The sequence below is a fragment of the Clostridium sp. MCC328 genome, assembly GCF_018785465.1.
GTDB lineage: Bacteria > Bacillota > Clostridia > Lachnospirales > Lachnospiraceae > Pilosibacter > Pilosibacter fragilis.
In genome coordinates, this window is sequence record NZ_WQPW01000014.1 from 1 (window position 1) to 57,671 (window position 57,671).

Here is a 57,671-nt window from a genome sequence, read left to right on the forward strand (position 1 = left end):
GTTGTATTGCCTACAAATAGGATAGCACATTTTGTTGAAGTTTCTTTATATTATTTTATCTAGCACAACAGGTTAATTTACGATCTTTCCGAAATCAGCCTTTAAGGACGCGCCACCGACAAGTCCTCCGTCGATATCCGCCTGCGCAAAGAGCTCTGCAGCGTTTCCGGCGTTTACAGATCCGCCGTACTGGATGCGGATCGCTTCCTTTGTTGCCTCGTCGTAGATCTCACCGATGCACGCACGGATCGCTCCGCAGACTTCCTCAGCCTGCTCCGTGGTAGCTGTCTTTCCGGTTCCGATGGCCCAGATCGGCTCGTAAGCGATCACAGCAGTCTTTGCCTGATCTGCTGTCACGTTCTGGAACGCGATCTTCACCTGTTTGCGGATCCAGTCCAGAGTGATTCCCTGTTCTCTCTGGGTAAGAGTCTCACCGCAGCAGATGATCGGGGTCAGTCCATGCTCGAATGCCTTTAAGACTTTCTTATTGACAGTCTCATCTGTCTCAGCGAAGTACTCTCTTCTCTCGGAATGTCCGATAATCACATATTTTACGCCGGCATCTGTCAGCATGTTCGGGGAGATCTCGCCTGTGTACGCGCCCTTCTCCTCGAAATACATATTCTCAGCGCCGACCTCGATGTTTGTTCCCTCGCATGCCTTTACGACAGGAATGATGTCGATAGCCGGTACGCAGAATACAACGTCCGCTTCCTCCGTCTTAACGAGCGGCTTTAATGTCTCAACGAGTGCCACTGCCTCGGACGGAGTCATGTTCATTTTCCAGTTTCCAGCGATAATTTTCTTTCTTGCCATGGTTATCTACCCCCATATATACCAATATTTATCTTCAAGATCCATATCCAGGATTCTCTCTGAACGATAACATTCAAAAACTACATCTGCAGTTTTCCATACTATGACAAAATCCGGGACGGGATCACCGCCCCGGATCTGGAATCTCGGACATTATAATATTTACAGCCAGGGAAGTAAATGCGTACATTTGCTCCCCACCGTGCATCTTCTTGTTTTTATTTCATAAAAACAAGAAGCCGGGGCGCGCCCCCTATACCGGAACAGACCTGAAAGGGCTTGTGCAAGCGAGCTTGCAGCGCCCTTCCACGCCTGTTCCGGCGCACGGTGTACTGGTTTCATTCATTATTTGTCGTCAGCTGCGGCAACGCCCGGAAGCTCTTTTCCTTCCAGGAACTCTAAGGATGCGCCGCCGCCTGTGGAGATATGGCTCATCTTATCGCCAAAGCCGAGCTGGTTGACTGCTGCCGCGGAATCGCCGCCGCCGATGATCGTTGTAGCGTCTGTCTCAGCAAGTGCTTTCGCAACCGCAATAGTACCTGCAGCAAGAGTCGGGTTCTCGAATACACCCATCGGTCCGTTCCATACAACCGTCTTCGCGCTCTTTACAGCTTCTGTGTAGAGCTTGCAGGTCTCCGGTCCGATATCAACGCCCTCTTTGTCTGCCGGGATCGCATCCACGGAAACGTACTCAACCTCAACCGGTGCGTCGATCGGGTTCGGGAACTCAGCAACAACGGTTGTATCAACCGGAAGGAGAAGCTTCTTTCCAAGCTTTTCTGCCTTCTCCATCATCTCCTTGCAGTAGTCGATCTTTGTATCGTCAACTAAGGACTTACCGATCTCCTTGCCCTGTGCCTTTAAGAAGGTGTAGGCCATGCCGCCGCCGATGATGAGGGTATCACACTTCTCAAGCAGGTTGGAGATCACGTTTAACTTATCAGCAACCTTTGCGCCGCCGAGGATCGCTACGAACGGACGAACCGGATTCTCAACCGCGTTTCCAAGGAACGCGATCTCTTTCTCCATCAGGTAGCCGACTACGTTGGAGCCACCCTTTGCGGAGATGAATTTTGTAACACCGGCTACGGAAGCGTGTGCTCTGTGGGAGGAACCGAACGCGTCGCATACATAATCGTCTGCGAGATCCGCGAGCTCTTTGCTGAACTCCTCGCCGTTCTTTGTCTCCTCAGCGCCACGGAAACGTGTATTCTGAAGAAGGACTACGTCCCCCTCTTTCATAGCATCCACTGCCTTTGTTGCAGCTTCGCCGGTTACATTGTAATCAGAAACGAATACAACTTCCTTGCCAAGCTTTGCGGAAAGGCTCTTTGCAACCGGTGCAAGGGATTCTCCCTCGTTCGGTCCGTTTTTAACTTTTCCGAGGTGGGAGCAGAGAATTACCTTGCCGCCATCGTTGATCAGCTTCTGGATCGTCGGGAGAGCCGCGTTGATACGTGTCTCATCTGTGATCTCGCCATTCTTAAGCGGTACGTTGAAATCGCAGCGGACTAAAACTCTTTTACCTTTTACGTTGATATCATCAACTGTTTTCTTATTTAAAGACATGTCGGAATTCCTCCTTGATATTTTCTGACAGACATCTTCCTGTCTTCCGACCCACGGCAGCCGCCGGAGTCTTTCGCGGGAGGCGGGCTTTCGCGCGCTTTCCGCGTCTTTTTATGTAACAGGGAATTCCTCGGAATTTCCTGTTACATAAAAAAGGGGTCCGGTCCTCAACAGACCGGACCCCTCAGTGAGTCTAATTTGTCACAATTTCTGTGGACCGATTAAGCATTTAACAGTTTTCCGAAGTGCTTAATTGTACGAACCATCTGGCTTGTGTAGGAGTTCTCGTTGTCGTACCAAGATACAACCTGAACCTCAGATGTGTTCTCGTCGATCGGGAGAACCATTGTCTGTGTTGCATCGAAGAGAGAACCGTATCTCATACCAACGATATCGCTGGAAACGATCTCATCTGTGTTGTAGCCGAAGGACTCGTTGGAAGCTGCCTTCATTGCTGCGTTGATGGATTCCTTTGTCGGCTGGCCCTTAACAACAGCTGTTAAAATTGTTGTGGAACCTGTCGGTGTAGGAACACGCTGAGCAGAACCGATGAGCTTACCGTTTAATTCCGGAATTACAAGGCCGATTGCCTTTGCAGCGCCTGTGCTGTTCGGAACGATGTTGATTGCTGCTGCACGGCTTCTTCTCTTATCGCCCTTTCTCTGCGGTCCGTCAAGTGTCATCTGGTCGCCTGTGTAAGCGTGGATTGTGCACATGATACCGGACTGGATCGGGTAAGAATCGTTTAATGCCTTTGCCATCGGAGCAAGGCAGTTTGTTGTACAGGAAGCAGCGGAGATGATGTGGTCATCTTTGCTTAATGTCTCGTGGTTTACGTTGTAAACGATCGTCGGAAGATCGTTTCCTGCCGGAGCGGAAATGATAACGTGCTTAGCGCCTGCATCGATATGAGCCTGTGCTTTTGCTTTGGATGTGTAGAAGCCTGTGCACTCAAGAACAACGTCTACACCGATCTCGCCCCACGGAAGCTCTGCTGCGTTTGCTTTCGCGTAGATCTTGATCTCTTTGCCATCAACAGTGATAGAATCCTCACCGTAGGATACTGTATCCGCAAGAGCGTATCTGCCCTGTGTGGAATCATATTTTAAAAGGTGTGCGAGCATCTCCGGAGAAGTTAAGTCGTTGATCGCAACGATCTCGAATCCCTCTGCGCCAAACATCTGTCTGAATGCAAGACGGCCAATACGGCCAAAACCATTAATCGCAACTTTAACTGCCATTTTTCTTTTCCTCCTAGAAAATGATGTGTGGTCGTTTCATAACCATTCAGCATGTCCGCACGTTTCACGGAACATAAAGGATACTCTGAAACGCCAAACAGTTATGATTGTTAAATATTAATCAACCTTGGTTTTATTGTACATAATTCTGCCAGAAATAGCAAGTCCTTTTTACAAACTTTTCCCAATATGAATCGAAGATTTTCTCCTTTTTTCGGCAAAAGCCGGGAATCCCTCTTTTTTTCGTCATCTTTCCTCTTGAAACTCCTTCTTTTTTTTTTTATACTAAGGCATAAATATCAATACCCTGTATTCCACTATGGAGGACACGTTTCATGATGCAGAAATTTCGAAAACTATCCCTGGAGAGCCAGTTGTTTTTCAGCTTTATGGCAGTGTCCGTCTGCCTGCTGCTCCTCTCCTTAAGTATAACCCTTTCTTCGACGATTACACGGCAGCGTCAGGAGATCGATAAAAATATCAGCGCTCTCGCCGCCTATGTTGCCTCCATGGACAGCGTTGTCTCCATGCTGGAAAACGGTTATCCGGACGGATCCGCCAATGAAGCTCTGGATTCCCTGTCTGAAAATTTTCCCGATCTCAATGTCATAGCCATTTATAATACGACCGGGCTGCGGTTCTACCACACAAACCGGAAGGAGACGGGGGAAACCTTCGTCGGCGGCGAGGAGGAGGCAATCTTAAAGGGAAGCCAGCCTTATATCACCATCGGCTACGGTACAAACGGTTCCCAGCGGCGGGCTTTCCATTCGATCCGGAATAGCGACGGAGCGATCATCGGCTTCGTTATAGCGTCGGTCTTCAACACCTACATCTCCGAGCAGGTCCACGAAGTCTTTCCTACCTATTTATTGGCAGCGATGATCATGCTGCTCGTCAGCATCCTTCTGTCCCACGGACTCGTCTCCCTTCTCCGGGATTCCCTGATGGGACATCACCCGACGGAGCTTCTCGACCTGTACCTGCGTCAGGATACCGTGCTGAATGCGCTGGAGGAAGGTCTTGTCGCCACGGATTCCACCGGCTCTGTGGTTTACGCAAATCAGGCGGCAGAAAATCTCTTTCATGTCCTGCCTGAAAAACCGGAGGATCCGCCTTCTGTCTCCCCGGACGATGGGACTTCCGGACAGGAACGGACTGAACCTCTTATGGAAGGACGCACTTTCAGGGATTTCTTCCCGGAATCCCAGGCAGACCGGGTCCTCGCGTCCGGCACACCGTCCTACCACCGTGCCTGCACCTGTGAGAACCGAAGACTTCTGGTCAGTGAGATTCCGGCAGACACCCAGACGGAGCATCCGGTGATCCTCACGATCATCAATGACCAGACGGAGATGGAGACGGTCATGGACGAGCTCACCGGAGCAAAGGCGATGCTTGACACACTGCGCGCCTTCAACCACGAATTTTTAAATAAGCTCCACGTGATCCTGGGCTACCTCCAGACCGGTCAGACGGAGGAGGCCATCAACTTCATTATCAACAGCAACCTTGTCTCCAGCCAGTCGATCCGCCAGACTGCGGACTGTCTGCGCGTATCAAAGATCTGCGCCCTTGTGATCGGAAAAATGATGCATGCCGCGGAGCTCGGCATCCTGCTCACCGTCTCCCCGGACAGCCGCTGTCTGGAAAAGGATCTCCTTCTTCCGGTCGAAAACTATATCACGATCGTCGGAAATCTTCTCGAAAATGCCATCGAGGAGCTTTCCGCAGGCAGTCCTGAGATCCGGGAGATCACACTCGGGATCTACTGTGACCCGGGCTGCAATATCATCACCTGTGAGGACACCGGGCGCGGGATCCGTCCGGATCTGATCGACAGGATCTATGAAAAGGGCGTCTCGTCCAAGGGCACAAACCGCGGGACCGGACTTTTCCTGATCAAACAGCTTGTAGACAGCGGGAACGGCGAGATCTCCATCGAGACAGAACCGGGAGAGGGCACCTGCTTTACCATCACATTTACGGAAAGGAAGCATACACCATGTATCATGTAATCATCATCGAGGACGATCCGATGGTCGCCTCCATCAATAAACAGTATGTCGAGGTCACTCCGGAATTCCGGGTGGACCGGATCTTTAAAAACGGGTCGGAGGCGCTCCCCTACCTGAAGACGAATCCCACTGACCTGATCATTCTCGATTACTATACTCCTGTCATGAACGGCGGTGAATTTCTCGATGCCCTCCACAATGCCGGCCTCACACCATCCGTCATTATGGTCACCTCCGCGAACGATACGGATATCGTCCGCTCCCTGTTAAATCGCGGGATCACCGACTATCTCGTGAAACCCTTCGAATATACGCGTTTTAAGACAGCTCTTGACCGTTTTACCGAGACAAAGAAGTATCTGGAGCACAGCCACGGGGGACTCGGCCAGCACGATATCGACCGTCTCTTTTCCGTGAATGACCAGAGGGCAGACGCAAAGCCGTCACTCGCAAAGGGATTGAACGAGACAACCCTTGCCATGATCCGGGAATATCTGCAGAACAACCGGAATGGCTTCTTTACCAGCGAGCAGATCGCCGAGCAGATCCACCTCTCCCGCATCACGATCCGCAGATACATGAACTATATGGTAGACACAGGCGAGATCATCAGCACGATCGATTACAAGACCGGCGGCCGCCCTTCGATCAAATATGGATTCGGGCAAAAATGATTTGCCCTCCGGCGGCAGTTACGATATTTACAAAACCTGTTACTTACTTACTTAAATTGACACCATGCACAAAATCTTTTATTCTTTTTATAAAGTTTTTACACATTTTCATCAATGTAAACGGGGTATAAACAGATGGAGCGCTTTTCTTTTCATCTGTGAGCTGTTTCCGGATTCCCGGGACAGGAAAAGAAGAGCGGAATGTGTAAGGCAAAAAAAGGATAGGAGGATATTTTATGGAAAATATCATCAGCTATTTCGGCACCTACACACCAGCTGCCGATGGCGCAATCGCAAATTTTAAATTTGAGTATTTATGTACTCTCGGCTTTGCAGCAATCGTAATCTTCCTCGGACGCGCAATCGTCGCACATTCCGCGGCATTAAGAAAATATGCGATTCCTGCTCCGGTTGTTTCCGGTATCATCTTTTCACTCCTGATTTCCGCGATCAAGATGACCGGCACAGTCAGTATCAGTTTTGACGCAAAGGTCATGAAAGACCTCTGTCAGAACCTCTTCTTCCTCTGCGTAGGCTTCGGCTTCAGCGCAAAGATGTTAAGACATGCAGGCGGAAAGCTCTGCGTCATGATCGCATTTGCTGCCTGCCTCCTGATCACCTGTCAGGATGTTCTCGGTGTTGCGATCGCTCACCTGATCAACTTAAATCCGCTCCTCGCTCTTCAGTGTTCTTCCTCAGCGATGTCCGGTGGTGTTGGTACCGCATCTGCCTTTGGTCCGATCTTCGAGGGCTGGGGTGCACAGGATGCTACAACGATCGGTGTTGCGGCAGGTACTCTTGGTAACGTTATGGGCTCCCTCATCGGTGGTCCGGTTGCGGCTTTCCTGATCGCAAAGCACGGTTTAAAGGCTGACCCGAACGATAAGCCGGAAGCAAAGGCAACCGGCAAGGCACCGGAGCTTGACAACACAAAGATGATCATGATGTTCGCAATGTGCTTACTTCTCGCAGCTCTCGGCATGCCGATTTACTGCTTACTCGACAATATCCCGATGATTGAGATGCCGAAATTCATCGGCTGCCTCTTCGCAGGTGCCATCGCAAGAAACGTCATGGAAGCTGCAAACATCAAGTTCTATGTTCCGGAGGTTGACGCCATCGAGCATATGTTCCTGGAGCTTTACCTTGCACTTGTTCTTATGACAACAGACTTCACAAAGCTTGCCCCGGTTGCAGGCCAGATGGGTATCATCCTCGTAGCACAGGCGATCCTCATGGCTCTGTTCGGTATCTTCGTTTCCTTCAACCTCTTTGGCCGTGACTACGGCGCAGCCGTTATGACAGCCGGCAACATCGGTTGGGGCTGCGGTTCCGGTCCGAACGCAGTAGCGAACGAAAAGGCTGTTATGGATCAGTACGGATGGCATAACATCGCATGGGTTCTTTACCCGTCCTTCGCTGTTATCATCGATGATATCTATAACCCGATCTTCCTTTCCATCTTTGGTGGCTTATTCAAAGGCTGATCGCAAGTCGTATCCCATATACAGTTTTTGATCTTGAAACATACCCCTCTTATATCCGCCCGGAGAGATTCCCACTCTTCCGGGCGGATTTTTTGCGCAAAGATACCGGCTGCGCGGGACGCTCAAAGATGTCAAGTCCTTTCCCGCTAATTTTCCGTATAGCTTTATATTCTCTCTGTATCCGTTTTTGTAAGTTTTTTACTGTATTTTTGTTACTTAAGTTACAATTATTGGTTAATACTTATTAAAATTGCATTTTATTTGAAAATATTTTATTCTTTTTTCATAAAGATTTTACCTTCCCAAACACCTCCGGCAGATTCCTCTGTGGGGAAATAAAACAGTTCCATTCACTGTTTTATTTTCGGGAGTCTATCGGAACACACCTACTAAAAAAGGATTGGAGGAACTCTTATGGAAAGTATCATCAGTTATTTCGGCACCTACAAACCGGCAGCCGACGGAGCAGTCGCCTCTTTCAAGTTTGAGTACCTGTGTACTCTCGGTTTCGCGGCCATCGTGATCTTCCTCGGCAGGGCCATCGTTGCCCGTTCTGAGGCGCTCAGAAAATACGCAATCCCGGCGCCTGTTATTTCCGGTCTGATCTTCTCGATCATCGTATCCTGCATCAAGGGTGCCGGAATCGTCGGAATCTCCTTCGACGCGACGATCATGAAGGATCTCTGCCAGAACTTATTCTTCCTCTGCGTAGGCTTCGGCTTCAGCGCGAAGATGTTAAAGCACGCAGGCGGAAAGCTCTGTATCCTCATCGCATTTGCAGCATGTCTTCTGATCACCTGTCAGGACCTCTTAGGATACGCACTGAGCCAGCTCATCGGAATGCACCCGCTCTTAGCGCTCCAGTGTTCTTCCGCGGCGATGTCCGGCGGTGTCGGCACCGCGTCTGCGTTCGGCCCGATCTTTGAGGAATGGGGCGCGCCGGATGCCACCGTTGTTGGTGTCGCGGCAGGTACCATGGGAAATATCATGGGTTCCCTGATCGGCGGTCCGGTTGCAGCCTTCCTGATCGCAAAGCATGGCTTAAAGTCTGATCCGAACGACAAACCGGAAGCACACGCAACCGGCAAGGTTCCGGAGCTTAACAACACGAAAATGATCATGATGTTCGCGATGTGTCTTCTTCTCGCAGCGCTCGGAATGCCGATCTACTGTCTGCTTGACAACATCCCGATGATCGAGATGCCGAAATTCATCGGCTGCCTCTTCGCAGGTGCCATCGCGAGAAACGTCATGGAAGCAACCGGAATCAAGTTCTATGTGCCGGAGGTTGACGCTATTGAGCATATGTTCTTAGAGCTCTACCTTGCCCTCGTACTTATGACCACCGATTTCACGAAGCTTGCTCCCCTTGCAGGACAGATGGGCATTATCCTCGTAGCACAGGGCATTTTCATGGCACTCTTTGGAATCTTTGTATCCTTCAACCTCTTTGGACGCGATTACGGTGCAGCTGTCATGACAGCCGGAAACATCGGCTGGGGCTGCGGTTCCGGTTCCAACGCCGTCGCAAACGAGAAAGCGATCATGGACCAGTACGGCTGGCACACTATCGCCTGGGTTTTATATCCATCCTTTGCCGTTATCATCGACGATATCTACAACCCGATCTTCCTCTCCATCTTCGGAGGTCTGTTCCGGAGTTGACAGAGCCTTACAATATTTATTGGTTTCTCATTTGTATAACCCTCTTTTCCGGTCGGAGATCCCCCCTCTCCGACCGGTTTTTGTTTGTTTTTCTAAAATACATTGTATCTGCCACAGATTTTATGTTATACTCTAAAGATGTAAAGTTACAAAAGCTGTCCGGAGCTTTTTCCGGTTTTACAGCCTGAACACACAAGGAATAGGATATCTTCATGCATAAATTTTCACACATAATTTCTTTGTTCCTCCTCTGCACCGGTCTCGCGCTTGGCGGATGCGGAAAGGCTTCCGCGCCCCCGCAGGGCCAGACAGGGGCAGCATCAGATTCATTAAAAATCCTGACGATCGGAACTGCCGACAGCGGCGGGACCATGTACCCGGTCGGAAAAGCGATCTCCGGGGTCGTTGAGGATTCTGACTCCACCCTCAAACTGAATGTCAGCGCTTCCACGGGCTCCGCCGGGAATGTCCGTTCCCTCGAACAGGGAAGCATCGATCTCGGACTCGTCAGCGGTGATGTGGCCTTTGCCGCAGTAAACGGAAGCGGGGAATTCAAAGATGCCCCGTTTAAAGGACTCAAGGTCATCGCAGCCCTCTATCCAAGCATCTCGAACTGGATGGCCCGGGATGATTCCGGTATTTTTTACGTGCATGATCTGAAGGGGAATAAACTTGGGGTCGGTCCTCATGATTCCACCACGGAGCTCGCCGCAAAGGTTTCCCTGAGTGTTCTCGGTGTCACAGAACAGAATTCTACCCTTGTCAACTGCGGCCTCGGCTCGGGCGCTGAGGAGGTTAAAAACAGGACCCTCGACGCAATTCACGGGTTTACCGGTGTGCCAATTTCCGGACTCGCAAAGCTGGCGGACGCGGTTCCGTGCCATCTTTTAAAATACACGGATTCTGAGCTCCGCTCCATCATCCGCTCCAATCCATTCTATTATATGGAGGAGATCCCCGCCGGTACCTACAACGGTCAGGACGAGAATGTTGCGACCTTTGGGATCAAATGTCTCCTCTGCGTCAGCGAGAACATGAGCGACGATCTCGTCTATGAGATCACCTCGATCCTCTACGAGAACCGTGACCGCTTAAAGGATCTCCATCCCGCCCTCTCCTATGCCTCACAGACGGGATTCATGTACGAGGATCTTCCGATCGAGCTTCATCCGGGAGCTGAACGGTATTATGCGGAACAGGGACTGCTGCAGGAGCATAGCAGATAACTCTTTTCAGTATAAAAGTATAAACAGTCGAAAGCGCACCATCCGGGATATCGTCCCCGGATGATGCGCTTTTTGTTTAAAATCATCTTTGCCCCTTGTCATATAGTTTTTAATACTATATAATAGATGGATGAAAGGAGTTTCACCATGAGAACGAATGAAGAACGACTGAATGAGCTGCTTGCCCACCTGGACAGCCTCGACCACATTCATGTGGATGAGATCCCGCAGATCGACCTCTATATGGATCAGGTGACGACCTTTATGGAGAAGCACCTCGGTGAGTTAAAGCGCTACCCGGAAGACAAGGTTCTGACAAAGACTATGATCAACAACTATGCGAAAAACAACCTGCTTCCATCCCCGGTACGGAAAAAATATACCCAGGAACATATCCTGCTTCTGGTATTTATCTATTATTTTAAAAATCTGCTGAGCTTCACGGATATCGAGACGGTTCTTTCCTATATTACGGAGAACCATTTCGGCACATCGGAATCCTCCCTGGCAGAGATCTACACAAAGATCTTCTCCATGGAACATGATCAGATGGATCGGCTGAAGGATGATGTGAAAGAGAAATTTGAGAAGGCGAAAGAGACGTTTCCCCCTGCTGCGGAAGGTGCCGCGGACCCGGAGAACGAGGAATCGCTGCAGCTCTTCGCGTTTATCTGTGAGCTGGCGTTTGATGTGTTCCTGAAGAAGCAGATGATCGAACGGCTGGCGGATGAGCTTCGGGCCGAGAATCCGCCGAAGAAAAAGAAATAATTCAAAAAGACCTTCCTTCAGAAGCAATCCCCATTTTGCTTCTGTCAGAAGGCCTTTTTTTACATATTAAAAATACTTTCTCTTATTTCTCCGCGCCGTCCTCATCATCGAGTTTCTCGAATCCAAGGCGCTTGAATACCATATCGTATCCGTCACTTCCGTAATTTAAAGACCGGTTTACACGGCTGATCGTTGCGGTGGAAGCACCTGTGCTCTCCGCGATATCGAGATATGTCCGTTTCTCTCTCAGCATCTTCGCGACTTCATAGCGCTGGGACAGGGACAGGAGTTCATTTACCGTGCAGACATCCTCGAAGAATGCGTAGCACTCTTCCGGCGTCTTCAATGTCAGAATCGCCTCAAAAAGGTGATCAACTGCATCTGTCTTGATTTTCTTATTCATGTTTACTATTACCCCTTCTGCTTCATATTTGCAGCAAGCTCAGAACAATATTTTTGCTGCATCTTTATGGATCATTTCGTTCAACGCACTAATCACAGTTTAACACGTTAGATTCAAAAAGTCCAGTGTTTCTGCATAAAAAAGCAAAAAGAGTTATGGCTGCCATATCCCGTTGGAATATAAGCAGCCATTTTCTATGCCAACATAAATTTCTCCACAACCAGCCCAACACCGTCATCATTGTTGGACGCCGTGATATAATCCGCCGCACTCCGCACCGGCAGGACCGCATTTTCCATGGCAACACCGAGGCCCGCATACTTGATCATCGTGAGGTCATTGTAACCGTCCCCGCAGGCGATCATCTGCTCTTTCGTGAGTCCCAGGACTTCCAGCAGGCGCTCCAGACTCTGAGCCTTATCGATTCCCTTCGGCAGGACCTCAAGAAAGAACGGATCTGAGCGGTAAATGCTGAAATTTTTTCCCATGGCCGCCTTCACCTTCGGCTCCACCATCGCAAGGTAATCGCCGTCCTCCATCATAAGAAATTTCGGGACCTCAAAGTTTACATATTCCTTCATGTCCTCCGGTTTCCAGAGCTCCATCCCGTTGATCCGGCTCTCCAGCCTTCCGTACGGGGACTCCGGATTTGAGGAAATGATCCTGCTGCCCTCGTATGTGGCGATATCGACCTGATGCTCCTCCGCAAGTCCGATGATCTTTTTGTTGGCAGAAACCGGCAGGGATCTCGCAAACACGGTCTCCCCGGTCTTGCAGTTGATGATCCGTCCGCCGTTGAAGGAGAGAATATACCCGCTGTACTCGTCCAGGCGCAGCTCTTTCGCAAGCGGCATCACGCCCTGGGTCGGGCGTCCCGACGCGAGAACCACCTTTTTTCCGCGCTCCTGCGCCTTCATAAGTGCCGCCTTCGTCCGCGGTGTGACCACCTTGTCCCGGTTTGTCAGCGTGCCGTCCAGGTCCAGTACGATGATCTCGTATGGACCTGCCATATTTTTTTCTGTCTGCATTTATGACTCCTCTATGCGCAGGATGCGCTCGATTTTATTTTGTAAGATCCGTCTGTCTGATCTTCTCCCGCACTTTTAACAGGAAGGACGGGGACACCGACAGTTCATCGATTCCCATCTTCAAAAAATCTTCCGTGAGATCCGTCTCCGCGCCAAGTTCACCGCAGATTCCAACCATACAGCCGTACTTATGGCCGCTCTCCGCCACAAAGCGGATCAGCCGCAGCACCGCCGGATGTTTCGGATCGTAGAATTCATCCAATTTCTCGTTTTGTCTGTCGATGGCTAACGTGTACTGGACAAGGTCATTGGTTCCGATACTGAAGAAATCCACCTCTTTTGCCAGATCCTCGCTGATGATCGCCGCCGCCGGGGTCTCGATCATGATGCCGATGGCCACATTGCCGAATGGAACGCCCTGTTCCTTTAGTTCATCACGGACAGAGGCCGCGATCTCCTTCGCCTTCTGGACTTCCCAAAGGGATGCGATCATTGGGAACATGATGGAAATCTTTCCGAATGCGCTGGCGCGATAGATCGCCCGAAGCTGGGTTCGGAAGATTTCTGGTCTTGTGAGGCAGATCCGGATCGCGCGGTAGCCCATCGCCGGGTTTTCTTCCTTCTTCAATTTAAAGTAGTCCGCCTGCTTGTCGGCGCCGATGTCCAGAGTGCGGATAATGACCTCTTTTCCCGCCATCATCTCCGCCACCTGACGGTATGCTGCAAACTGCTCTTCCTCCGTCGGGTATGTCTTCTTCTCAAGATATAAAAACTCACTCCGGAACAGGCCGATGCCCGCCGCGTTGCTCTTTAAGACCTCCGCAACATCGGAAACATCCCCGATATTGGCGTAGAGCTTCACCTTCGTTCCGTCCAGGGTGACATCCTCTTTGTCCTTTAATTCCTGCAGCAGGCGCTCTTTTTCTTCCTCCGCCTGCTTCTTCTTCTCCATGGCAGCCAGCATCTCCTCGTCCGGATCCACATAGAGCATTCCCGTCTCGCCGTCGATGACCGCCATCTTTCCGTCCCAAGCTTCCTTGACATCCACGGACACAAGAGCCGGGATGTTCATGCTGCGGGCCAGGATCGCCGTGTGGGAGTTCGGGGAACCCTGCTCGGTGATAAATCCAAGCAGCATGTTCTTTTCCAACTGTACTGTCTCACTGGGGGCCAGGTCCTCCGCCATCAGGATCACTGGCTGGGTCAGGAAGCCCGACTCCACCGCGTCACCGGAGAGTATCTTTACAAGGCGGTTCGTGATATCCTTCACATCCGCCGCCCGTGCGCGGAAATATTCATCCGACATATCCGCGAAGAGACGATAAAAGTTGTCACCGGTCACCGCCGCCGCGTACTCCGCATTCGTCTTCTGGTTTCTTATAATGTTCAGCACAGAATCACGGTAGTCCGCGTCCTCCAGCATCATCATATGGACCTCAAACACCGCCGCCCCCGTCTCTCCTACCTGTTCGCAGGCTTTCTCATGGAGTGTCTTTAATTCGTCCTCCGCGCACGCCACAGCCATCTCGTACCGTTTTACCTCCGCCTCGGTATCCTCCACCGTCCGGCGCTTTACCTGGCTTTCCGTCTTTCTGTGGTAGAGGATCGGCCCGATCGCTACCTTATTTAAGATTGATTTTCCTTTTATGATCTCCATACTCATATATCCGCCTTACAGTTTTGCCTGAAAAAAGTCCTGTACCGCCTCTGCCGCCTCTTTTTCGTCCGGACCGACGGTCTCCACGGTGATCGTCTGACCGTGACGGATCCCGAGGGCCATCACCGCCATGAGCCTTTCGGCATCTGCCTGTTTTGTCTCTGTCTTTATCGTGATCTTCGACTGGAATTCCTTTGCAAGCTTCGCAAGCTCTCCCGCCGGTCTCGCGTGAATTCCGATCTCGTCTGTAATTGTATACTGAAATGTCTCCATAATCAACCCACTTCCTATTTTTCTTTATTATGCAGCTCTAAAAAAGGTTCCCCGCTCCGGATCTTTCCGCGCTTTAAAATATGAACTTCCAGGCAGTCCGGAAGATCTGTGAAAAGAACCGGGGATGCCAAAGATGGAACTTTATCTTTAATTTCCTGAATATCTGCCTTCAAAAGCTTATCCCCGGTCCGTACATGATCCCCATCGTGCACAAAAGCCTCAAAGCTATCTCCTGATAACGATACTGTATCGATTCCAACATGGATCAACATCTCATGTCCACCATCAGTCTGGAATCCGATTGCATGCTTTGTCGGGAATACAAATGTTACTGTCCCATCCGCCGGTGCGTACACATATTCATCATCCGGAATTACCGCCGCACCGTCTCCCATCATTTTTCCGGCAAATGCTTCATCCGGGACTTCCGAAAGCGGGATTACGGTTCCTGTCATGGGACTTTTTATAAGTTCATGACTATCACCTTCATCACTTTCATCCCCGTACTTTTCCAGATACTCTTCCAGATCCGATTTGATGACCGACACCTGCGGACCATAGATGATCTGAACACCTTTTCCTTTTCTAATGACACCTGACGCCCCGGTCGCTTTTAATACGGACTCGTCTACTTTTTTCTCATCCTTTACGGTGCACCGAAGTCTCGTCGCACAGCAGTCCACATCCGTGATATTGTCCGGCCCGCCAAGCCCCTTAAGGATCTCCCCGGAACGTGTTCCCGTCTTCCCCGCAGATTTTTCCCTGCCGGCCTGTCCGGGACCAGTTCCTTTTCTCTCTTCCTTCCTCTGCTCCACATCGCTTCTCGTATAGAGCTTCGCCGCAGCCCCCACTTCCCGCCCCGGCGTCTTATAGTCAAGTTTCCGGATCAGAACCAGGAACACCGCACAGTACATGAGAAAATAGAAGACTCCGACCACAACGATCCAGAGCCACCCGGTCTTTTTGTTTCCTTGAAGGATTCCAAACAGAAACAGATCGATGAGCCCACCGGAGAATGTCATTCCGACTCCAACGTCGAGCATGTGCATCAGCATGTACGCCAGTCCTGCGAACACGCAGTGGATCCCGTAGAGAAGCGGCGCGGTAAAGAGGAATGTAAACTCCAGCGGCTCTGTGATCCCCGTGAGCATGGAGGTCAGTGCCGCGGAGAGGAGAAGTCCCGAGACCTCCTTTTTCTTTTCCGGCAGCGCCGCCTGGTACATGGCCAGGGCCGCTCCCGGAAGTCCGAAGATCATAAGCGGGAACTTTCCTGCCATAAATCTTGTGGCTTCCACGGAAAATCTTGTCGTTTTGGGATCCGCAAGCTCCGCAAAGAAAATGTTCTGAGCACCTTCCACGATTTTTCCGCCGATCTCCATGGTGCCGCCCACTGCGGTCTGCCAGAACGGGATATAAAACACATGGTGCAGGCCGAAGGGGATCAGGGCACGCTCCATAAAGCCGTAAAACCATGTTCCAGGATACCCGGAGCGGAGCACGAAGCCGCCGACTCCTGAGATCGCCGCCTGGACCGGCGGCCAGATAAAGTACATGAGAATGCCCACGAGGACATAGAACAGAGCGCTCACGATGGGGACGAATCTTGTCCCGCCGAAGAAGGACAGCACCTGTGGGAGCTCGATCCTGTAATACCGGTTGTGGAGCCATGCGGTCCCAAGTCCCACCAGGATTCCGCCGAACACCCCCATCTGCAGGGACTGGATCCCCGCCACCATGGCACCGGCCCCCTCTTTTAAGGCATCCGTCCCACCGTTTACCGCGATCATCGCACCGATGGCCGCATGCATGACGAGAAAGGAGATGACCGCAGCCAGCGCAGCCACTTCCTTCTCCTTTTTTGCCATGCCGATGGCGATGCCCATGGCAAACAGGATCGGAAGGTTCGCGAACACGATATCCCCCGCCTGACTCATCACCGTGAACAATGCGCTCCAGAAGGTTCCCGGTCCCATGATCCGCGTGAGCCCGTACGTTTCAAGCATCGTGGTATTCGAGAAGGAACCGCCGATGCCAAGCAATAGTCCCGCCACGGGCAGCAGTGCGATCGGCAGCATAAACGACCTCCCGATCCTCTGCAGGACGCCAAAGACCTGATCTTTCATGAATCTCACCCTTTCGTTTCTTTATTAAGAAAAAAGTTCCGGAAAGTGATACCGGAACTTTCTTACCTGGGTTATTATGGGGAGATTTCTGAAATTCTATCCATGTTTCCCGCCTTTAGTCAGTCGTTGGAGCTTCACTCTCCTCCGGCTGTTCTAAATTATCTGTACGTTCTGAGCTCTCTGGAATTCCGGGGTCCTTCATATTATAGACTCTCGTCCACTCTTTCGTCCCTTCCACCTTCACCGTCTCACTCTGGTTCATCCGCAGAAATTTCACGATCTCATAGCAGTTGATCCAGATCTCATTGTTTCCTTCTTTCTGTGACTCATCAAAAATGAGCTGGATTCCGAAGTGAAGGTGCGGTGTCGTGATATTGTTCGTGTTCTCCGTGGTGCTGTACCCGGTCCTGCCGAGATATCCGATCACATCGCCCGCCGTCACGATACTGCCCTCTTTTAAATTCGCCTGATACGGGTAGTTCTGGCGCAGGTGGGCGTAATAGTAATACCTCTTTTTATCGAAGCTTCGTATTCCGATCCGCCAGCCGCCGTACTGGTTCCAGCCCAGAGCCTCCACATACCCGGATTCCACCGCGATCACCGGCGTCCCCACCTGTCCCATCATGTCATGACCCAGGTGCTTCCTCTTAAATCCGTAGGACCGGGACGCACCGAAATCATCAAAATCGCTGTAGGGAAAGTTTTTCGCGATCGGTGAGAACACCTTCAGGCCATATTTTCTGAGCCAGACCTTATCATTGCCGCTCTCCTGCTCAAAATATCCAACCATGCCATCCAGGACCGCCCCATATGCCTCCCGGTAATAGGCATAATATTTCATGTCCTTTGCGATCTCCTCCATCGCTGACCCGGACTTCAGTTTCTCCACCACTGCGTCCAGATCTGTCTGTCGGAACCGCTCAAAATCTCCGCCATACTTCGCCCCGAGATATGCCAGCAGTTCCACCCAATCCAGATGCACCTCTTCCTGCACCGTCCCCATGTCCAGCCGGAACGCCTTCTCCATCACGTCCGCCGGAACATTAAATTCCACCCAGTGGATATATTTTTTCTTTTGGCTGTCCCCCGCTTCCCCGGCTTTTTCAGGCTCCCCAGCCCGACTGCCTTCACCGCTCTTCTCCATCACCGCATATGTATTCTCCGCCGCCGCTTTTCTGCTCTGAACGCACAGGGAAACCGTCAAAATAAAAAGGATCACCAGCTGTGCCCCGATCACTGCTGCCGATCCCGAATGCTCTTTTTTCCTCATGGCACACTCTCCTTCCCACATACATCCCAGTGTATGCGGACAGGCAGAGAATTATGCCATGAAACCTATATCTCCCCACGGCGGATCTTCAAAACTTCCTCCACCGCAAGCTTCACATACTCCCCCATAGAAATATCCCTGCAGCCCACGACAAAGTGCTGGCAGCGGTTTACGGGGATCAGAACTTTTTGGGCCAGGCTCTGGCCAATGGCGACGGCCATTTTTGGCGTGATCTCACCCATGAGGGAATCAGCGATGACGATTCCCATGGGACCGACAATGATGTCGGCGGTGCGGCTTGTGACTACCGCCGGGTTTTCCCCTGTGGCGCCGGCATCCGCCCCCGCCTTCAGCATTGCTGCTGTGGCAATGCTGTTCGTTCCGATCGCCAGGATCTCATCTTCCGGGCAAAGCTTCTTTAACTGTTCCACCAGGCCTTTGCCCATCTTTCCGCCCTGACCGTCTATTACCATGATCGTCATGTGTTTCTTGTTCTCCTTTGTCTGAATGATAGCATTGACTCACCGCGCTCAATCCGGAGCGCCTTCTAATTCCTTCAGCTTCTCATATAAAAACGTATTCACAGGAAGAGAAAATCCCTCTTTCTTTGCGATCTTAAGCATCGTTCCCGCGAACAGGTCCACCTCTGTCGGGCGTCCTGCCAGAACATCCTGGCACATGGAGGTATGTCCCTCCGGGTTTAAGGTCGCAAGAAGCTCCAGCCAGTAATCGATGTCCGCCTCCGTAAGATCAATGTCCTGGGTGTCCGCCACACGGAGAACCTCCCGCATGGCCTCGATCATCATGGTACGCGCCTCTCCCTCTTTCTGGATCAGGCTGTATGGCGCACCGTAGACCGCTGTCACCTGATTCACACCGGTGTTTAACATGAGCTTGTTCCACTGTTCCCGAAGAATATCATCCGGAACCTTGTAGGCCAGCCCCGTCCGGTCAAAAAGCTCCGTCACCGCCTTCAGCTTCTCATCATGGCTCCTGTCCTTATTTCCGATGGTGATATAACCCATATTTTTGTAGGTGACCTCATTTCCGTCCTTTCCTGCGTCCATGCCCTGCACGCAGGCGTAGAGCACATGATCCGCGCCGTAGACTTTCTCGATCATCTCCTCGCTGGAAATTCCATTGAGTACCGACAAGAACAGGGTATGTTCCCCGACAAACGGCTTCACGATCTCAAGCGCGCTCTCCATTCCCATGAACTTCACCGCAAAGATAATGAGATCCGCCGTCACCGCCTCCGCCGGAGACCGGTAGGAAAATCCACAGGCTTCCCCGTTGCAGACCATATCCGCGCTCCGGTAGCGGTTTACGCGCCCCTCATCCGCGATAAAAAAGACATTCTCATTTCCCATCCGTTTTTTCAGATAATTTCCGTACATAACGCCGAGAGCGCCCTGTCCGATAATTCCGATCTTTTTGATCTCCATAACTTAAAACTTCCTTCCTCCGCCGCCGTGGCTGCTTCCTCCATAGCTGTGGGTGGATGATCTTCCGCCGCCGGAAAAGCTTCCTCCGCCTGACCCCGGTCTGTTATTCTTTTGTGTCTGGATCACCTGCTGGGTGATATAGGATGTCAGCAATGCATCTGCCAGGACATTCCCCATGGTGAACCGGCTGTCTCTCCGGTAAGAGAGTTTAAAGTTTGCGGCCATCCGCTTATCTTCCCCGTGAAGACCGTAGCTTCGAAGTACCGATGCCACCGCAGTCCCCCCGCAGACCGCCGCCACGCCGAGGGCGATCAGGATCTCATACCATTCGATATGGTGATAACGGCTGATCTTTCCCGTCTCCGTGTCATAGTTGTACTGATCTCTTGAAATCCCGTTGGAATAGCACTTTTCCGTATCCGTCAGAAACGCCGCTGCTGCCCCGTAGTAATCGGCATCTGCCGCGTAATTATAAACATCGTCCAGAACATCATCGATGCGGCTGTCCGTCATGTAACGGATCATCTGTCCGTTTGTGGATATGTAGAGTTCCCGGTTATCCATATCGATGAGAAACAGGATTCCCGAGTGGTCGGAACCGGTTCCGAAACCGCCTTCCATGTAAAATCCGTCCGCGAACACCTGGGCGGAGCCGGAATTCTCCTCGGTGGTGACGATGACTGCTTCCATCTTCATCGTATCTGAAAGGACCTGTGCCTGCTCAGAAAGCTGTTTTTCTTCCTCATCGGTAAACAGATCCGCCATGTCGTAGACATCCGCATAGCTCTCCGTTCCCTCTGCCATCTGATAGGCATCTTCTCCAGCTGCCGCAAAGGCGGTTCCTGCCAGAAGCACTCCAAGAGCACTCGCTGCAAAGACAGTTCTCGCCGCTGTCTTTACAGCATGAAAAACGTTTTCCACCGCACTTAACTTTCTTCCGTTCTCCAGGCTGTTCCCTGCTGTTTTTCCATTTATCTGCTTTGTTTTCATTACAGGAACCACCCCCCGATCATCAGAATCGCCGCAACCGGCACAAAGATCTCCAGGAACAGTTTCACAAGTTTTTCCTTCGCCACCGGGAGCTTTCCGCAGATCTTCCCTGTCTGCCCGTTCATGGCAAAGTAGTAGAGCTCGTCTTTTCCCGCCTTATCCCGGTAGGTCAGGATCCACACCGGAAGCAGGGCGTAGTGCCATCTCGCGTCCCGGATATTTGTGTCGCTCTGGTCCACCCGCACTGCGGAATACTGCCCCATAACATCATCTTTCAGCTGCTCCACCGTATACTGTTTTACCTCGCTCTCCACCTCCGGGGTCAGGGACTCTTTCTCCATGTCCCGTTTCTCCGCCTGAAAACCGGAGAGGTATCCCATATCAAAGGGCTGGAGTTTTTCCATGTCAAAAGGCAGGACGCCTTCCACGAGAGCGCTGTTATTCTTCTTAAGCGCGTTTCTCGTGACATTCTTTACATCAAGCTGTCCCGCACGTTCCATCCGATATTTTTTATGCTCCGTGTAGCGGATATTTCCCGTCACCCAGGTCCGGTTTTTCTCACCTTCCGCCTGGATCCTTCCGTCAACCTTGCAGCTGTACATCAGGTAGGGGAAGTACACGCCGGAAAACTTCTCGATCTGGTCTTTCGAGAAGAAATCGTCCGGGATATATTTTTTCTTCCTGATCCAATCAAGAAAAATTTCTGTTGCCTTCTTCTTATCCATGGCAAAGGGGATCACATAATCCGGCAGAAATTCCCCGGAAAGCTTTCCTGAAAGCACTACCGGGTTGTGACAGTAGTAACAGAACGTCGCTGCAGTCGTGGCATCTGTCACGACCTCCGCACCGCAGCTCGGGCAGATATAGACCAGGGCATCCTCGTTCTGCTTCGTGCTGCCCGCGTTATTATTCTGTGCTGTATCTGCCGCACTGCTTTCCTCCTGCGTGCCGCTGGTCTCCGTAGATTTTAACGCCGCGGCTTCCATCTCTTCCTTCGTAAATTCCGACATGCAGAACTCACAGCAGAACTTCTGCTTCTTCGGATCAAAGACCACCGAGCCGCCGCAGTTGGGGCATTTATAACTTACAAGTGCCATTTTCTTTCCCCCTGTATCTGGCTTAAGCTTCCCATCTGCCCTAAAAGGCAGCCAGGAAGCTTACATTTTTTACTGTCTCGGTTTTCCGCAGTTCGCGCAGAAGTTTCCTTTATTTTCCTGTCCGCAGGAGCAGGTCCAAACGGCATCCGGGCGTTTCTTTCCGCAGTTGGAGCAGAAATTGCCTGTATTCTCCTGTCCGCAGCTGCAGATCCAGGATCCGCTCTCCTCCGGTTTCTTCTTTCCGCAGTTGGAGCAGAATTTTCCGGTATTTCCTTCCTGTCCGCAGGAACAGGTCCATCCGGATAACGGTGCCATCTTCGCCGGACCGCCGGATGCCTGCTGTGCCTGGTCTGCCATAGCAGGATTTCCCTGCTGTCCCTGTCCGGCTGCCATGTTAAACAACCCCTGGGTGTTGAATCCGCCGTTCTGCGCCGCCATATTCATTCCCGCGAATGCCATCATCGGGCCTGTGGAAGTATTCTTTGCCGCGCTCTGCATCGCCTCAGCCTGTGCGCTGACTAAGTGCGCCGCCGCCATTCCAGGATTTCTGAATGTGGCATTTCTCTGAAGCTCCTTGATCATCGCCTCGTCTTCCTCGGAGGCCTTCACGGAGCTCACGCCGATCTTGCTCACGGTAATTCCGTATACATCGTCCCAGCTGTCGGAAAGGATCTCGCGGAGTGCGTTCGCAAGCTCCACCGTATGACCCGGAAGCGCGCTGTAGCGGACTCCCATCCCGGAGATTTTCGCGAAGGCCGGCTGCAGAGCTGTCAGAAGCTCGCTGCGGAGCTGGGAATCGATCTTATCTCTCATGTAATCTTCCTCGATATTTCCACAGATGTTCTTATAGAAGAGGATCGGATCCACCATTCTGTAGGAATATTCGCCGTGGCAGCGGATCGCGATGTCCACGTCGAGGCCGATATTCTGGTCTACAACACGGAACGGGACTGCGTTCGCTGTGCCGTACTTGTTTCCGACGATCTCCTTCGTGTTGAAGAAGTAGACTCTCTGGTCCCTCGCCGTGTCGCCGCCCATGGTGAAACGCTTTCCAAACTGCTTAAAGCTGTCCCCGATGCTCTTTCCAAGGTTTCCGTAGAAAATACTCGGCTCTGCGGAGGTATCATAAACGAACTCACCGGCCTCCGCACATACCTCGACGATAGCGCCCTGGTCAACGATCATCATGCACTGTCCCTCGTTGACTGCGATGATGGAGCCGTTAGAGATCAGGTTGTCGCTGCCCTTTGTGTTATAGCTTCTCTTTGATTTCCGGTTCTCACCTTTCTTTACAAGAACGTCCGCCTCCATGGACGGGCAGTAAAAATACTCGCGCCACTGGTCTTCCAGCACACTCTTTAACGCGCCGGCACCAACTTTTAAAATACCCATATCCCGTTTCCTCCTTTTATCACTCACCGGTCGGATTCCTGGACAGCGGTTTTCGCCGCCTATACCCGCCGGTCCTGATTTTTCCGAAAATTATCCGATTCTATGATCTTTCAAGAACCGGATCTCCGCCGCATACCCCGGAAGCTCATTCGGAGTCTCCAGGCAGAACGGCAAATCCCTCAAAGCCGGATGGTTGATCACCCGCACAATTGCCTCCGCGCCAATTTCACCTTCCCCGATCCGGGCGTGGCGGTCCTTCCCGGCTCCCCGGACATTCATGCTGTCATTTAAATGGACCGCTTTCAGGCGTTCAAGCCCCACAACACGGTCAAATTCCGCCAGCACTCCGTCGAGATCATTCACGATGTCATATCCGGCATCCCATACATGACAGGTATCCATACATACACCCATCTTATCAGAAAGTTCAACTCTGTCAAGAATTTCCCGAAGCTCCTCAAAACTTCTTCCGACCTCGCTGCCCTTTCCCGCCATGGTCTCCAGGAGCACCGTGGTGTGAAGCTCCGGCTTCAGGATCTCATTCAACATCTCCGCGATATAGGTGATTCCAACCTCCACACCCTGCTTCACATGGCTTCCCGGATGGAAATTGTAGAGGTTTCCAGGAACCGCCTCCATGCGCTCCAGGTCATCCGCCATGGTCCGCTTCGCGAAATCCCGGATTTTTTCATCCGCTGAGCAGCCGTTCAGTGTGTATGGCGCATGGGCCACCAGAGTCCCCAGCCCCAGCTCCTCTTTTAGTTTCAGGAACGCTGCGATGTCCTCATGGTCTAACAGCTTCGCGCTTCCGCCCCTGGGATTCCTTGTAAAAAACTGAAACGTCGTCGCGCCGATCTTTTCCGCGTCCTTTCCCATGGCAAGGAATCCCTTCGCCGAGGAAAGATGGCATCCGATATAAAACATTGTCTATAGCCTCCGTCCTGTTCCTGTGGGCTTTCCAAAGGAACCTGTTTTTTTCGATCTCTCCGGCTTTAAGAAAAATACCGCTCCCCAGGTAAAAAGCACGGAGAGCACCGCCTGGATCACCAGACTGCAGAATACCCAGTGGTTTGTGATAAAATTTCCGCCGTTGTCACCGAGGAAATGTGTGATCGTAAAGTTTCCGCCGCCACCTGCCACCTGATTCTCCAAAAGCTCCGCGAACATGATTGCCGGATTCAGGAGAAGAAGGTATACCGACGCTCCAGAGCTCGCCTTCGGGATCGTCTCCCCGGAATTGAGCGCCATCGTGCTGATCTCTGTCTCGGAGATATTGAGGAGGAACACATTCAGCATGTATGTTCCAACGACAACAATTAACATGATCCCGTAAGTGATCACATTGGAGAATGTGGACCGCTTCATGAGGGAGGACGCGAAGATTCCGAGGCTTCCACAGTACAGCGCCCCCACCACATAGCTCACAAGAAGGATCATGAGATCCCCGGAGCTGATACTTCCATAGATAAAGGTCAGCATCAGGATCGGCAGACTCGATACCACTAAGATCATAAGCTGGGAGAACGCGGACATGAGCTTCCCGACAACAATCTCCACAGGACGGATCTTCGTGGTAAACATGAGTTCCAATGTGTGCCGCTCCCGCTCCCCGCTGATGCTGGCTGAGGTCAGAGCAGGCATGATAAACATCAAAAGCATAAATTCCAGCGCTGCCACAAAGGCGTAGAGCTGGAGAAAATTTTCATAGCGCACCGAGCCGCTGACCTTCACCTGGGCGATGCTCTGGTACATGTTTAAGAGTGCCACCACAGCCAGGATCCCGTTGAAGATCATGATGATGAGCGGAATCCGGAAGCTTCTCGAACGTACCAGCATTTCCCTCTTATAGACCGGATTATTCTTCACTCGTCATCACCACCTTTTCCATATCATGATCCGTGATCTGCATGAAGATGCTCTCAAGGTCACCAGGCTCTCTCCAGAATCCGCAGATTCCAATATTGTGGGCCACAAGTTTTGCAAGCAGCATCGCCTCAGCGTCTTTTCCGCCGTGGAATCCCACGACGATATCGTTTTCCTCCACCGTGATGGTCTGGACCTCCGGCTCCGTTCGGAGAAACTTCACCGCTTCCCAGACATTCTCCACAACCTGGATCCGGATCGGGTTAGAGTCATTCACCTTCTTTAAGATCTCCCCCATGTTTCCCGATAGGACGATCTTTCCGGCATCGATGATCCCGATATCCGTACACATCTGGGCCAGCTCTGAGAGGATGTGGGAGCTGACCACGATGGTTTTTCCCTCAGCGCAGAGTTCCTTTAAAAGCTCCTTAAACTCGATCCTGGCTCTCGGATCCATGCCGGATGTGGGCTCGTCTAAAACAAGGAGCTTCGGATCGTGGATCATGGCCCGCGCCAGGCAGAGTCTCTGTTTCATTCCCCTGGACAGGCTGTCCACAAAGAATTCCTCTTTTCCCGCGAGTTTTACCTGTTCCAGAAGCTTTGTGCACCGCTCTCTCGCCACAAGGCCGGAGAGTCCGTAGCAAGAGGCGAAAAAGTCCATGTATTCCCAGACTTTTAAGTTGTCGTAAAGTCCGAATTCATCCGGCACATAGCCGAACTCATTTTTCACCTGCCCGCTGTAGAGGAACGCGTCCTTTCCGCCGATCATGACGGTTCCCTCATCTGCTTTCAGGAGTCCCGTGATAATGCGGATCGCCGTGGTCTTTCCGGCTCCGTTCGGTCCGACAAAGCCATAGAGCGCCCCCTCCTCCACTTCCATATCAAGCCCGGAGAGAGCCTCAAAATTTCCAAATTTTTTTTTCAGTCCCTGTATCTTCAACATCAGCTTTCCCTCCCCGTCACCATCAGGAGTGGAAGTGTCTGGCTCACTCCGATTTCCGCATCGCTTCCGGCTGTGTAGCGGACCGTGATCTTTCCGTCGGCAGCGATATAATCTGCCAGCTCTTCCCTTGAGAAATCCTGTTTCCGGATATCCACCGGGTCATAGCTTCCTGTCTTTTCGTTGTAAAAACTCGTCTCCCCGGAGAATGGGCGGATATAGGAATACTGGTTGCCCTGGAAAAAGTCGTCGGACACCGGAAGAAACGAGAATTTCTCGATCACAATGTCCGTTCCCGGGTCATATTCCACCACCACCGGGTCTGTCCCGTAGAGGATCATGGAATTTCCATAATTTGCCCCTATACCGGAGGTCACGGATGGTTCCCGGATCTGACCGCAGCGGTAGACCTCGCCATCTGTTCCCATGGCGCAGTCGATCTTCTGGGTGTAGAAGGTCCTTCCGTCCCAGTTTTTTCCGAAGAGATCGTCGTTTCCCTCATAACCTTCCGGGAGGAATGCGCCGAAGCGCACCTCGCCGTTGTAGGACGAGTAGTAACGATCCGTAAAGTATCCGCTGAGGTTGGATTTCTGGACATTTTTAATGTACTCCTCATCGGAGTCTTCCTGACGATCCGGAGTTCCGGTCAGGGTGTCCGAAAGCATCCATGTCATGCCCAACGGCCATACCTTTAGCGGCTCCCGGTCAAATTCCAGACGCTGGCCTGGTTCCATGTTTCCAATGATCAGCACCTGGCCATAGAGATAGACTGCCGCGTTCTCAAGCGTCACAGGAAGCCTGTTCTCCACATACCCCGTGATCATCCCATCCGACACAGCAAAGTCCGCCTCCACATTTCCAGCCACCAGGTCTTTCTCCCGCTCCAGAAGGAAAAATCTGGAATCGAAGGCTTTGGACTTCCGACTCCAAAGCACGGTCTGGTCTGCCTCTTTCCGGATCCCGATGGATGCCTGGCGATTTTTCGGATAGTCTTCCAGCTGGTTCATGTCGTAGCGGGCGCTCCTCGTAAGGGGTGTGACCCTGTAATCCGTCGGAAGATCCACGGTAAATCCGCTGCTGTCCGGAGTCCGGACGTTTAAGAAGGTCATCTCCCCCGCGCTGTCCCCGGATGCGTCCAGGATCGTCGCTGTCGTGCAGAATTCACTGGTGAATCTCGTCTTAAAGCCCATGCCCCAGATCACGACACAGGAGGCTGCGGAAAAAATAAACACTGTAGTCCCGTAGTACCGGTTGATCCCACGCTTCTTTAAAAGAAGATACAGCCCGGGTCCCACGATCACCAGATATCCCGCAACGATGATCCCGTAGACTGCGAGATTGGGGATCCGCTCCCCATTTCCCCCGCTGACGAGATTGTAGGCGTTCCAGTAATCAGCATCGCCGCCCTGGGAGTAATAATAGATCGTATTCAGTTCATCCTCGTTAAAGATCTCACCGAGAAAATATGACGCGAAGGACGGGTTCTTTTTCGCAAAGCCGGAGAGATCGGACAGGCTTACCCCGTAGACACCGATGGTCCCCTTTCCGTACTTCATGGTCTTAAGAAGCGGCGTTCCATCCGTCACCATCCGCTCTTTGGCCCCGGAGATCACAGGTTCCGTGTAGGTCACGCGGACTTCCGAGTCCTCAGGACTGTTTTTCGTGTATTCCGTTCCCATGCCGACCCAGAGAACCTCCGGATCCCTTAAGCTGACCTTCGGCTCTGCCTCTCCCAGGATATCCAGGGTCTTATCCCTGTCTCTTCCCGTTCCGATAAGCAGTGTTCCGCCATTTTCCACCCATGTGAGGACGGCTTCTCTCTGGACATCGTTCAGTGTCCGGCAGTCATATCCGTTTATGAGGAGCACATTAAACATGGAAAATCCCCTGGAATCTTCCGGAAAGTCTTCCCCTGGGATCTCAACGACCCGTGTGGTGAGCATTCCATAGTTCAGCCCAATCCCGTCAATCCATGAGAGACTTCCTGACTTGTTCTCCAGGACACCTGCAAACAGACGGTTTTCGTCCTTAGAAACGTCAAAATCCATGGAGGTCTCCCCCATGGTCTTCTTCTTCCCGTCTTTTAATGTCAGGTGGATCGTCCCGCTCTTCTGTCCTAAGGGGACATAGAACTCCATCGTCTTCGTCTCCGCCGGTCCCACCTCTACTTGGTACGAATACTCGTATTCCTCCGTGCCTTCATCGTTATCACTCTCCAAAGTAGAGACAGTAAGTGTGCCGGAAAACGGTGCCTCCGTCTGGCCGTAGATGCTGACCTTTATGGGCACAAAGCTTCCGGGCTTCGCATTTCTTCCGTAAACTGCCGTGATGTCCACCGCCACCGGCACAGAATTCTGCGAGCCGGACTCCATGTTTGTGCTGAAGCTGTCCTGGTCCTGGGCAAAGGCCGGGAATGCCCCCGCGGACAGGACCAGGGCCGCAAGACAGCCAAACAGCAACTGTTTCTTTTTATTTCTCATACATTCTTCCTATCATTGATCAACGGGTATCCCTGTTCAGTATTCTCAGCCGCTTTTCTGCCGTCAGAGCAGGAAATATGCGTTTTTGCTGAACAGCTGTTATCTCTCTTTACTGGATCATACCAAAATTTTCTTTATTCACATCAAAATCCACCTTCAGCTTCACCGTGAACACCGTTCCGTTCAGGTCGCTGGCCACGGAGATCGTTCCGCCGTGCATGTCCACGATATTCTTTGCGATGGCAAGACCAAGACCCGTTCCCCCTGTCTTTGAGGACCTCGACTGCTCTACCCGGTAGAACTTGTTGAAGATCAACGGCAGTTCCTCCGCCGGGATCACATAGCCATAGTTCGTGACAGACACCGTGACGATATCGTCCTTCGCGAATACCTGGATCAGGACCTTCTTTCCCTCGGCACCGTACTTGATGGCGTTGTTGATCAGATTATCAAAAAGTCTCGCCAGAAGGTTTCCGTCCGCCGTGATGATCTGGGACGGGACATTGCTCTTGAGCTCATAGGTCAGGTCCTTGTCCGCGAAGCTCGGATAAAATTCCTCCAAAAGCTGTCCTAAGAGCTTTACGATATCCACCATTCCAACATTCATGGATATCTTTCCGTAATTCATCTTCGTGAATCCGAACAGGTCCTCAATGAGTTTTTCCAGACGCTTTGCCTTCACATAGGCGATATCGATATACTTTTTCTGCATATCCAGGCTGATGGCCGGTCCGGAAGACAGGAGTTCCAGATAACCGATAATGGAAGTCAACGGTGTCCTTAAGTCGTGGGCCACGTTCGTGATCAGCTCATTCTTCGTCCGCTCCGACTCTCGTTCCTTATCCATGAGCTTCCGGATATCCGCTTCCATCCGGTTCAGGTTCGATGCCATGGCGGAGAACTCGTTGTCCCCCACCACCTCGATCTGGGTGTTTAAGTCGCCCTCGGAGATATTCTGGATCGCCACCGCGATCTTCCCTATATACTTCATATTTTTCTTCTCGATCATGAGAAACGCCAGCGCAAAGATCCCGATTCCAACGATCACATAGAGGATCGTGGTGATCGTACCCATCTTAAAGATCTGCAGGATCAACAGATTCGCGTATCTGGTCTGGTCCAGGTACGCCAGAAGGAAGTTCATATTCATGATGAGGAACGCGTCCACCAGACATGCGATCAGGGCACTGTAACAGATGTTCACCGCGATCTGCCTGTAAAAGCTTCTGCTCCAATCATTTTTCAATTTTGTATCCTACCCCCCAGACCGTTGTGATGATCTTATCCTGTCTCGTGTCCTCTTTCATTTTTCCGCGGAGTCTCCGGATATGTACCATGACGGTGTTGTTTGCCTCGTATACTTTCTCGTTCCATACCTTCTCAAAGATCTCGTCGGTGCTGAACACCCGGCCGGGATTCGATGCCAGAAGGTACAGGATATCGAACTCGATGGGCGTCAGCTTGATCTCCTCGCCGTAGACAACGACCTTGTGGTTATCTTTATTGATGGAGAGGCCGCGGATCGAGATCTCGTTCTTTGCCGCTTTTCCGGTGCTGCTGTTAGGGTTTAACTGGGTGTAGCGGCGGAGCTGGGATTTCACGCGGGCCGTGAGCTCCAGCGGGTTGAACGGCTTTACCACATAATCGTCCGCGCCGGTTCCCAGACCCAGGATCTTATCGAGATCCGTGGATTTTGCGCTCAGCATGATGATCGGAATATTGTTGGTCTCGCGGATCTTCCTGCACATCTCAAGACCGTCCATTCCCGGCATCATAATGTCTAAGAGTACCAGATGGATCTCCTCCTGATCCAGGATCTCCAGTCCCTCTTTCGCGTTATTTGCCTTAAATACTTTATATCCATCGCTGACCAGATAGATCTCTACAAGGTCCGCGATCTCTTTTTCATCATCCACTACCAGGATATTGATCTGCTCCATGATTTTTCCTCCTTTTAGACTTATTCCTAATACCCCTATCGTATCATATTTCGACCTTTTTTTCCTTACTTTTTTCTGAAAACTAATGAGTAAATGTTACAATTTTTTCCGTTCTCTGGAAGGTTTCCGAAAAACAGCGAACTTTGCTCAATAAATGCCATGTCTCATGTATACACGCATTTGGGTTCATTATCTGTGTATAAAAGAGGCAGCAGAACTACTCTAAAAAGAATATGTCCCACTGCCTCATTTTAGATTTTATGTTACTGGTCAGTAGGTCTGCGCACTTGCTGCGCTGACCGTAAGAAAACAATTCTGTTTTCTCCCCACAGTACTCTTACAGCCCTAACTCCTCAAACACGCCCTTCAGGATGATCTTCACAGAACCATCCTCCAGCACCTTGTGAAGTCCGCTGTATTTCAGAAGGTCGAAGTATCCCATGGATCCGCCCGCTGCGCAGAGCTTATAATAATCTGCCCAAGCTGCCTTCCGGTCTTCCTTCATCTTTGTGTAGAACTCAAAGGCGCCCATCTGTGCCATCGCGTAATCCACATAGTAGAACGGATACAGGAAGATATGCTGCTGTTTGATCCAGAATGCTCCACTCTCGAGGAACTCATTTCCTGCATAATTTCTCCAGGGCATGTAGATCTTCTCCAGACCGCTCCAGACTGCTCTCCGCTCCATTGTGGTCATTTCCGGATTTTCAAATACCTTATGCTGATATTCGTCTACGCAGAGCATATACGGGATCTTCATAAGAGCGTCTGCCAGATGCTCTCTGCGGTATTCCTCTGCCTTATCTCCAAAGAAATTCTCCATCCACGGATAAGTCCAGAGCTCCATGCTCATGGAATGGATCTCATTGATCTCACTGGTGGAATGACATAATTCCGGGGTCTTCTGGTATTTTGCCGCTGTAAATCCTGCAAACGCGTGACCAGCCTCATGGGTCAGAACATTGACATCTGCGTCGGTTCCGTTAAAGTTTGAAAAAATAAACGGTGCATGATACTGCGGGAGTGTCGTACAGTATCCGCCGGCGCGTTTTCCGTGCTTGGAGTCCAGATCGAAAAGCTCGTACTCCATCATGAAATCAAAGAACTCTCCGCTCTCCTTGGAAAGCTCACGGTACATCTTCTGGGCTTCGCCGACAAGATATTCCTTATCTCCGATCGGAACCGGATTTCCGGACGGAGAAGCGATGGATTCGTCATAATAATAGAGTGTATCGATCCCAAGAGCTTCCTTCTGACGCTCGTACAGCTTTGCCGCTGCCGGAACCACGACCTCGCGGACCTGTTTCCGGAATACCTCCAGCTCCTTTTCCGTATAGTCAAAACGACGGCGGCGCAGATATCCCATCGGAATAAAGCTCTTAAATCCAAGCTTCTTTGCCATACCGGCACGGACCTTTACAAGACCGTCATAAACCTCCTCTAACGTCGGTGCAATTCCCTCATAGAGCTTTGCCCATGCCTCAAACGCCTCTTTTCTCTCCGCACGGTCTGTGCTCTGCATGATCTTTAAGAGTCCGTAGTTTCCGATCTGCTCTCCCTTAAATTCCACGGTAGCAGCTGCCTGCGTTTTCATAAAGCGGCTGACAAGCTCTGCCTCTTTCACCTGATCATCCACGATAGATTCGTCAGAAAGCTGTTTCTGGGCCTCCATATTCTGGATCAGGATCGTGCCGAATTCTTTTTCCATCTCAGCCTTAAACGGAGATGCCACGATCACCTCGCCCATCTCTTTTTTCAGGATTTCATATTTCGGCATCTGGCTGTTGAAATATACCATCTCCGCCTCATAGAATTCATCTAAAAGATTGATCGTATTCCGGATATGGGCGACAGTCTTTGATGTCTCAAGCTCTGTGTCGGCTTCCACATAATCCATATAGGCATTCCGAAATTCCTCGTAGTTCTTTGCTTCCTTCAACACTGCGATATCCCCCGATACGCGCGCGAAGATTTTTTCCATGTCCGGACGGACATACTGAAGCTCTGCAAATTTTTTCATGATAAGTAACCCCTTTCCCCAAGTTTCTCATCCCGTTCCCTGCTACCCGCAGGAACCGGCTGCCTAACTGAAGACTACCCCGTTCTTTTTTAAGAACTTCTTTACATTCTCATCCCACTCATTCTCTAACGTCCTGTCCAAGGTAAACTGCTTCATGGACGTCCCTGTAACGCAGATCATCTCGTGGTTCTCATACTGGATATTGATGTAAAGCCCGCCGACCTGATCCGGATAGATTCCCGGGATTTTTCCGGCAACGAACCGGTCTCTGGCGGATGGGGGCATCTGAAATACAATGCGGAAGCTCTCCGGAAGCCGTTTTCCTTTTATTAAGGAGTAGCAGACCGGCTTTAAGGTCTTCCATGAAGAGTACTCTTCGATCCTGTTTTCTTCCAGTTCCTCTTCGGAAAAATAGCCCTGACGGACCTTTCCGTCGATCGTGAACTGGTTGTAGGTCACGATCTCCGCTTCCCGCACCAGAAATTTATCAAAGATCTCCCCGATGAAAAGCCCTGCCGTAAACGCTTTCTGCTCTTCGATCTTTAATGCAACCATTATTTACCTCCGCATGTTGTTTCCCTGATTATGTCTGGAACTTTTTACCTGTTCCATATCTGTCCTGCTTAAAATAGTTACTGTTCACGCTTTGCGCAAACAGTAACTGATTTTGCCGATGCTTCGCATTCCGAATCGGCAAAATCCACTACCACCACTGTATTGTACGGAATTTTCAGTTCAGAAAATTCCTACCCGTGTACAGTAACTTAAAATATACTCTTATGTCATTACAGCTGTGCGGACCTGGTGAATATTTTTAAGCTGTTAACTGTCTGTACCTTTACATACTGTTTCAAATATCTCGAAAAAGTCCGCCGATGTCCTCTCTCCATCTGTTATTGAGAGATTCTTCCACAGGCTGTCATCCTTCGCGAGATGGACCTTCGCCGCGTACTCCAAGTAGGTCTCGTAAAACACCTCATTCCTCTTCTCCCGGACCATCTCTTCCTTCCGGGCCTTTGTGGCAGCTTCATCGTAGTCGTTGACGCAGCGCAGGATATAATATTTTCCATCCGCCTCGATCACATCGCTGATCTCCCCTGTGGCCAGGGCGTAAGCAGCCTTTTCGTAAGCCTCCGGTCTCAAGCCTCTGGAGATCTTCTTCTCGATCTCCTGATCCTCAGAAACCTCCTTTGCAACGGTCATAAAGTCGGTTCCTTCCATCTGGACTTTCTTTAACGCCTCATCCGCCTGGTCCTTATCGGAGAGCACGATCTCATCCACGGTGATGACCTTCGCCTCGCTGTCGCTGACTTCCAGGTTGACGCTGCCCGTCAGCGTCTCCACCAGTTTTTCGGTCTTCCAGTAGTCTTCATATAAAGATTCTACCACATCTTTGTCGATTTCGGAACTCTCCCCGGCGTTTTTCAGTTCTTTCATGTACTGAGCCGCTGCCTGTTTTGCCAGTTCCCGCTCTTTTCCGGAGAGCGTGACTTTTTCCTCGTCCGCCATGCGGCTCATGGTCTTTAATTCCTTTAAGAAATCATGGATCTGGGACAGCAATGTCTCCTCGAAGGTAGTTCCAGACTCGTCCACCACCGTATCCCAGATCTTGTCTGTATATAATTCTTCATAACGGAGCCGCTCCGTGGTGACGATCACCATGGTCTCGGCTTTCCCGTACTCTCTTTCACTTTTTCTGCCGGAAAGCAGCGTTTCCTTCACGCCGCATCCGCAGACGACTGCTGCCGCGAGGACGACTACGCTAAGCGTCCGTCCCCATCGGTTCCATTTTCCCATATTTCTGTCTCCACTTCTACACAGCGCCAAGTTCTTTCAATTTCTGGTACACCAAATGCACCGGAAGTCCCATCACATTCGCGTAGGATCCCTTTAATCCCTCAATATATCTCGCAAAAAATCCCTGGACCGCATAAGATCCAGCCTTGTCCATGGGCTCCTCGGAATCCGCGTACTCACGGATCTCCGCCTCTGTCATCGTGGACACGTTCACGTCCGTCTCATCGTAGAAAGAAACAACGGTATCTTTCTCTCCCGCAGTTCCTTTTTTCACGATGCACACGCCCGTATAGACCTGATGGCTGCGTCCCGCGAGTCTTTTTATCATCTCATATGCCTCTTCATGGCTCTTCGGTTTTCCGAGGATCTTTCCATCTGCCGCAACGACCGTATCAGATCCTAAGACTACCGCGCCTTCCGGCATATCTTCCGCAACATCAACGGCTTTCTGCTCCGCAAGGCTCATAACTACCCCCGAGGGCTCATCCGATGTGATCTTCTCCTCCACGTGGCTCACGATGATCTCCGGGACGATTCCGATCTGCAGAAGCAGTTCTTTCCGTCTCGGGGAACCGGATGCCAGGATGATTCTCTTCTTTTCCATCTTGTTTTTCTTTCCTTTATGTCTTTCCTGCGCGGACAGTTTCATACTCAAACTATCGCATTTTTCTATTTTATAGAAGAAAGAGGCGGTCTGACATAAGATCCAGCCGCCTCATCCTGTCCTAATCACTGATTTTTCCAGTAATTAGAAGCTTAATTTTTCCTCAAAATAGCTCTTTAACTCTGCGATCGGGATACGAACCTGCTCCATGGTATCTCTGTCACGAACCGTAACCGCACCGTCTGTCTCAGAATCAAAGTCATAGGTTACGCAGAACGGAGTACCGATCTCATCCTGTCTTCTATAACGTTTACCGATATTTCCTCTGTCATCGAACTCACAGTTATAGTACTTGGAAAGCTCTGCATATACCTTCTCTGCACCCTCGTTCAACTTCTTGGATAACGGAAGGATACCAACCTTCACCGGAGCGATTGCCGGATGGAAGTGCATAACGGTGCGGACATCGCCGCCCTCTAACTCTTCCTCGTCGTATGCGGAGCAAAGGAATGCAAGTGTCACACGGTCTGCACCGAGAGACGGCTCGATTACATACGGAATGTATTTCTCATTTACTTCATCATCAAAGTAAGACATATCCTGACCGGATACATTCTGATGCTGCGTCAGGTCATAATCGGTTCTGTCTGCGATTCCCCAGAGCTCTCCCCAGCCGAACGGGAATAAGAACTCAAGGTCTGTGGTTGCCTTACTGTAGAAGCAAAGCTCTTCCGGAGAATGGTCGCGGGCGCGCATCTCGTCCGGCTTGATGCCGAGATCCTGCAGCCACTTGATACAGTACTGTTTCCAGTATGCGAACCAGTCAAGGTCTGTACCCGGTTTGCAGAAGAACTCTAACTCCATCTGCTCGAACTCTCTGGTACGGAATGTGAAGTTACCCGGTGTAATCTCGTTACGGAAGGACTTACCGATCTGTCCGATACCGAACGGAACTTTCTTTCTGGAGGTTCTCTGTACGTTCTTGAAGTTTACGAAGATACCCTGTGCTGTCTCCGGTCTCAAGTAAACCGTGTTCTTTGCATCCTCGGTAACGCCCTGGAATGTCTTGAACATTAAGTTGAACTGACGGATATCTGTGAAGTCATGCTTTCCGCAGCTCGGGCACGGGATCTGGTTATCATCGATGTACTTCTTCATCTGCTCCTGGCTCCAGCCGTCGATCGGAGTCTCCGGCTCAACGCCTTTCTCTGCCATGTAATCCTCGATGAGCTTATCGGCACGGAAACGCTCTTTACATGCCTTACAGTCCATTAACGGATCCGAGAAACCGCCGATATGTCCGGATGCCACCCATGTCTGGGAGTTCATTAAGATCGCGCAGTCAACACCTACGTTGTACGGGTTCTCCTGAATGAATTTCTTCCACCATGCGCGCTTTACGTTATTCTTAAGCTCTACACCCAGATTTCCGTAATCCCATGTGTTTGCAAGACCTCCGTAAATCTCGGAACCCGGATAAACAAAGCCTCTGGATTTCGCAAGTGCTACAATTTTTTCCATTGTCTTTTCCATTGTGACTCTCCTCTTGATCTCTTTCTGTCCGTGCTGGTCTGCGCGGCAGAGTAATTCTTCTATTGTAACTGTCCAGCCCTTCAAACAGTGTTTTCTTACGGCCGGCGCAGGAAAACGCGCAGACCAGCTGAACAGTTTTTCACTATTTAAATATAATATAGGACGTCTCACCTTCCGGTGTCTCGGCCATACTTCCGTTAAGGGTCACACCCTCAGACACATACCGGACCTGTCCGTCTGTCTGGATCTTTGCGCTGCCCTTCACACATACCACATAAAGCTTTTTCTGTTTTGTTATATCCACAGCGGAGACCTCGGTATTCTCGTCTCCCGCCTTGTAGAACGTGGATCCGACGATATAGCCCTTTTCCACCCCATCCGGAACGGAAACGACATCCAGGCTCTCAATCCGGATCCCACTCTCAGTATCCGGATACTCTTTCGCGAAACGAAGATATTCCTCCGGGTCCGGAAATTTGATGAGAAGCTTTGCAGTTCCGTCCTTCACGGTGCATTCCGCGATCTCAGCCTTTTTTTCGCTGCTTCCGGACTGATTTCCACTCTCAAACACGCCCAGCATTTCTTCTGCGTAAGCTTTTAATTCATCAGCACTGTAGTAATCATTCTCGTAAGTCTCCACATCTGCGCTGGTAACGGTTCCTTCCTTTGTGACATAAAGGCTGGTCTCCGTCGGGGCAAATGCGGTCGTTCCGTTTCCTCCGCCGCAGCCGTTTAAGGCAAGCGAAAGAAGAAGAATGGCTGCTGCCGTCTGTCCTTTTTTCATGAATTCCTCCTTATCCCTAAAAATCCGTAACGCTCCAGTACCTTCATCGTTACGCACGGATATTCCGGTATCTCCGACTGTACGAATAAGCCGCACAGATGTCCGCTATTTTTAAGGATTACCCTATTTATATACAAGAACATCCAAAATGTCAAGTGAATGGAAGGTTTTATCTACGAATCGCCGCTTATTTTCCGCTACGCACTTCGTAAATTCTTCCAGAACTTTCTCTGTGACCGTAAAGGTATAGAGCTTTTCCACCGGCGACGCAAGGACGTACTCCCATGTATAGATCGTGGAATCTTCCAGTCTTCCCAGAGGCTTTTCCATATACTCACCGTTGATCTCCATGAGTTTCAGTTCGAAGACTGCCCGCACAAGGCGATTGGGGATCGCGCTTTTCAAGAGCGCCCTGAGGGACTGATAGAGAAGCTTTAAGGTCTCCACTGCCTCCAGATTTTCTCTCCCGTAGTAGTCCGCAAACTCCAGAAAATAGGAGCCGTAACACGCCGCCTCCATATCCTCCGTGATCTCCCGGAAGTAGTTCTGTACATCCACAGAGACGAGAGAGTAGGCATCCCGGCCCTCATAGAGGGCAAACGTGCCGAATACAAAAGGCGCGGATGCCGCCATCAGCGTGCTTCCCGGTCTTCTTGCGCCTCTGGCGAAAGCCGTGATCTTTCCCCGTTCACAGGTCAGGATCACAAGTCTTCTGTCGTATTCGCCCGCCGGGGCGGATTTAATGACCATCCCGGTCAGAATCACCTGTTCTCTCATATCTTAAATGTCTTTCGAATTATAACCGTAGTTCTTCATGTAGAGCTCGGAATCTCTCCATTCCTTGCGGACCTTGACCCAGAGCTTTAAGTTGACCTTCGTGTCCATAAGGTTTTCGATCTCGATCCTGGCGGAGGTACCGATGCGTTTTAACATCTGGCCGCCTTTTCCGATGACGATTCCCTTATGGGACTCACGTTCGCAGATGATCGTGGCATCAATGTCAAAGATACCATTGTCACGCTCTGTCATGCGCTCGATGGTGACTGCGATTCCGTGGGGGATCTCGTCAGACATCATGCGGAGTGCCTTCTCGCGGATCAGCTCCGCGGCGATCTGGCGCATCGGCTGGTCCGTGACAGTGTCCTCATCGTAATACTGCGGTCCCTCCGGCAGATACTGGAAGATCGTGTGGATCAGGGTATCCGTGTTTGTCTTCTTCATCGCGGATACCGGGATCACCTCTTTAAAGTGGTACGCGTCCTTATAAGTCTCGATAGTCTTTAAGATATCCTCTTTCTTCACCGTATCGATTTTGTTGATGACGAGGATCACCGGCGTCTTTACGGTCTGCAGCACCTTTAAGATATGCTGCTCGCCGGAACCGATGTAGGTTCCCGGCTCCACGAGCCATAAGATCACATCCACCTCGCGGAGTGTGTGCTCCGCTACATTCACCATGTACTCACCAAGCTTGTTTTTTGCCTTGTGGATGCCCGGTGTATCAAGGAAGATAATCTGCCCGTGTTCGTCTGTATACACGGTCTGGATCCTGTTTCTCGTGGTCTGCGGTTTTTCCGATGTGATCGCGATCTTCTGTCCGATCAGGTGGTTCATCAGCGTGGACTTACCAACGTTCGGGCGTCCGATCAATGTCACAAAACCAGATTTATATCCCTTTTTCATGAAATCTCCTTAATGCTTTTATATGTATCTCTCCCATGCCGAATTGCTCCCGCATCTACGCTTCGCTCCAGTCGGTGCTGGACATGTGCCACCGGCACATAGCACCTTCAAAAGCATTCGTAATCCGCTCATTTTTCTTCGAAAAATGGCTACTTACTCATGCTTTTGGCGGGCCAAAAGGTCAAAACTTCTCTTGCAGGCAAGCCTGCGTCGAAGTTCCGGCCTTTTTTCCCTTGGTAATCTCTCTCATACCAGGTTGCTCCGCACTGCGTGCTCCCGCAACCTTCAAAAGCATTCGTAATCCGCTCATTTTTCTTCGAAAAATGGCTACTTACTCATGCTTTTGGCGGGCCAAAAGGTCAAAACTTCTCCTGCAGGCAAGCCTGCGTCGAAGTTCCGGCCTTTTTTCCCTTGGTATTATGCAAACAGCGGCTTGATCTCCTTAAATATCTCGCTGTCTGCCTTGATCTTATCCTCATTTCCGACCACGCATACCGCGCCAGTCTCAAGGATCGCCTTCGTGATCGGTGCAAGGGCGCGGATGTCTTCCACAGTCGCGTTTAAGATCTCCTCGCGCTCCTTCTTCAGCATCTCGTCCGTCACTCCGGAATACCATGCGGAGAGTCCGCGGCTTCCCTGTAAGGACGAGGTCAGCGGTGTGTCGATATCGCTGATGGTTCCGATGACATATTTTGTCATGGTGCGCTCATCCGCCTCGAAGTTCTCCAGATAAGCCGGAATGCCGAGATAGATATCATCGCTCTTCTTCACTTCCGGATCGCGATAAGAGACAAAATATCCCTCGCCGGAACGTCCAATGCCGCTCATACAGCCGTAAGCGCCGCCCTTCACGCGGATGTTGATCCAGAGGTAATCGTAGCTCAGCATCACCTTCAGGATCCGAAGCGCGCCTGTGTAGGAATATCCGCTTCCCGCGAAGGTTCCACAGTGTGCCACATAGTTGACCTTTGAGGAAGAAGTGAATCCCTCGTTTAAATTCTCCTTCGGTGCCGTAAACGGATAGATTTTTCCGCTGCCCGCCGGAAGCTTCTCAGAGAGCTTCTTCATAGCATTCCCGAGGTAAGAGAATCCCTCGTCGTCCGCCGTGTAGCTGACGGTCATGTTCTCCCTTGTAAAAAGAGCTTCCATCACACGCTTCAGACCTGCGATGATCTCGCTCTTCTTCTCGTCAAAGTTCTTCGCACAGTCCTCCAGGAACTTAAAGTATCCAATCCCGCCTGTCATATCGTTATAGTAGGATGTGTCAGAGAAGTAGGATGTGGCTCTCGCGACTGCCGCCGTGTGGCCGGATCCCATGAGTTTCATCTGGGACTTTGATTTTCCCTCGCTTAGGATCTCGTTTAACCGCTTCTCATCATCGAGAACAGAGCGGTTAAGGATCTCCTCCAGGATCTCGAAGCCGAAGTCAAGCTTCTCGTAGAGCACTCTCGCGCTGCAGACAAAGACACCTGTGAAGCTTCCTGCCTTTGTGAGATCCGGGTAAGATGTCACGGAGAAGGAAATTCCACCGCTGTTTAAAAAGATCTCGCTGCTTAAATCGCTGTAGCTGTAATTTTTCGTATCCACATATCCAAGGACAGATTTTAAGAGTCCGAGATACGGCAGGTCCTCCATCGGAATCCGGTCCGTGTTGAAGAGGACCTTCAGATAACCGATCCCTGACGTGAACATGTTGTGGCGGACCACTGTGATGCCGTCCAGCTTCGTCTCCTCGAAGATCAGCTTCGCCGGTTCCCTTCCGATCTCCTCTCTCGTGAGCATCGGGATCTTCTCGAGATCCTCCTTCGGTGACGGGGTATCCTGGTATTCCTTTAATTCCTTCGTCTGGCGTACCAGAGTCTCGATCTCCTCTTTAGAGAGACTGTCCTTATATTCTTTTAACTTTTTCGCCGTCTGCTCCTCGATCCGTGCGGCGAGGTTCTTCTTCGGGCTCGCGATCACAACAGCCTCGTACGGGTTGTCAAGAAGGTATGTCCTGATCAGTCCCTCAAAATATCCGCTGTCCGCGCCTTTCTTCAACGCCGCGAAGGTGTCCTCATACTCTAAGTGCATCATCGGATCGCCGCCGTAGAGCCAGCTGTCCAGGCACTGGAGACCGTACATGAGTCCCTTCGGCGTGGAGCCATAATCCGCCTCGCGGTACTGGAATTCATAGTTGTTGATTCCGGCTTTCAGGCACTTTTTGTCGATGCCGCCGTCCGCGAGCTTCTTTAACTCCGCCTTTACGATCTTTACGAACTCGTCCTTCTGCTCTCTCTCCGCGTTCTTCGCGATCACGGAGAAATACGGCTGTAAGATCCCATACTCGTAGCCGCCCATGATGTCATCGCCAATCCCGGCATCCAGAAGCGCTTTCTTAAGCGGCGCGCCCGGGGCATCTAAGAGCACATACTCCAGGATCTGGAATGCCACGTACTCCTTCGGGGAGAGTTCATTTCCCGCCTGGGTATTGATGGAAAGGTAGGTCGCGTGGTCAAGGCTCTCGGACTCGGATACGGAGTAGAAGATCTCCCTCTCGATGGGTTCCTTGAATTTCTTCTGGATCTGGATCTCAGAATCGATCTCTTTTCTGTCGTACTTTCCGAGGTACTCCTCATCCAGCCATCTTAATTTCTCCGCCATGTCCATATCGCCGTAGAGGTAGATATAGCTGTTGGACGGATGATAATATTTATGATAGAACGCGAGGTAATCCTCGTAGTTCAGCTTTACAATGTCTTCCGGATCTCCGCCGGACTCCACGCCGTAGCAGGTATCCGGGAACATTGCCGTATGGATATAGCTGTCCAGGACACTCTCTGGGGAGGAGAACACGCCCTTCATCTCGTTGTATACAACGCCGTTGTAGGTGAGCTCGCCTTCCGGCTCTTCCAGCTCGTAGTGCCAGCCTTCCTGCATGAAGATTTTCTTCTCTTTTCCGATATTCGGGTGGAAGACCGCGTCCATGTAAACGTCCATGAGGTTCTGGAAATCAGTGTCGTTGCAGCTTGCGATCGGATAAACGGTCTTATCCGGGTAAGTCATGGCGTTTAAGAAGGTGTTTAAGGATCCCTTGACGAGCTCCACAAATGGATCCTTCACCGGGAATTTATCAGATCCGCAGAGCACGGTATGCTCGATGATATGCGGAACGCCGGTGCTGTCTGACGGCGGCGTCCGGAAACCGATGCAGAATACTTTATTATTGTCCTCGTTGCTCATGAGGAATATATTTGCGCCTGTTTTTTTATGCTCTAAGATCATACCGTCGGAATTCAGTTCCGGGATATGTTTTACCTGCCGAAGCCGGTACGCGTCAAGGGCTTTGACTGATTCAATCTGGCTCTCCATATCTGAATGTCCTTTCTGTTGTGCTTTAGGCTATAGTTGTAACCGGATCGCTCCGCACTTCGTGCTTCCACGTCTGCGCTCCGCTCCGGTCGGTGCTGATCATGTGCCACCGGCACATAGCACCCTCAAAAACATTCGTAATCCGCTCATTTTTTCTGCGAAAAAATGGCTACTTACTCATGTTTTTGGCGGGTCTCAAGGTCATGCCCTCTCCTGCGGGCAAGCTTGCGTCGGATTCCTGACCTTGATGCCCTTATTTACATATTTCCCACAAATTTATCTTTTAATATCGCAAAACACTCTCTGACACAAAAATGTGCGAAAAGCACCGGATCCGACTTCGCGGAAATTCCGCTGACATTCGGGATTCCGACGTGTCTTGCGATTCCTTTTGCCCGGAGTTCGTGGAAATTGCTGGTGAGGATGCCCACGCGGATCGTGATTTCCTCATCCGGCGGAAGAAGGTAACCGTATTCCGCCATGGCCGCGCGCAGCGTTGCCCGGCGGAGACGTTCTCTTTCCGTAATCAGAATCTTACTGTATACCATATTTTCGTAAGTGCTGCGGGACGATTCCTCTAAGAGGAGCTGGTAATCCGGCACCCCACGGCTCTTCATATATCGGTACATGGCGGATGCCTCCGTCACATCCTCATCATCGCCCTGTCCGCCGGAAAGGACGAACACCGTGTTCGGATGATAGGCCGCGTACTCCACCGCCTTATCCAGGCGCCGCTCCAGGGTGCGGCTGATCTTGTTTCCGCGCACCTGGGCGCCGAGGACGATCACGTAGTTCACACTCTCCTTCTGGAAGGAGATAGCGCTGAAACCCATCATGAGTTCCACCACGACAAAAATAAAGGCGACGGCTGAAAAAAACGTGATCACCGCCACTTCCAGCTGCACCGGAATCTTGTCGCGGAATCTCGGGTAAAACTTCATCACCGCGGCCGCGGCAAAAAATCCCAGCGCCAGTATGATCCAGATCGCCGAGAACGAAGTTCCCGCGCCGGAGTAGATCACGATCACGCCGTAATAAATGAGGCATAATATTCCAAGGATGCCAAAAACTACCGCCACAATTATGCCTCCTTTCCAGTCTTTCACATTATTATCTGCAATTCTGTCAACTCTGAAAATGTTTCCCTCCAGCCCCGCAGGATCCCAGCCAGCTCTGCGTGCTGTGAACATTTCTACTCAGGGAATCGCCACCCGGTAATCTCTTACTCTGCCTCTTTCTTTCGCAGAATATCGTACTGCTCCACTTCCCCGTCCAGGTCGATGTAGAGGACCTGTTTCGGATGCGGTGCGCTCTCCTGGCTCTCGCCTTCCTCGGTGTAGATGCCGCGGACGAGGGCGGAAATATTTCTTCCGTCCGGTTTCATGATCTCGATGGTCTCACCGACGGAGAACTTATTCTTCTGCTCGATCTTCGCGAATCCTCTCGCATCGCGCTCTTCCGCAGTTCCGAGATAGATATAGTTCTTTACATACGTGTTGCTGTCGTAGATCTGGGTCTCGGACGTCGGTTTTCCAAAGTAAAAGCCTGTGGTAAACTCACGGTAAGTGCACTTTCCGATCTCTTCCTTGTACCACTCCATGTTCGCCTTATATTTCTCCGGATTCTCCAGATAGTCATCGATGGCTTTGCGGTAGGTTCTGGCAACTGTCGCCACATAAAGCGCCGTCTTCATGCGGCCTTCGATCTTAAAGCTGTCGATTCCGGCGTCGATCATCTCCGGCACATGCTCGATCATGCAGAGATCCTTGGAGTTGAAAATATAGGTTCCTCGCTCATTCTCGTATACCGGCATATACTCGCCCGGTCTCGTCTCCTCCACAACGGAGTATTTCCAGCGGCACGGATGGGTACAGGCACCCTGGTTCGCGTCGCGGCCCGTAAAGAAGTTGCTGAGCAGGCATCTTCCGGAGTAGGAAATGCACATCGCGCCGTGGATGAAGCTCTCGATCTCCATGTCCTCCGGGATATGCTCCCGGATCTCCTTGATCTCCTTTAAAGATAACTCTCTGGCGGAAACCACACGCTTTGCGCCGAGCTCATGCCAGAAGAGATATGTTCCATAGTTTGTATTGTTCGCCTGGGTGCTGATATGGATCTCCATATCCGGGAGTACCCGCTTTGCGATGGTGAAAACACCCGGGTCTGAGATAATGAGAGCGTCCGGACGGATCGTCTTTAACTCCTCAAAATACTCCTCAACACCTGCAAGGTCGTCGTTGTGCGCGAGAATATTCGCTGTGATATACACCTTTACGCCGTGGTCATGGGCAAATTTGATGCCCTCCATGATCTCTTCGTTCGTAAAGTTTTTCGCCTTGGCGCGGAGGCCGAATGCCTCACCGCCGAGATATACAGCATCAGCGCCGTAGATAACGGCTGTCTTTAAGACATCAAGGCTTCCTGCCGGAATCAGAAGTTCTGTTTTTCTCATAATTCATCCTTTCCAAATGTTCAACCGGTCTGCAGACCCGCTGCGCTGACCGCATGAAACAAGTCCGTCTCTATTTTGCCGGACCGCTTCCTTTTTTCACACTGAGCGCGACCCCGTCGCCCACCGGCAGGATCGAAGTCTCGAATTCATCCATATGTTTTAACGTATATAAATACTCCCGCATCCGCTCGTGGATCGTCCGGTCACGCCGCTCCACCGCGTAACGCGATTCCATGATCGTTCCGTCCTGGAGGACATTGTCAGACATTAAAAGTCCGCCATCCCGCAGAAGGCGCAGGATATCCGGCAGCCAGTTGATGTACTGGCCCTTTGCCGCGTCCATGAAGATAAAATCAAAGGAGCCGGAAAGACCCGCAAGGATTTCCCCGGCATCGCCCTCCAGCAGCGTGATTTTTTCTTCCATCCCAGCAAGGCGGAAGTTTTCCTTCGCCTCCGGGATCCTCTTTTCATATTTTTCAATGGTCGTGATCCGGCACTCTTTTGGCATCACCGATGCCATCAAAAGTGCCGAGTATCCGACCGCAGTTCCAACTTCAAGGATCCTGTTCGGAGCCACCAGCGTCACCATCGTCTTTAAGAGCGATGCTGTCTCCCTGCGGATGATCGGAACCCTGTTCTTCACAGCATTCTCAGCGATCGTCTCAATAAGCGATCCGTCTCCCTGGGCCAGGGAATTTATATAAGTCGTAAGTCTGTTTTCCGTGATCATGATTTTGTGTCTTCCTTCGCGGTATCGTCCGGATTTTCCTTTAAAATATTGATCAGCTCCTTGGAATCCTTCGAGGTGTTTAACTCGTAGGTTCCCGCGTTCACTTCATATCCATAGCATTTTGCCTGGATCGTAAATGTGCGGGCATCGCGGATCAGACCGGCTTTCTTTAAGATCTTTCCGACCTCTTCCACCGACTCATCCCCGTCCAGTCTGATACTCTTTTCTGTTCCAGGCTCTGCTTCCATTGCCGGCGCGTAGAAAATCCCATGTCCGAAGGAGTAGGCGCTTCTCGCCCCTGTAACGATGAGTACCGCAGCGAGACCGTACAGGATGATCCTTCCGGATGTGCTGATGACAAACAGGCTGATTTTGTTGATTTCTCTCGTTATCTTGCTCATATCATTTCCCTTGCAGGTAGCTCCGCCGTGTATCTTCTTGTTTTCATGTGCATGAAAACAAGAAGCCGGGGGCGTTCCCCCTATACTGAGCTGTGCCAAAAATTGCTTATGCAAGCAAGCTTGCAACACAATTTTCAGCCCAACTCAGTGCACGGCTAACTGGGTTCATTTATACTTCCATGATGATAGGAAGGATCATCGGGTTTCTCTTGATGCGCTTCCATAAGAAGTCGCTTAAGCTGTCTCTGATAATGTTCTTGATCTTGCCCCAATCGGAAACATGGCGCTCTAAGCAGTCTGCCACCGCCTGGTCAACAATTGCCTGAGCCTCTTCCATCAGGTCCTCGGACTCACGAACATAGACGAAGCCGCGGGATACGATATCAGGTCCGGAGAGCAGCTGGTTGGAATGCTTCTCCAGTGTGAGGACAACGATGATGATACCATTCTGGGCAAGGTTCTGGCGGTCGCGGAGAACAATGTTTCCGACATCTCCAACACCGAGTCCGTCAACGAGAACACCGCCGGACTGTACATGATCGATGACGTCCGCTCCGCTCTCACCGATCTCAAGCACGTCTCCTGTGTGGAGCATCACAACATTCTCCTTCGGGATTCCAAGAGAGATCGCAAGCTCCTTCTGTGCCATTCTGTGACGGTACTCGCCGTGGATCGGGATCGCAAATTTCGGGCGTACTAAGGAGTAGACAAGCTTGATCTCCTCCTGGCAGGCATGTCCGGATACGTGGGTATCCTGGGAGATGACCTTCGCGCCCTTCATGGAGAGCTCGTTGATGACTCTTGATACGGCCTTCTCATTTCCCGGGATCGGGGTGGAGCTTAAAACAACCACATCACGCGGAGTGATGGAGACCTTTCTGTGCATGGAGGATGCCATTCTGGAAAGGGCTGCCATGGACTCACCCTGGCTTCCTGTTGTAATGAGGACAGTATCCTCCTCCTTATAATTCTTTAACTGTTCAATATCCACGAGCGTTCCATCCGGGATATTGATATATCCGAGCTCCTGGGCAGTTCCGATGACGTTGACCATGCTGCGGCCTTCCACAACGACTTTTCTGCCATACTTGCATGCGGAGTTGATGACCTGCTGGACACGGTCCACGTTGGAAGCGAATGTCGCAACAATGATACGGTTCTGCTGATGCTCCGCAAAGATCGCATCAAAGGTCTTTCCGACGGTTCTCTCGGACATGGTAAATCCAGGACGGATCGCGTTTGTGGAGTCGCAGAGAAGTGCAAGAACACCTTTCTTTCCGAGCTCTGCCAATCTCTGTAGATCTGTCACATCGCCGAATACCGGAGTGTAGTCGATCTTGAAGTCACCGGTGTTTAAGATGATTCCTGCCGGTGTGAACACGGCGAGGGCAGCCGCGTCCTCAATAGAGTGGTTCATCTTGATAAATTCTACACGGAAGCAACCGAGATTGATGGACTGTCCGTGTTTTACAACTTTGCGCTTTACGCTGCGCAGCATATTGTTTTCTTCGAGTTTATGATCAATTAAGCCCATGGTCAGCTTTGTCGCATAGACCGGCGCGTTCACCATTTTTAACACGTACGGAAGCGCTCCGATATGGTCCTCATGACCGTGGGTAATAACGAATCCTTTTACTTTCTCATAATTATCTTTTAGATAGGTCACATCCGGAATGACAAGATCGATTCCAAGCATGTCATCACTGGGGAATGCAAGTCCGCAGTCCATAATGATGATGCTGTCGCCATACTCGATGGCTGTCATGTTCATTCCGATCTGTTCCAGTCCCCCGAGAGGGATAATTTTGACTTTGCAGTCTGCTGTATCATTCTTCACGTTCTTCACGATTCATAACCTCTTTCTTATTTTCATTCTTCGTCCTGCATTCACTGCAAAGTCCATAGAGCTTTACCTCGTGGTTTGTCACGAGAAAGCCCAGTTTCTCCATAACCTCCTCTTCCAGACTGTCCAAAAGGTCTGATTCCAGGGAATACACCTTTCCGCAGCCGGTACAGATGGCATGGTGGTGGCGGTGTCCCGACGCGCTTTCTTCACCGTTCAGCTCATACCGGGTAAAACCGTCATCAAATGCGACTTTGTCGATTACATGCAGGTCTAAAAGGACCTGTACAGTCCTGTATATCGTAGCCAGTCCGATTTCCGGGCTGTTTACTCTCGCTAAATCATAAATTTCTTCCGCTGTCAGATGTTCCGCCGGATGGGACGCAATAATATCAAGTACCATCATACGCTGATTTGTTACTTTAAGTCCTGCCTTGCGCAGCAGTCCTTTTACCGTTTCGTCGTTCATTTTCATTGTCCCCCAACATCTGTCCTCCGAAAACCTTCCTGCTGCCAGCGTTCTGCGCAGACAGCAACCGGTCCTGCATTCGATCAGCTTATTTTCCAAGCACCAGGACCCGCCTATTTCCCGTCATCCAGACGGGCAAGTTTCCTGACTGTCAATACGATTGTTTGTCTGTATCTGTGTATTAAATGTTTGTTTTCTGCTTTTTGTACGTGCTCTACTGTTTCTCGAGATCCACGTCGTCAAGAAGCTCCGCGAAGATCTTCATGAGACCTTCCAGCTCGTCCTCATCTTCCACGAACTCATAGAGGGCATCAGACTCGTCTGCGCCGGACATATCCTTTAAGATATAGCAGTCGCCTTCCTCATCGTCATCTTCCGCGTCTGTGACAAGAAGATAGTTTGCCCCGTTTAATTTTGTCTCCTCCACAACATAGAATTCCAGTGTCTGGTCATCGTCGACCAATGTGATTTTTCTCTCTTCCATACATATTCTCCTGTCTCTGAAAAATGTGTAACTTTTCAATACCTTCGCTTACAGAACCTTCCACCGGCAGCTTCTTCCGGATGCACGGCAGCGGTTACATGTACAGTAACGAAAATTTCTCAGGTATCGTTTCGTATTATTCTTTTTCCTTCGTTTTCAGGCAATCCAGATATCCCTGTAAGATCAGCCCCGCAGCGACTTTATCGATCACCGCTTTTCTGTTCTCGCGGCGCACTCCGCTCTCCATCAGGATCTGTTCCGCAGCAACGGTCGTGAGACGTTCATCCCAGTAATGCACCGGAAGTCCGGTACGGCGCTCCAGCATTTCTCCGAAGGCTTTCGTCTTTTCGACGCGTTCACCCTCTGTATTGTCCATATTTTTCGGAAGTCCCAGCACGATCTCCGTAACCTCGTACTCCGCGATCAGCTCCTCGATCCGGGCACACGTCTTGCGCAGTTTATTCTCGTCCTTGCGCTCGATGGTCTCGACACCCTGTGCCGTCAGGAGAAGTCCGTCGCTGACTGCGACTCCCACGGTCTTTGAACCGAAATCCAGTCCGAGTATTCTCATAACGTATATTATCCTATCTGTTTTTCCTCATAGCAAAACCAGCCGGTGGTTCCCGGCTGTCTGCATATTCTTTCTTATCTTTCCCGGAAACTAGAGGAGTCTCGTATCGATGTAATTCTCCATCAGTTCTTCCAGGATCTCGTCACGTTCCACCTTCATGATCAGGCTTCTTGCGCTCTTGTAGCTTGTAATATAGGTCGGATCACCAGACATGATATAGCCGACGATCTGGTTGATCGGGTTGTATCCCTTTTCTGTGAGGGCCTCGTAGACCTCACGGAGAACCTCACCGACCTCCAGTTTTTTATCTTCCTGAACCGCTTTAAAATATTGTGTATTACTGATATCGCCCATAAATATCCTCACGTCCTTCGGCGGCTGTCCCGCACTTTTTGCGCAAAGCCGCCCTTTTTGTTGCTATCCTTATTCTACTCTACTTTCATATTTTGTGCAATATAAAACTTACTCGCCCATTTTAACGCTGTTTTTTATTTTCAGCCAGCAAAACCGAGATTTTCAACACTATTTTACGGCATTTTGGGACCTAAAATACTTATTTTTCCTTCAGAAGCAGAATCTCCTCTGTCAGGAAATCTCCAAGAATGCCCGAAACGAACGTATTTTTCAGTGTTTTCGGATCACGTCCGTCGAGACGGATCGCCGCCTTCACATATTCCTTTGTATATCCGGTCATGTAGACCTCGTCATTGATAGTCGCCGGTTCCTCCAGAAGGATCTCCTGTTCTGTTCCGACAAAGGAGCTTCTGTACTCCCCGGACATCTTCTTCTCGAGTTTTAAGAGAATGGCGCTGCGCTCTTTCTTCACTGGCTCCGGCACCTGGTCAGGCATCCGGTCCGCGCGGGTCCCGGCACGTCTGGAGTACGGGAACACATGCATCTCGTAGAAGTGAACTTTTTCGAGAAATTCCCTTGTCGTCTCAAAGTCCGCGTCCGTCTCTGCCGGGAATCCGACGATAACATCCGTCGTGATCGCCGGATTCTTGAAGTGTTTTCTTAAGATCTCACAGCGGTCAGCGTATTCCTCGCAGGTGTAATGGCGGTTCATGCGCTTCAAGGTATCGTCGCATCCGCTCTGCAGGGACAGGTGGAAATGCGGACAGATCTTCGGAAGCCTGGAAAGCTCCGACGCGAACTCTTCTGTGATGACACGGGGTTCCAGGGAACCAAAGCGGATCCGCTCGATTCCGTCGATCTCATGAAGTCTCCTGATCAGTGTCAGGAAATCGATTCCCTCATCCTTGAAGTCGATGCCGTAGGAGGTCAGGTGGATTCCGGTAAGGACGATCTCCTTGTAACCTTCCTCTGCCAGGATCTTTACTTCCTCCTCCACGTCCTCCGGGCGGCGGCTTCTGACGCGGCCTCTCGTATACGGGATGATGCAGTAGCTGCAGAACTGGTTGCAGCCGTCCTGAACCTTGATGAATGCACGGGTGTGCTCCGCCTGTTTGTTAATATGAAGTTTCTCGTACTCATTGGATCCCGCAAGGTCCGTGATGGACTCCCGGATCTCTTTTCCGGCAAACCACGCGTCCAGAAGCGGGACAAGATCCGCCTTGCGGTTGTTTCCGATGATCAGGTCAACGGCGGCATCCTCTCTCAGTTTGTCCGCTGCCGCCTGGACATAGCATCCCGCCGCAACTACCACCGCGTCCGGATTCTTCGCCTTCGCGCGGTGCAGCATCTGGCGGGATTTTTTATCTGCAACATTTGTCACGGAACAGGTGTTGATGACATAGACATCCGCTTTCTCCTCAAAGCTCACGATCTCATAGCCGGCGGCCTCCAGAAGCTGTTCCATGGCCTCCGTTTCGTATGCATTTACTTTGCAGCCAAGATTGTGCAGCGCTGCTTTTCTCATATTCAATCTCCTTGTGATTACTGGGGTGATTTCTCTGCCATGCCATGTTTCTGTCTTCAAAATTTCAGAATCATATCATGTGCAAAGCTTATTTTTTATTCAAGATACCTCTTGACTTTTCATGCATGTCCATTTAGTATGAAGGTAGGTTTTTCTATTACCAGAATAAAAAAATATTCGAATATTGGGAGGAACACTGACATGAAAACCGTTAAAATTTCTTTAAACTCCATCGATAAAGTGAAGTCTTTTGTAAACGACCTTACCAAGTTTGATACCGATTTCGACCTCGTTTCCGGCAGATACGTCATCGACGCAAAATCCATCATGGGTATTTTCAGCCTGGATCTTTCCAAGCCGATCGATTTAAATATCCACGATGGCGGAAATACAGAAGAGATCCTTACTGTACTTGCTCCGTATATCATTGAAGCATAAGAAAGTGTTTTTAAAAACTGCCGGAAACTAAATTCCGGCAGTTTTTTACGCGTGCAACGAGCCAAAGTCCATGCTTGCATGAGACCTTGGCGACTGCCGCGATAACTTGAGAAGCTCGCAAAGCGTGCTTCTCATAGTTTCCTTTTCCGCCAGTTTTTTCCGCACCGCATAACATCATTTTCCATGCTGCGGCACATTTCAGTCCAACTGGGAATCCCAAACCGCATTTTAGATGCAGCGGATCACCTCTCTTGTCTCCAGAGCTGTCTTCATCAGCTCGTCGATCTTTTCATCCAGCTTTTTCTCTGAATTTTTGATCTTTTTTAAGCTCGGCTTTGTAACCGGATGCTTTGCGACGAAGATCGTGCAGCAGTCCTCGTACGGAAGAACAGATGTCTCGTAGGTGCCGATCTTTAAGGAGATATCAACGATATCCTGCTTATCGAAGGCGATGAGCGGTCTCATGACCGGAAGCTCGCAGACTTCATTTGTGACAGCCAAGGACTGCATCGTCTGGGATGCGACCTGACCGATGCTCTCGCCGGTGACAAGTGCCAGACAATCATTCTCCTTCGCGATCGTCTCTGCGATCTTCATCATATAGCGGCGCATGATGATCGTAAGCTCGTCATGCGGGCACTGATCGTAGATATAGAGCTGGATATCGGTAAAGTTGATGATATTTAAGCGGATCGGTCCCGTGTATTTCGCAACAAGCTTCGCGAGATCAACAACCTTCTGTTTTGCGCGCTCGCTCGTATACGGCGGCGCATGGAAATAGGTCGCATCGATGGTCACGCCGCGCTTTGCGATCATCCAGCCTGCAACCGGGCTGTCGATTCCGCCGGATAATAATAACATGGCGCGTCCCGCTGTTCCGATCGGCATTCCGCCCGGTCCCGGGATCGTCTCGGAGAAGATGTTGATCTTATGGCGCACCTCCACACGGAGCAGCACATCCGGTGTATGGACATTGACCTTTGTCTCCGGGAACGCGTTTAAGATCACCTCGCCGAGGTCACGGTTGATCTGGTCGGAAACAACCGGATACTGCTTGTTTGCACGTCTTGCAACGACCTTAAAGGTAAAGTTCTTATTCTCATAGGCATCGTCAATATATTTTACGACCTGTGCCTTCAGGTCCTCATAACCGTTGTCTTCGATCTGAACCATCGGGCAGATCCCGACGATACCGAATACATGCTGAAGAGCGTCGATCACCTCATCGTAATCGAAGTCTTCTGCTGCCTCCGCGTAGATTCTTCCCGCCTCTTTTGTGACGGAGAAATTGCCTTCCAGATTCTTTAAACGGTGATGGATCTGTTTTACAAGGGCATCCTCAAAGAGGTAACGGTTTTTTCCCTTTACGCCGATCTCTGCGTATTTGATTAAAAATGATCTGTATTTCACGGAATATCCTCCATAGGATCCTGAACTTTTTGCGATCGGCATTTTCCCGCCGTCCGCCGCTGTTTCAGGACATTTTTCTTAGTAACCGGCCGGGAAATCTTCGTTTTCCCGCCAAGTATTGTATATGATCTTTATGCTCTCCGATATCTTCTGAGCATCGGCACAAGTTCATTCAGTACTTCCAGACAGTAATCCACTTCCTCCTCAGTATTAAATGCACCGAAGGAGAAGCGAAGCGTGGAATCCAGCAGGGAATCCTTCACACCGATCCCCTTTAAGGTTCCTGACACACCCGGATGGTTGGAGGAGCATGCGGAGCCGGAAGAAACATAGATTCCCTTATCCTCCAGCGCATGGAGCAGTACCTCTGCCCTCACGCCCTCAAAGCCTGCCGCAACGATCTGCGGAGCGCTGTCCCGGCCGGTAAGACCATGGACTGTAACGCCGTCCATCGCCTGAAGACCTTTCACCATGCGGTCCTTGATCGCATAGAGCTTATCGATCTTTGCATCATGGTCGGTGTAGACCATCTTTGCCGCCAGACCGAGACCTGCGCATCCCGGAACATTCTCGGTGCCGGAGCGCATGCCTTTCTGCTGTCCGCCTCCGTAGATGATCGGTTTGATCTTTACCTTCTCATCAATATACAGGAAGCCGGTTCCCTTTGGGCCGTGGATCTTATGTCCGCTGGCTGATAAGAGGTCGATGCCCTGTTTTTTCGGGCGGATCACATATTTTCCGTAAGCCTGGATCGCGTCCACATGGAAGTAGGCGGACGGCTTTTTCTCCTTGATGATCTTCGCGATCTCCTCGATTGGTTCCACCGCTCCGATTTCGTTGTTTACATACATGACGGACACAAGGATCGTATCGTCGCAGATTGCTTCCCGGAGCGCGTCTAAGGATACATGTCCGTTATGGTCCACCGGCAGGTAGGTCACGCGGAAGCCAAACTCCTCGAGGAACGCTGTCGTATTGTAGATCGATGCATGTTCCACGCAGGAGGTGATGATGTGGTTTCCGGCGCGCTTATTTGCAAGCGCCGTTCCGATCAGCGCCAGATTGTTGGACTCGGTTCCGCCGGAGGTAAAGAGGATCTCTTTATCCTTCACTTTTAAAGTCTTCGCGATCTCCTCACGGGCAGTCTTAATATAATTTTCCGCCTCTACACCTTTCATGTGTCTGGAGGACGTATTGCCGTAGTCCACGGTCATTGTCTCCGCGACGATGTCGCGCACCTCGTCGAAGGCGCGGGTCGTCGCAGAGTTATCAAAATAAACTTCTCTCTTTTCCATGAGTTTTATTTACTCCCAGTCTGGACCGGCAAAACATTCTCCATATTCATATACCGGTCTTTTTACTTCTTAAAATTTACCCTTTATAGCATAATGCTATTTTCAACTTTTTTGTAATCGTTCAGTTATTCACAGTTATCATTAAAAAATCATCCTGAATTTTTCTTCGGTCTGCACTGAAATTTTTACTTCATGATTCCAGTAATAATCCCACAGCCGCCATCACAAACATTCCGGCCGTTTCCGTCCTGAGGATTCTCTTTCCGAGCGTCACCGGCTTCACCCCGGACTGCATCGCAAGTTCCACTTCCCCGTCGGAAAATCCGCCCTCCGGTCCGATAAAGATGGACAGGCTCTGTCCCGGTTTTAAGCTTCCGATCAGTTCTCTCGTGAGTGCCATTCCGCCCGCTCCCGGAAGACTCTCAGAATCTTCGTAGGGAATGATCGCCAGATCATCCAGCGCTGCCGCCTCAATGGCCGCCTTAAATTTCATCACATTTCCGACTTCCGGAACGATCATGCGCTTCGACTGTTTTGCCGCACTCTCGGAGATCCCGTACCAGCGCTTTCTCTTCGCTTCCTCTTTTTTCGCGTCAAGCTTCACCACCGCGCGGTCCGTGTCCACCGGAACGATCTTTGTGACACCAAGTTCTACACATTTCTGGATGATGAACTCCATTTTATCTGCTTTCGGAAGTCCCTGATACAAGGTCACTTTTACCGGAAGCTCCGTATCATCCACTTCCTCCGGCAGGATCTTCGCAAGGACTTTATCCGGGAAAAGCTCTGTGATCTCGCAGAGGCAATTTGTGCCCTTACCGTCACTTAACAGGAGCTTTTCACCCGGTTTCATCCGCAGTACGTTCTTAATGTGATTCACATCGGGACCGGTGATCACGGCCTCCGACTCTGTAAAAAATTCTGTTTCCGTAAAAAAATGGTACACTATTTCTTCCTCGCTGTGAAGGATACCCACTCGCCCTGTCTTGTCACTTCGATGATCTCGAAGGCTTCGTTCTCCTCAAGCGCTTCGCGGACAGCCTGTTCCTTCATATCAATAATACCGGAGCTGATGAAAATTCCGCCTTTCTTTAAGTGGAACGGAACCTGTTTCTGGATCATGATGATAATGTCGGCAAGAATATTTGCAACAACAATATCGTAGCACTCATATCCCGCCGCATCCTGTGTCGCCTTATCGTCGATGATATTTCCCTGGATCACACCGAACTTCTCCTCCGGGATATCATTGGCTGCCAGATTTTCATGAACTGCGGTGATGGCGTTCTCATCGAGATCCGTTCCAAATACATACTCCGCACCAAGCTTTAACGCGGCGATTCCGAGGATTCCACTTCCTGTTCCGAGGTCAAGGACCTTTACGCCCGGCTTTACATACTTTTCGAGCTGACGGATACAGAGCTGTGTCGTCTCGTGTTTTCCGGTTCCGAACGCGGTTCCCGGATCGATCTGGATCAAAAGCTTGTCCTTATGCTCTTCCGGGATCTCCTCCCACGTCGGCTTGATCAGGATATGATCAACCGTAAACGGTTTGAAGTACTGTTTCCAGTTGTTGATCCAGTCCTTATCGTCCGTCTCGGACTCAGTGATCTTCGCGGTACCGATATTCACGAACTGGCGGATCTCCTCAAGCCCCTCACGGACTGCCTTCAACTTTTCTTCCGTATCCTCGTCCTCGTCTAAATAGAAGCTGACTCTCGCGGTACCGTCATCCGGCGGAAGTTCCGGGAGAATATCGATGAACATTCCCTTCGTCTCGCTTTCGGTAAGCGGTACGTTGTCCTCGATCTCCATTCCCTCGATTCCGATATCATCAAACATGCTTCCGAGATAATCCACCGCATCCGTGGTCGTCTCAAGCGTAAATTTCTTCCATTTCATATATCATTTCTCCTTCTATGTTCTTTTGCCTGTCCAGGATCAGAACTTCCCGCTGCACTTTCACGTTCTTCGCCCATCATTCCGATCTTTGGTTCCAGACTCACCGCACATATGCCCGCATCCAGCATGGACGCAGACGAAATCACATGATATCATAACATAGTTTTCCGGGGTTTGCAAGGTGGGAAAATGCTGAAACAGACCAGGGACAGGTTGAGCTTCCTGTCCCTGATCTGCTTTTCGCAAAATAAGGTTTGGGGTATAACAAACATAAAGTATAGGGGTCTTCATTATGAAATGAATTGGTGCTGAATTCTTCCCGGGCATTTGACCGCCCGGGAAGACAACAGTTCTATTTCCATGCCTGATTTAGTCAAACGTCTCTGCAAATAAATCCACAGCGGTTTTTCGACCATCTCCGTGCATGGCGAACTGTCCGTATATGATCTGGATTACGGCTCGTAAACGTCGTCGATGATCTCGAACTCTTTTGCCGCAAGAGTCTTCTCGACCCATTCTCTCTTTGCTGTGCCGTTCTTTGCAGCCGCGAGCTTGCTCTCATCTGCTGCCTGGAACTTCTTCGCATCCTCTAAGATCTGAGCAGCATCTTTTCTCGGGATAACGATAACGCCATCCGGATCAGCCAGGATGATGTCTCCCGGGTTTACGCTGACTCCACCGCAGGATACCGGTACATTTACTTCACCCGGTCCCTCTTTGTACGGGCCACCCGGTGTTGTGCCTGTGCAGTATACCGGGAAATCCCATTTTCCGATCTCATCGATGTCACGGATCGGTCCATCAAGAACGATACCGGCGATCTTTCTGTCATAACGAAGATAAGCCATCATGATCTCACCCATAAGGGAACGTGTATCATCTTCCTCGTTGGACACTACGATAAAGTCGCCTTCCTGAGCAATGTTTAATGCTGCGTGAAGAGCAAGGTTGTCACCGCCTCTTGCCTTAACGGTGAGTGCCGGTCCGACTGCCATCTGCTCTTTCGGCTGGCTTACAAGGCGGATTCTCGGATTCATCGCCGCGTTTCTTCCCATTACATCACATGTGTTGGATGCCGGAATGTTCTTGAACTGCATCATAACCTCTTTGTCCGGCATGTGTCTCTTTAAATAGATTCTCTTACCTACTGCCATTTTGTAATCTCCTTTTCCTTGGATTTTTATGTGATTGAGATCACTTCTTTTGCTCTCTCATCTCTTTCTGACCATATTGTATCGCAGGACTACGACAATTACAAACAATGTATTTGTTTGCTTTTCACAATATTTTTTTGTTATCCACTTTACATCCTGATAAACGTTATATATAATGAAAATACTGGTGGATAATCCGCCATTTTCGCAAAACGTTGTTTTACAGTAACTGTTCAGAAGGTCTGCGCAGGTGCTGTGGGCCAGTGGCACACGTCCAATACGGACCAAAGCGGAGCGTAAAACATTTTAAAATGGATTTTTGCTCGCAGCTATGAAGACACTGAATTGTTACGTCCTGCAAAAGATAGAAGGGATCTTTTTATGAATTTACTCAGCTTGTACTATTTCGTTGAACTTGCCAAAGAGCTTCACGTCACCAACACAGCCCAGAAACTCTATATTTCCCAACAGAACCTAAGCCAGCATATCCAGCGTCTGGAACAGTA

52 protein-coding genes (1 of these 52 running past the window's edge) are annotated in these 57,671 nt (G+C 50.6%); 8 read left to right on the forward strand and 44 right to left on the reverse strand.

Annotated features, from left to right (window positions below):
• Nucleotides 1-72 precede the first annotated feature (72 nt).
• The 3 genes from tpiA to gap form a co-directional block, all read right to left on the reverse strand.
• Nucleotides 73-816 (reverse strand): triose-phosphate isomerase, encoded by a 744-nt coding sequence (gene tpiA, locus GPK83_RS02395; RefSeq protein ID WP_215703918.1) that lies wholly within the window; start codon nt 814-816, stop codon nt 73-75.
• A gap of 345 nt (nt 817-1,161) precedes the next feature.
• Nucleotides 1,162-2,385 (reverse strand): phosphoglycerate kinase, encoded by a 1,224-nt coding sequence (locus tag GPK83_RS02400; protein WP_215703919.1) that lies wholly within the window; start codon nt 2,383-2,385, stop codon nt 1,162-1,164.
• Between the two features lie 221 nt (nt 2,386-2,606).
• Nucleotides 2,607-3,626, reverse strand: coding sequence for a type I glyceraldehyde-3-phosphate dehydrogenase (gap, locus tag GPK83_RS02405; protein ID WP_015554972.1), 1,020 nt, complete (start codon nt 3,624-3,626; stop codon nt 2,607-2,609).
• Nucleotides 3,627-3,961: 335 nt separating this feature from the next.
• Between gap and GPK83_RS02410 the strand changes: the two genes are divergently transcribed.
• The 6 genes from GPK83_RS02410 (at nt 3,962) to GPK83_RS02435 (ending at nt 11,464) form a co-directional block, all read left to right on the forward strand.
• On the forward strand, nt 3,962-5,644 hold the full coding sequence (locus GPK83_RS02410; RefSeq protein WP_215703920.1) for an ATP-binding protein: 1,683 nt from the start codon (nt 3,962-3,964) through the stop codon (nt 5,642-5,644).
• Nucleotides 5,632-6,318, forward strand: coding sequence for a response regulator (locus tag GPK83_RS02415; RefSeq protein WP_015554974.1), 687 nt, complete (start codon nt 5,632-5,634; stop codon nt 6,316-6,318). Before GPK83_RS02410 ends, GPK83_RS02415 begins: the two co-directional genes overlap by 13 nt.
• A gap of 236 nt (nt 6,319-6,554) precedes the next feature.
• The gene (locus tag GPK83_RS02420; protein WP_015554975.1) at nt 6,555-7,805 is read left to right on the forward strand and encodes a sodium/glutamate symporter; all 1,251 of its coding nucleotides are present in this window, start codon (nt 6,555-6,557) and stop codon (nt 7,803-7,805) included.
• 414 nt (nt 7,806-8,219) lie between these two features.
• A complete protein-coding gene (locus GPK83_RS02425) occupies nt 8,220-9,470 on the forward strand; it encodes a sodium/glutamate symporter (RefSeq protein WP_021905282.1) in 1,251 nt (416 codons plus the stop codon).
• Nucleotides 9,471-9,682: 212 nt separating this feature from the next.
• A complete protein-coding gene (locus GPK83_RS02430) occupies nt 9,683-10,696 on the forward strand; it encodes a TAXI family TRAP transporter solute-binding subunit (RefSeq protein ID WP_015554978.1) in 1,014 nt (337 codons plus the stop codon).
• A 147-nt stretch (nt 10,697-10,843) separates the two neighbouring features.
• Nucleotides 10,844-11,464, forward strand: a complete 621-nt coding sequence (locus GPK83_RS02435; protein ID WP_215703921.1) for a DUF1836 domain-containing protein — start codon at nt 10,844-10,846, stop codon at nt 11,462-11,464.
• 82 nt (nt 11,465-11,546) lie between these two features.
• Here GPK83_RS02435 and GPK83_RS02440 read toward each other — a convergent pair whose 3' ends face one another.
• The 36 genes from GPK83_RS02440 to mtaB all read right to left on the reverse strand — a co-directional run bounded on the left by GPK83_RS02440 (nt 11,547) and on the right by mtaB (nt 50,966).
• Nucleotides 11,547-11,867: a YerC/YecD family TrpR-related protein gene (locus GPK83_RS02440; RefSeq protein ID WP_117485049.1), complete on the reverse strand. Its 321-nt coding sequence runs from the start codon at nt 11,865-11,867 to the stop codon at nt 11,547-11,549.
• A gap of 194 nt (nt 11,868-12,061) precedes the next feature.
• Nucleotides 12,062-12,895: a Cof-type HAD-IIB family hydrolase gene (locus tag GPK83_RS02445; protein WP_117470617.1), complete on the reverse strand. Its 834-nt coding sequence runs from the start codon at nt 12,893-12,895 to the stop codon at nt 12,062-12,064.
• A gap of 34 nt (nt 12,896-12,929) precedes the next feature.
• Nucleotides 12,930-14,552 (reverse strand): phosphoenolpyruvate--protein phosphotransferase, encoded by a 1,623-nt coding sequence (ptsP, locus tag GPK83_RS02450; protein WP_117503025.1) that lies wholly within the window; start codon nt 14,550-14,552, stop codon nt 12,930-12,932.
• 15 nt (nt 14,553-14,567) lie between these two features.
• Entirely contained in the window at nt 14,568-14,825 is a 258-nt protein-coding gene (locus tag GPK83_RS02455) for an HPr family phosphocarrier protein (protein ID WP_117503026.1), read from the reverse strand.
• A gap of 14 nt (nt 14,826-14,839) precedes the next feature.
• Nucleotides 14,840-16,948 (reverse strand): PTS transporter subunit IIABC, encoded by a 2,109-nt coding sequence (locus GPK83_RS02460; protein ID WP_215703940.1) that lies wholly within the window; start codon nt 16,946-16,948, stop codon nt 14,840-14,842.
• A gap of 115 nt (nt 16,949-17,063) precedes the next feature.
• Entirely contained in the window at nt 17,064-18,218 is a 1,155-nt protein-coding gene (locus tag GPK83_RS02465; RefSeq protein WP_215703922.1) for a peptidoglycan DD-metalloendopeptidase family protein, read from the reverse strand.
• Between the two features lie 65 nt (nt 18,219-18,283).
• The gene (locus GPK83_RS02470) at nt 18,284-18,700 is read right to left on the reverse strand and encodes a DUF3842 family protein (RefSeq protein ID WP_015554986.1); all 417 of its coding nucleotides are present in this window, start codon (nt 18,698-18,700) and stop codon (nt 18,284-18,286) included.
• Between the two features lie 48 nt (nt 18,701-18,748).
• On the reverse strand, nt 18,749-19,663 hold the full coding sequence (locus tag GPK83_RS02475) for a ketopantoate reductase family protein (RefSeq protein ID WP_215703923.1): 915 nt from the start codon (nt 19,661-19,663) through the stop codon (nt 18,749-18,751).
• A 3-nt stretch (nt 19,664-19,666) separates the two neighbouring features.
• Entirely contained in the window at nt 19,667-20,653 is a 987-nt protein-coding gene (locus GPK83_RS02480) for a TPM domain-containing protein (protein WP_215703924.1), read from the reverse strand.
• A complete protein-coding gene (locus GPK83_RS02485) occupies nt 20,653-21,750 on the reverse strand; it encodes a TFIIB-type zinc ribbon-containing protein (protein WP_215703925.1) in 1,098 nt (365 codons plus the stop codon). The genes GPK83_RS02480 and GPK83_RS02485 overlap by 1 nt, the downstream gene beginning before the upstream one ends.
• 69 nt (nt 21,751-21,819) lie before the next feature.
• Nucleotides 21,820-23,142, reverse strand: a complete 1,323-nt coding sequence (locus GPK83_RS02490) for an SPFH domain-containing protein (protein WP_215703926.1) — start codon at nt 23,140-23,142, stop codon at nt 21,820-21,822.
• A 90-nt stretch (nt 23,143-23,232) separates the two neighbouring features.
• Complete coding sequence (locus GPK83_RS02495) at nt 23,233-24,066, reverse strand: deoxyribonuclease IV (protein WP_215703927.1); 834 nt, start codon at nt 24,064-24,066, stop codon at nt 23,233-23,235.
• Nucleotides 24,067-24,069: 3 nt separating this feature from the next.
• Nucleotides 24,070-25,008 (reverse strand): ABC transporter permease, encoded by a 939-nt coding sequence (locus tag GPK83_RS02500; RefSeq protein ID WP_215703928.1) that lies wholly within the window; start codon nt 25,006-25,008, stop codon nt 24,070-24,072.
• Nucleotides 24,998-25,948 carry an ABC transporter ATP-binding protein gene (locus GPK83_RS02505; protein WP_215703929.1) on the reverse strand — a complete coding sequence of 317 codons (951 nt, stop codon included), beginning with the start codon at nt 25,946-25,948 and terminating at the stop codon, nt 24,998-25,000. Before GPK83_RS02505 ends, GPK83_RS02500 begins: the two co-directional genes overlap by 11 nt.
• Nucleotides 25,948-28,425, reverse strand: a complete 2,478-nt coding sequence (locus tag GPK83_RS02510; RefSeq protein ID WP_215703930.1) for a hypothetical protein — start codon at nt 28,423-28,425, stop codon at nt 25,948-25,950. The genes GPK83_RS02505 and GPK83_RS02510 overlap by 1 nt, the downstream gene beginning before the upstream one ends.
• Before the next feature lie 109 nt (nt 28,426-28,534).
• Nucleotides 28,535-29,671 carry a HAMP domain-containing sensor histidine kinase gene (locus GPK83_RS02515; protein ID WP_215703931.1) on the reverse strand — a complete coding sequence of 379 codons (1,137 nt, stop codon included), beginning with the start codon at nt 29,669-29,671 and terminating at the stop codon, nt 28,535-28,537.
• Complete coding sequence (locus GPK83_RS02520) at nt 29,661-30,365, reverse strand: response regulator transcription factor (RefSeq protein ID WP_015554994.1); 705 nt, start codon at nt 30,363-30,365, stop codon at nt 29,661-29,663. Before GPK83_RS02520 ends, GPK83_RS02515 begins: the two co-directional genes overlap by 11 nt.
• 337 nt (nt 30,366-30,702) lie before the next feature.
• Nucleotides 30,703-32,385: a M3 family oligoendopeptidase gene (locus tag GPK83_RS02525; protein WP_117552022.1), complete on the reverse strand. Its 1,683-nt coding sequence runs from the start codon at nt 32,383-32,385 to the stop codon at nt 30,703-30,705.
• A gap of 63 nt (nt 32,386-32,448) precedes the next feature.
• Nucleotides 32,449-32,940, reverse strand: a complete 492-nt coding sequence (locus GPK83_RS02530) for a DUF5721 family protein (RefSeq protein ID WP_015554996.1) — start codon at nt 32,938-32,940, stop codon at nt 32,449-32,451.
• A 267-nt stretch (nt 32,941-33,207) separates the two neighbouring features.
• Nucleotides 33,208-34,182 carry a peptidylprolyl isomerase gene (locus GPK83_RS02535; protein ID WP_215703932.1) on the reverse strand — a complete coding sequence of 325 codons (975 nt, stop codon included), beginning with the start codon at nt 34,180-34,182 and terminating at the stop codon, nt 33,208-33,210.
• Nucleotides 34,183-34,198: 16 nt separating this feature from the next.
• Complete coding sequence (locus GPK83_RS02540; protein ID WP_215703933.1) at nt 34,199-34,786, reverse strand: Maf family protein; 588 nt, start codon at nt 34,784-34,786, stop codon at nt 34,199-34,201.
• A 144-nt stretch (nt 34,787-34,930) separates the two neighbouring features.
• Complete coding sequence (locus GPK83_RS02545) at nt 34,931-36,319, reverse strand: glycine--tRNA ligase (protein WP_117503034.1); 1,389 nt, start codon at nt 36,317-36,319, stop codon at nt 34,931-34,933.
• Nucleotides 36,320-36,461: 142 nt separating this feature from the next.
• Nucleotides 36,462-37,103, reverse strand: coding sequence for a hypothetical protein (locus GPK83_RS02550; protein ID WP_118599423.1), 642 nt, complete (start codon nt 37,101-37,103; stop codon nt 36,462-36,464).
• Between the two features lie 123 nt (nt 37,104-37,226).
• A complete protein-coding gene (recO, locus tag GPK83_RS02555) occupies nt 37,227-37,880 on the reverse strand; it encodes a DNA repair protein RecO (protein WP_015555001.1) in 654 nt (217 codons plus the stop codon).
• A gap of 3 nt (nt 37,881-37,883) precedes the next feature.
• The gene (gene era, locus GPK83_RS02560) at nt 37,884-38,786 is read right to left on the reverse strand and encodes a GTPase Era (protein ID WP_117503036.1); all 903 of its coding nucleotides are present in this window, start codon (nt 38,784-38,786) and stop codon (nt 37,884-37,886) included.
• Nucleotides 38,787-39,203: 417 nt separating this feature from the next.
• Complete coding sequence (locus GPK83_RS02565; protein WP_215703934.1) at nt 39,204-42,137, reverse strand: insulinase family protein; 2,934 nt, start codon at nt 42,135-42,137, stop codon at nt 39,204-39,206.
• A gap of 257 nt (nt 42,138-42,394) precedes the next feature.
• Entirely contained in the window at nt 42,395-43,216 is an 822-nt protein-coding gene (locus tag GPK83_RS16760) for a YdcF family protein (protein ID WP_345941759.1), read from the reverse strand.
• 143 nt (nt 43,217-43,359) lie between these two features.
• Nucleotides 43,360-44,589: a U32 family peptidase gene (locus GPK83_RS02575; RefSeq protein WP_015555005.1), complete on the reverse strand. Its 1,230-nt coding sequence runs from the start codon at nt 44,587-44,589 to the stop codon at nt 43,360-43,362.
• Between the two features lie 70 nt (nt 44,590-44,659).
• On the reverse strand, nt 44,660-45,319 hold the full coding sequence (locus tag GPK83_RS02580) for an O-methyltransferase (protein WP_015555006.1): 660 nt from the start codon (nt 45,317-45,319) through the stop codon (nt 44,660-44,662).
• On the reverse strand, nt 45,316-45,720 hold the full coding sequence (locus GPK83_RS02585; RefSeq protein WP_144365139.1) for an endolytic transglycosylase MltG: 405 nt from the start codon (nt 45,718-45,720) through the stop codon (nt 45,316-45,318). Before GPK83_RS02585 ends, GPK83_RS02580 begins: the two co-directional genes overlap by 4 nt.
• A 169-nt stretch (nt 45,721-45,889) precedes the next feature.
• Nucleotides 45,890-47,557, reverse strand: a complete 1,668-nt coding sequence (locus tag GPK83_RS02590) for a ribonuclease J (RefSeq protein WP_215703941.1) — start codon at nt 47,555-47,557, stop codon at nt 45,890-45,892.
• Nucleotides 47,547-48,032 carry a Fur family transcriptional regulator gene (locus GPK83_RS02595; protein ID WP_015555008.1) on the reverse strand — a complete coding sequence of 162 codons (486 nt, stop codon included), beginning with the start codon at nt 48,030-48,032 and terminating at the stop codon, nt 47,547-47,549. Before GPK83_RS02595 ends, GPK83_RS02590 begins: the two co-directional genes overlap by 11 nt.
• Nucleotides 48,033-48,246: 214 nt before the next feature.
• The gene (locus tag GPK83_RS02600) at nt 48,247-48,516 is read right to left on the reverse strand and encodes a DUF1292 domain-containing protein (RefSeq protein WP_015555009.1); all 270 of its coding nucleotides are present in this window, start codon (nt 48,514-48,516) and stop codon (nt 48,247-48,249) included.
• Nucleotides 48,517-48,652: 136 nt separating this feature from the next.
• Complete coding sequence (gene ruvX / locus GPK83_RS02605; RefSeq protein WP_015555010.1) at nt 48,653-49,087, reverse strand: Holliday junction resolvase RuvX; 435 nt, start codon at nt 49,085-49,087, stop codon at nt 48,653-48,655.
• A 90-nt stretch (nt 49,088-49,177) separates the two neighbouring features.
• Complete coding sequence (locus tag GPK83_RS02610) at nt 49,178-49,441, reverse strand: IreB family regulatory phosphoprotein (RefSeq protein ID WP_015555011.1); 264 nt, start codon at nt 49,439-49,441, stop codon at nt 49,178-49,180.
• Between the two features lie 199 nt (nt 49,442-49,640).
• Nucleotides 49,641-50,966, reverse strand: a complete 1,326-nt coding sequence (gene mtaB / locus GPK83_RS02615; RefSeq protein ID WP_215703937.1) for a tRNA (N(6)-L-threonylcarbamoyladenosine(37)-C(2))-methylthiotransferase MtaB — start codon at nt 50,964-50,966, stop codon at nt 49,641-49,643.
• A 201-nt stretch (nt 50,967-51,167) separates the two neighbouring features.
• Between mtaB and GPK83_RS02620 the strand changes: the two genes are divergently transcribed.
• Nucleotides 51,168-51,404 carry a PTS HPr component phosphorylation site gene (locus GPK83_RS02620; protein ID WP_015555013.1) on the forward strand — a complete coding sequence of 79 codons (237 nt, stop codon included), beginning with the start codon at nt 51,168-51,170 and terminating at the stop codon, nt 51,402-51,404.
• Between the two features lie 228 nt (nt 51,405-51,632).
• Here GPK83_RS02620 and thiI read toward each other — a convergent pair whose 3' ends face one another.
• The 5 genes from thiI to GPK83_RS02645 all read right to left on the reverse strand — a co-directional run bounded on the left by thiI (nt 51,633) and on the right by GPK83_RS02645 (nt 57,165).
• Nucleotides 51,633-52,814, reverse strand: coding sequence for a tRNA uracil 4-sulfurtransferase ThiI (gene thiI, locus GPK83_RS02625; protein WP_117484213.1), 1,182 nt, complete (start codon nt 52,812-52,814; stop codon nt 51,633-51,635).
• A 131-nt stretch (nt 52,815-52,945) separates the two neighbouring features.
• Entirely contained in the window at nt 52,946-54,109 is a 1,164-nt protein-coding gene (locus GPK83_RS02630; protein WP_015555015.1) for a cysteine desulfurase family protein, read from the reverse strand.
• A gap of 190 nt (nt 54,110-54,299) precedes the next feature.
• Nucleotides 54,300-55,055, reverse strand: a complete 756-nt coding sequence (locus GPK83_RS02635) for a 16S rRNA (uracil(1498)-N(3))-methyltransferase (protein WP_215703938.1) — start codon at nt 55,053-55,055, stop codon at nt 54,300-54,302.
• Nucleotides 55,055-56,011: a 50S ribosomal protein L11 methyltransferase gene (gene prmA, locus GPK83_RS02640; protein WP_015555016.1), complete on the reverse strand. Its 957-nt coding sequence runs from the start codon at nt 56,009-56,011 to the stop codon at nt 55,055-55,057. The genes GPK83_RS02635 and prmA overlap by 1 nt, the downstream gene beginning before the upstream one ends.
• A 452-nt stretch (nt 56,012-56,463) precedes the next feature.
• Nucleotides 56,464-57,165 carry a demethylmenaquinone methyltransferase gene (locus GPK83_RS02645; protein WP_015555017.1) on the reverse strand — a complete coding sequence of 234 codons (702 nt, stop codon included), beginning with the start codon at nt 57,163-57,165 and terminating at the stop codon, nt 56,464-56,466.
• Nucleotides 57,166-57,546: 381 nt separating this feature from the next.
• On the opposite strand from GPK83_RS02645, the gene GPK83_RS02650 reads away from it, so the two are divergent.
• Nucleotides 57,547-57,671: the 5' end (the start) of a LysR family transcriptional regulator gene (locus tag GPK83_RS02650; RefSeq protein WP_215703939.1), read on the forward strand. 826 nt of this gene lie beyond the right edge of the window; only the first 125 of its 951 coding nucleotides appear in the window; the start codon lies at nt 57,547-57,549; the stop codon falls past the right edge of the window.

Coding starts and splice junctions, on each gene's coding strand:
- tpiA (WP_215703918.1), bottom strand. CDS start 816: ATGGCAAGAAAGAAAATTATCGCTGGAAACTGGAAAATGAACATGACT.
- GPK83_RS02400 (WP_215703919.1), bottom strand. CDS start 2,385: ATGTCTTTAAATAAGAAAACAGTTGATGATATCAACGTAAAAGGTAAA.
- gap (WP_015554972.1), bottom strand. CDS start 3,626: ATGGCAGTTAAAGTTGCGATTAATGGTTTTGGCCGTATTGGCCGTCTT.
- GPK83_RS02410 (WP_215703920.1), top strand. CDS start 3,962: ATGATGCAGAAATTTCGAAAACTATCCCTGGAGAGCCAGTTGTTTTTC.
- GPK83_RS02415 (WP_015554974.1), top strand. CDS start 5,632: ATGTATCATGTAATCATCATCGAGGACGATCCGATGGTCGCCTCCATC.
- GPK83_RS02420 (WP_015554975.1), top strand. CDS start 6,555: ATGGAAAATATCATCAGCTATTTCGGCACCTACACACCAGCTGCCGAT.
- GPK83_RS02425 (WP_021905282.1), top strand. CDS start 8,220: ATGGAAAGTATCATCAGTTATTTCGGCACCTACAAACCGGCAGCCGAC.
- GPK83_RS02430 (WP_015554978.1), top strand. CDS start 9,683: ATGCATAAATTTTCACACATAATTTCTTTGTTCCTCCTCTGCACCGGT.
- GPK83_RS02435 (WP_215703921.1), top strand. CDS start 10,844: ATGAGAACGAATGAAGAACGACTGAATGAGCTGCTTGCCCACCTGGAC.
- GPK83_RS02440 (WP_117485049.1), bottom strand. CDS start 11,867: ATGAATAAGAAAATCAAGACAGATGCAGTTGATCACCTTTTTGAGGCG.
- GPK83_RS02445 (WP_117470617.1), bottom strand. CDS start 12,895: ATGCAGACAGAAAAAAATATGGCAGGTCCATACGAGATCATCGTACTG.
- ptsP (WP_117503025.1), bottom strand. CDS start 14,552: ATGGAGATCATAAAAGGAAAATCAATCTTAAATAAGGTAGCGATCGGG.
- GPK83_RS02455 (WP_117503026.1), bottom strand. CDS start 14,825: ATGGAGACATTTCAGTATACAATTACAGACGAGATCGGAATTCACGCG.
- GPK83_RS02460 (WP_215703940.1), bottom strand. CDS start 16,948: ATGAAAGATCAGGTCTTTGGCGTCCTGCAGAGGATCGGGAGGTCGTTT.
- GPK83_RS02465 (WP_215703922.1), bottom strand. CDS start 18,218: ATGAGGAAAAAAGAGCATTCGGGATCGGCAGCAGTGATCGGGGCACAG.
- GPK83_RS02470 (WP_015554986.1), bottom strand. CDS start 18,700: ATGACGATCATGGTAATAGACGGTCAGGGCGGAAAGATGGGCAAAGGC.
- GPK83_RS02475 (WP_215703923.1), bottom strand. CDS start 19,663: ATGGAGATCAAAAAGATCGGAATTATCGGACAGGGCGCTCTCGGCGTT.
- GPK83_RS02480 (WP_215703924.1), bottom strand. CDS start 20,653: ATGAAAACAAAGCAGATAAATGGAAAAACAGCAGGGAACAGCCTGGAG.
- GPK83_RS02485 (WP_215703925.1), bottom strand. CDS start 21,750: ATGGCACTTGTAAGTTATAAATGCCCCAACTGCGGCGGCTCGGTGGTC.
- GPK83_RS02490 (WP_215703926.1), bottom strand. CDS start 23,142: ATGGGTATTTTAAAAGTTGGTGCCGGCGCGTTAAAGAGTGTGCTGGAA.
- GPK83_RS02495 (WP_215703927.1), bottom strand. CDS start 24,066: ATGTTTTATATCGGATGCCATCTTTCCTCGGCGAAGGGATTCCTTGCC.
- GPK83_RS02505 (WP_215703929.1), bottom strand. CDS start 25,948: ATGTTGAAGATACAGGGACTGAAAAAAAAATTTGGAAATTTTGAGGCT.
- GPK83_RS02510 (WP_215703930.1), bottom strand. CDS start 28,425: ATGAGAAATAAAAAGAAACAGTTGCTGTTTGGCTGTCTTGCGGCCCTG.
- GPK83_RS02520 (WP_015554994.1), bottom strand. CDS start 30,365: ATGGAGCAGATCAATATCCTGGTAGTGGATGATGAAAAAGAGATCGCG.
- GPK83_RS02525 (WP_117552022.1), bottom strand. CDS start 32,385: ATGAAAAAATTTGCAGAGCTTCAGTATGTCCGTCCGGACATGGAAAAA.
- GPK83_RS02530 (WP_015554996.1), bottom strand. CDS start 32,940: ATGGTTGCATTAAAGATCGAAGAGCAGAAAGCGTTTACGGCAGGGCTT.
- GPK83_RS02535 (WP_215703932.1), bottom strand. CDS start 34,182: ATGGGAAAATGGAACCGATGGGGACGGACGCTTAGCGTAGTCGTCCTC.
- GPK83_RS02540 (WP_215703933.1), bottom strand. CDS start 34,786: ATGGAAAAGAAGAGAATCATCCTGGCATCCGGTTCCCCGAGACGGAAA.
- GPK83_RS02545 (WP_117503034.1), bottom strand. CDS start 36,319: ATGGAAAAGACAATGGAAAAAATTGTAGCACTTGCGAAATCCAGAGGC.
- GPK83_RS02550 (WP_118599423.1), bottom strand. CDS start 37,103: ATGAAAAAAGGACAGACGGCAGCAGCCATTCTTCTTCTTTCGCTTGCC.
- recO (WP_015555001.1), bottom strand. CDS start 37,880: ATGAGAGAACAGGTGATTCTGACCGGGATGGTCATTAAATCCGCCCCG.
- era (WP_117503036.1), bottom strand. CDS start 38,786: ATGAAAAAGGGATATAAATCTGGTTTTGTGACATTGATCGGACGCCCG.
- GPK83_RS02565 (WP_215703934.1), bottom strand. CDS start 42,137: ATGGAGAGCCAGATTGAATCAGTCAAAGCCCTTGACGCGTACCGGCTT.
- GPK83_RS02575 (WP_015555005.1), bottom strand. CDS start 44,589: ATGAGAAAAACAGAACTTCTGATTCCGGCAGGAAGCCTTGATGTCTTA.
- GPK83_RS02580 (WP_015555006.1), bottom strand. CDS start 45,319: ATGATCACGGAAAACAGACTTACGACTTATATAAATTCCCTGGCCCAG.
- GPK83_RS02585 (WP_144365139.1), bottom strand. CDS start 45,720: ATGAGCAAGATAACGAGAGAAATCAACAAAATCAGCCTGTTTGTCATC.
- GPK83_RS02595 (WP_015555008.1), bottom strand. CDS start 48,032: ATGAACGACGAAACGGTAAAAGGACTGCTGCGCAAGGCAGGACTTAAA.
- GPK83_RS02600 (WP_015555009.1), bottom strand. CDS start 48,516: ATGGAAGAGAGAAAAATCACATTGGTCGACGATGACCAGACACTGGAA.
- ruvX (WP_015555010.1), bottom strand. CDS start 49,087: ATGAGAATACTCGGACTGGATTTCGGTTCAAAGACCGTGGGAGTCGCA.
- GPK83_RS02610 (WP_015555011.1), bottom strand. CDS start 49,441: ATGGGCGATATCAGTAATACACAATATTTTAAAGCGGTTCAGGAAGAT.
- mtaB (WP_215703937.1), bottom strand. CDS start 50,966: ATGAGAAAAGCAGCGCTGCACAATCTTGGCTGCAAAGTAAATGCATAC.
- GPK83_RS02620 (WP_015555013.1), top strand. CDS start 51,168: ATGAAAACCGTTAAAATTTCTTTAAACTCCATCGATAAAGTGAAGTCT.
- GPK83_RS02630 (WP_015555015.1), bottom strand. CDS start 54,109: ATGGAAAAGAGAGAAGTTTATTTTGATAACTCTGCGACGACCCGCGCC.
- prmA (WP_015555016.1), bottom strand. CDS start 56,011: ATGAAATGGAAGAAATTTACGCTTGAGACGACCACGGATGCGGTGGAT.
- GPK83_RS02645 (WP_015555017.1), bottom strand. CDS start 57,165: ATGGCAGTAGGTAAGAGAATCTATTTAAAGAGACACATGCCGGACAAA.